At 36.7% G+C, this 57,671-nt stretch carries 41 protein-coding genes (1 of these 41 cut by a window edge); 13 read left to right on the top strand and 28 right to left on the bottom strand.

The window, feature by feature from the left end; genetic code table 11:
• Positions 1 to 244: 244 nt before the first annotated feature.
• From T323_RS0121350 to yhbH, 4 genes are all read right to left on the bottom strand, one after another.
• Complete coding sequence (locus T323_RS0121350) at positions 245 to 3,631, bottom strand: pullulanase (protein ID WP_084309361.1); 3,387 nt, start codon at positions 3,629 to 3,631, stop codon at positions 245 to 247.
• A gap of 282 nt (positions 3,632 to 3,913) precedes the next feature.
• Positions 3,914 to 11,266, bottom strand: a complete 7,353-nt coding sequence (locus T323_RS28170; RefSeq protein ID WP_051556661.1) for a choice-of-anchor I family protein — start codon at positions 11,264 to 11,266, stop codon at positions 3,914 to 3,916.
• 410 nt (positions 11,267 to 11,676) lie between these two features.
• Positions 11,677 to 11,958: a hypothetical protein gene (locus T323_RS0121360; RefSeq protein WP_026675095.1), complete on the bottom strand. Its 282-nt coding sequence runs from the start codon at positions 11,956 to 11,958 to the stop codon at positions 11,677 to 11,679.
• Between the two features lie 154 nt (positions 11,959 to 12,112).
• The gene (gene yhbH / locus T323_RS0121365; RefSeq protein ID WP_026675096.1) at positions 12,113 to 13,282 is read right to left on the bottom strand and encodes a sporulation protein YhbH; all 1,170 of its coding nucleotides are present in this window, start codon (positions 13,280 to 13,282) and stop codon (positions 12,113 to 12,115) included.
• A 489-nt stretch (positions 13,283 to 13,771) separates the two neighbouring features.
• On the opposite strand from yhbH, the gene T323_RS0121370 reads away from it, so the two are divergent.
• Positions 13,772 to 14,734, top strand: a complete 963-nt coding sequence (locus tag T323_RS0121370) for an Ig-like domain-containing domain (protein ID WP_026675097.1) — start codon at positions 13,772 to 13,774, stop codon at positions 14,732 to 14,734.
• Positions 14,735 to 14,769: 35 nt separating this feature from the next.
• Here T323_RS0121370 and T323_RS0121375 read toward each other — a convergent pair whose 3' ends face one another.
• A complete protein-coding gene (locus tag T323_RS0121375) occupies positions 14,770 to 16,665 on the bottom strand; it encodes a PrkA family serine protein kinase (protein ID WP_026675098.1) in 1,896 nt (631 codons plus the stop codon).
• Positions 16,666 to 16,884: 219 nt separating this feature from the next.
• Here T323_RS0121375 and T323_RS0121380 point away from each other — a divergent pair, with 219 nt between their 5' ends.
• Positions 16,885 to 18,732: a transglycosylase domain-containing protein gene (locus T323_RS0121380; RefSeq protein ID WP_026675099.1), complete on the top strand. Its 1,848-nt coding sequence runs from the start codon at positions 16,885 to 16,887 to the stop codon at positions 18,730 to 18,732.
• 236 nt (positions 18,733 to 18,968) lie between these two features.
• On the opposite strand, the gene T323_RS0121385 is transcribed toward T323_RS0121380, so the two are convergent.
• The 6 genes from T323_RS0121385 to queG form a co-directional block, all read right to left on the bottom strand.
• Positions 18,969 to 19,526, bottom strand: a complete 558-nt coding sequence (locus tag T323_RS0121385; RefSeq protein WP_026675100.1) for a DUF5366 family protein — start codon at positions 19,524 to 19,526, stop codon at positions 18,969 to 18,971.
• Positions 19,527 to 19,670: 144 nt separating this feature from the next.
• Positions 19,671 to 19,976 (bottom strand): antibiotic biosynthesis monooxygenase family protein, encoded by a 306-nt coding sequence (locus T323_RS0121390; RefSeq protein WP_026675101.1) that lies wholly within the window; start codon positions 19,974 to 19,976, stop codon positions 19,671 to 19,673.
• A 287-nt stretch (positions 19,977 to 20,263) separates the two neighbouring features.
• A complete protein-coding gene (gene trmL / locus T323_RS0121400) occupies positions 20,264 to 20,737 on the bottom strand; it encodes a tRNA (uridine(34)/cytosine(34)/5-carboxymethylaminomethyluridine(34)-2'-O)-methyltransferase TrmL (RefSeq protein WP_026675102.1) in 474 nt (157 codons plus the stop codon).
• A 272-nt stretch (positions 20,738 to 21,009) separates the two neighbouring features.
• Positions 21,010 to 21,912, bottom strand: coding sequence for an amidase domain-containing protein (locus T323_RS0121405; RefSeq protein ID WP_308417665.1), 903 nt, complete (start codon positions 21,910 to 21,912; stop codon positions 21,010 to 21,012).
• A 133-nt stretch (positions 21,913 to 22,045) separates the two neighbouring features.
• Positions 22,046 to 22,576: a methylated-DNA--[protein]-cysteine S-methyltransferase gene (locus tag T323_RS0121410; RefSeq protein ID WP_026675104.1), complete on the bottom strand. Its 531-nt coding sequence runs from the start codon at positions 22,574 to 22,576 to the stop codon at positions 22,046 to 22,048.
• A 75-nt stretch (positions 22,577 to 22,651) separates the two neighbouring features.
• The gene (queG, locus tag T323_RS0121415; RefSeq protein WP_026675105.1) at positions 22,652 to 23,785 is read right to left on the bottom strand and encodes a tRNA epoxyqueuosine(34) reductase QueG; all 1,134 of its coding nucleotides are present in this window, start codon (positions 23,783 to 23,785) and stop codon (positions 22,652 to 22,654) included.
• A gap of 76 nt (positions 23,786 to 23,861) precedes the next feature.
• Here queG and T323_RS0121420 point away from each other — a divergent pair, with 76 nt between their 5' ends.
• Both T323_RS0121420 and T323_RS0121425 read left to right on the top strand, forming a co-directional pair.
• Positions 23,862 to 24,521, top strand: a complete 660-nt coding sequence (locus T323_RS0121420) for a B3/B4 domain-containing protein (protein WP_026675106.1) — start codon at positions 23,862 to 23,864, stop codon at positions 24,519 to 24,521.
• 109 nt (positions 24,522 to 24,630) lie between these two features.
• A complete protein-coding gene (locus T323_RS0121425) occupies positions 24,631 to 25,071 on the top strand; it encodes a Dps family protein (RefSeq protein WP_026675107.1) in 441 nt (146 codons plus the stop codon).
• Between the two features lie 524 nt (positions 25,072 to 25,595).
• On the opposite strand, the gene T323_RS0121430 is transcribed toward T323_RS0121425, so the two are convergent.
• Complete coding sequence (locus T323_RS0121430) at positions 25,596 to 28,691, bottom strand: efflux RND transporter permease subunit (protein WP_026675108.1); 3,096 nt, start codon at positions 28,689 to 28,691, stop codon at positions 25,596 to 25,598.
• A 217-nt stretch (positions 28,692 to 28,908) separates the two neighbouring features.
• On the opposite strand from T323_RS0121430, the gene T323_RS0121435 reads away from it, so the two are divergent.
• On the top strand, positions 28,909 to 29,610 hold the full coding sequence (locus tag T323_RS0121435; protein WP_026675109.1) for an SDR family oxidoreductase: 702 nt from the start codon (positions 28,909 to 28,911) through the stop codon (positions 29,608 to 29,610).
• A 118-nt stretch (positions 29,611 to 29,728) separates the two neighbouring features.
• On the opposite strand, the gene T323_RS0121440 is transcribed toward T323_RS0121435, so the two are convergent.
• The gene (locus T323_RS0121440) at positions 29,729 to 30,361 is read right to left on the bottom strand and encodes a ThuA domain-containing protein (RefSeq protein WP_026675110.1); all 633 of its coding nucleotides are present in this window, start codon (positions 30,359 to 30,361) and stop codon (positions 29,729 to 29,731) included.
• Positions 30,362 to 30,444: 83 nt separating this feature from the next.
• Here T323_RS0121440 and T323_RS0121445 point away from each other — a divergent pair, with 83 nt between their 5' ends.
• Positions 30,445 to 31,356 (top strand): hypothetical protein, encoded by a 912-nt coding sequence (locus T323_RS0121445; RefSeq protein WP_026675111.1) that lies wholly within the window; start codon positions 30,445 to 30,447, stop codon positions 31,354 to 31,356.
• Positions 31,357 to 31,493: 137 nt separating this feature from the next.
• Here T323_RS0121445 and T323_RS0121450 read toward each other — a convergent pair whose 3' ends face one another.
• The 3 genes from T323_RS0121450 to T323_RS0121460 form a co-directional block, all read right to left on the bottom strand.
• On the bottom strand, positions 31,494 to 31,976 hold the full coding sequence (locus T323_RS0121450) for a DinB family protein (RefSeq protein WP_026675112.1): 483 nt from the start codon (positions 31,974 to 31,976) through the stop codon (positions 31,494 to 31,496).
• A 174-nt stretch (positions 31,977 to 32,150) separates the two neighbouring features.
• Complete coding sequence (locus T323_RS0121455; protein ID WP_026675113.1) at positions 32,151 to 32,930, bottom strand: N-acetylmuramoyl-L-alanine amidase; 780 nt, start codon at positions 32,928 to 32,930, stop codon at positions 32,151 to 32,153.
• Positions 32,931 to 33,339: 409 nt separating this feature from the next.
• Positions 33,340 to 34,959 (bottom strand): S8 family serine peptidase, encoded by a 1,620-nt coding sequence (locus T323_RS0121460; protein ID WP_026675114.1) that lies wholly within the window; start codon positions 34,957 to 34,959, stop codon positions 33,340 to 33,342.
• Positions 34,960 to 35,443: 484 nt separating this feature from the next.
• Here T323_RS0121460 and T323_RS0121470 point away from each other — a divergent pair, with 484 nt between their 5' ends.
• Positions 35,444 to 36,709: a helix-turn-helix transcriptional regulator gene (locus T323_RS0121470; protein WP_026675116.1), complete on the top strand. Its 1,266-nt coding sequence runs from the start codon at positions 35,444 to 35,446 to the stop codon at positions 36,707 to 36,709.
• Positions 36,710 to 36,772: 63 nt separating this feature from the next.
• On the opposite strand, the gene T323_RS0121475 is transcribed toward T323_RS0121470, so the two are convergent.
• Positions 36,773 to 37,312 carry a GNAT family N-acetyltransferase gene (locus T323_RS0121475; protein ID WP_026675117.1) on the bottom strand — a complete coding sequence of 180 codons (540 nt, stop codon included), beginning with the start codon at positions 37,310 to 37,312 and terminating at the stop codon, positions 36,773 to 36,775.
• Positions 37,313 to 37,477: 165 nt separating this feature from the next.
• On the opposite strand from T323_RS0121475, the gene T323_RS0121480 reads away from it, so the two are divergent.
• A complete protein-coding gene (locus T323_RS0121480) occupies positions 37,478 to 38,062 on the top strand; it encodes a VanZ family protein (RefSeq protein WP_026675118.1) in 585 nt (194 codons plus the stop codon).
• Positions 38,063 to 38,090: 28 nt separating this feature from the next.
• Entirely contained in the window at positions 38,091 to 39,218 is a 1,128-nt protein-coding gene (locus T323_RS0121485; RefSeq protein WP_026675119.1) for a nuclear transport factor 2 family protein, read from the top strand.
• Positions 39,219 to 39,239: 21 nt separating this feature from the next.
• Here T323_RS0121485 and T323_RS0121490 read toward each other — a convergent pair whose 3' ends face one another.
• Complete coding sequence (locus tag T323_RS0121490) at positions 39,240 to 40,160, bottom strand: DMT family transporter (protein WP_026675120.1); 921 nt, start codon at positions 40,158 to 40,160, stop codon at positions 39,240 to 39,242.
• A 160-nt stretch (positions 40,161 to 40,320) separates the two neighbouring features.
• Here T323_RS0121490 and pdxR point away from each other — a divergent pair, with 160 nt between their 5' ends.
• Positions 40,321 to 41,727 carry a MocR-like pyridoxine biosynthesis transcription factor PdxR gene (gene pdxR / locus T323_RS0121495; protein ID WP_026675121.1) on the top strand — a complete coding sequence of 469 codons (1,407 nt, stop codon included), beginning with the start codon at positions 40,321 to 40,323 and terminating at the stop codon, positions 41,725 to 41,727.
• Positions 41,728 to 42,073: 346 nt separating this feature from the next.
• Here pdxR and T323_RS0121500 read toward each other — a convergent pair whose 3' ends face one another.
• The 8 genes from T323_RS0121500 to T323_RS0121535 all read right to left on the bottom strand — a co-directional run bounded on the left by T323_RS0121500 (position 42,074) and on the right by T323_RS0121535 (position 51,165).
• Entirely contained in the window at positions 42,074 to 43,903 is a 1,830-nt protein-coding gene (locus T323_RS0121500; RefSeq protein WP_026675122.1) for a UbiD family decarboxylase, read from the bottom strand.
• 138 nt (positions 43,904 to 44,041) lie between these two features.
• The gene (locus tag T323_RS0121505; protein ID WP_026675123.1) at positions 44,042 to 45,229 is read right to left on the bottom strand and encodes a cytochrome P450; all 1,188 of its coding nucleotides are present in this window, start codon (positions 45,227 to 45,229) and stop codon (positions 44,042 to 44,044) included.
• A 13-nt stretch (positions 45,230 to 45,242) separates the two neighbouring features.
• Complete coding sequence (gene bioB, locus T323_RS0121510; RefSeq protein ID WP_026675124.1) at positions 45,243 to 46,247, bottom strand: biotin synthase BioB; 1,005 nt, start codon at positions 46,245 to 46,247, stop codon at positions 45,243 to 45,245.
• Complete coding sequence (gene bioD / locus T323_RS0121515; protein ID WP_026675125.1) at positions 46,244 to 46,945, bottom strand: dethiobiotin synthase; 702 nt, start codon at positions 46,943 to 46,945, stop codon at positions 46,244 to 46,246. The genes bioB and bioD overlap by 4 nt, the downstream gene beginning before the upstream one ends.
• Positions 46,942 to 48,120: an 8-amino-7-oxononanoate synthase gene (bioF, locus tag T323_RS0121520; RefSeq protein ID WP_035179588.1), complete on the bottom strand. Its 1,179-nt coding sequence runs from the start codon at positions 48,118 to 48,120 to the stop codon at positions 46,942 to 46,944. The genes bioD and bioF overlap by 4 nt, the downstream gene beginning before the upstream one ends.
• Entirely contained in the window at positions 48,113 to 49,453 is a 1,341-nt protein-coding gene (bioA, locus tag T323_RS0121525; protein ID WP_026675127.1) for an adenosylmethionine--8-amino-7-oxononanoate transaminase, read from the bottom strand. The genes bioF and bioA overlap by 8 nt, the downstream gene beginning before the upstream one ends.
• Positions 49,425 to 50,210: a 6-carboxyhexanoate--CoA ligase gene (locus T323_RS0121530; RefSeq protein WP_026675128.1), complete on the bottom strand. Its 786-nt coding sequence runs from the start codon at positions 50,208 to 50,210 to the stop codon at positions 49,425 to 49,427. Before T323_RS0121530 ends, bioA begins: the two co-directional genes overlap by 29 nt.
• Positions 50,211 to 50,397: 187 nt before the next feature.
• Complete coding sequence (locus T323_RS0121535; RefSeq protein ID WP_035179591.1) at positions 50,398 to 51,165, bottom strand: PAS domain S-box protein; 768 nt, start codon at positions 51,163 to 51,165, stop codon at positions 50,398 to 50,400.
• A 152-nt stretch (positions 51,166 to 51,317) separates the two neighbouring features.
• Here T323_RS0121535 and T323_RS0121540 point away from each other — a divergent pair, with 152 nt between their 5' ends.
• On the top strand, positions 51,318 to 51,710 hold the full coding sequence (locus T323_RS0121540; protein WP_035179594.1) for an SET domain-containing protein: 393 nt from the start codon (positions 51,318 to 51,320) through the stop codon (positions 51,708 to 51,710).
• A gap of 54 nt (positions 51,711 to 51,764) precedes the next feature.
• On the opposite strand, the gene T323_RS0121545 is transcribed toward T323_RS0121540, so the two are convergent.
• Both T323_RS0121545 and T323_RS0121550 read right to left on the bottom strand, forming a co-directional pair.
• On the bottom strand, positions 51,765 to 53,369 hold the full coding sequence (locus T323_RS0121545) for an ABC transporter permease (RefSeq protein WP_026675131.1): 1,605 nt from the start codon (positions 53,367 to 53,369) through the stop codon (positions 51,765 to 51,767).
• Between the two features lie 3 nt (positions 53,370 to 53,372).
• Entirely contained in the window at positions 53,373 to 54,272 is a 900-nt protein-coding gene (locus tag T323_RS0121550) for an ABC transporter ATP-binding protein (RefSeq protein ID WP_026675132.1), read from the bottom strand.
• Positions 54,273 to 54,427: 155 nt separating this feature from the next.
• On the opposite strand from T323_RS0121550, the gene T323_RS0121555 reads away from it, so the two are divergent.
• The gene (locus T323_RS0121555; RefSeq protein WP_026675133.1) at positions 54,428 to 55,009 is read left to right on the top strand and encodes a TetR/AcrR family transcriptional regulator; all 582 of its coding nucleotides are present in this window, start codon (positions 54,428 to 54,430) and stop codon (positions 55,007 to 55,009) included.
• 860 nt (positions 55,010 to 55,869) lie between these two features.
• Positions 55,870 to 57,671: the 5' portion of a S8 family peptidase gene (locus T323_RS0121560; RefSeq protein WP_035179597.1), read on the top strand. Its footprint extends 2,149 nt past the window's final position; only the first 1,802 of its 3,951 coding nucleotides appear in the window; it begins with the start codon at positions 55,870 to 55,872; its stop codon lies beyond the right edge, outside the window.

A 57,671-nucleotide genomic window follows, 5' to 3' on the forward strand; every position in this document is an offset into this window, starting at 1 on the left:
TTTTGTCCTTCATCGCCTTTATGAAGGACACTTTCTCCTTATTTTGTCCTTCACCACTGTATTAATAACAACGGCTATATTTGCATTTAACGAAGTTTGACGTGTTCGTTTCGTAATAAATATAAAAAGCTTGAAAGAATAAGCTCTCAAAGCTTCATTGTTATAGCAAAATTTTTATATTTTCTTATCTAACAGAAAAAGACACAAAAGTCTCAAAAAACACAAGACTTTTGTGTCACAATAATTAATCTACTATTGTACCTTTTTGTTTTCGTTGATACATATAAACAATGGCTCCAACAACTATTACGATGAACCCTATTAACATAAACGTATATAATGGGGTTGCTGTTTTTGGCAACCTGTTTTCTTGGTCATCACTGTCTTTTCCTTCACTTTCTTCTACCTTATCGTCATCAGTTCCTTCTCCTTCTTCATCCGGAGTAGGTTGTAATGGTTGTTTCGAATCATCTGGAACCTCAGTCGATGGCTCTTCCTCTTTTGGCTCTTCTTCTTTAGGTTCTTCTTCTACTGGCTCCTCTGGTGTTGTTGGTGGTTCTTCTTCACCATTAGACAATTTTATAATAACCGTTGTTAATGGCTCTAATTCAATTGATTCAGATGTTAATTGAAAGCCTGATTGTTCAGATACTTCCACTGTACCCGCTTCATCACTATCTACTAACACAACTCCTCTTGTTAAATCTTCACTAATTGTTAACGAGCGAGAAGTAGAATCTGCGTTCACAAATACATAATACGCATCTCCGCTTGTCGCCTCATTGCGATACGCAATAACTAAATCTCGCTCTTTCATTTCCGGAGCTTCGATTATCGTAACATTCTCATCTACCAATGCTTTCGAACCTAAACGAAAGGCATCAGTCGATCGTCTCAACTCAATTAATCCTGTTGTGTATTCTCTCGTTTCATTATGAAGAGGGTATTCAGACGCATTTGTTGCTTGTTCCCAATTAAACATATTAATCGCATCTGAAGAGTCATATGAATCATGAATAAAATATGGATAATCAAATGGTTGGCCATTTTCATCTACCATATATGTCGATTTATATGGAGCTTCTGTTGTTTGTTCTCTATATTGTTTTGTTCTACCAAACTCTTGACCGGCATGAATAAATGCTGTACCTTGCGAAGTCAATACCATCGCATTTCCAATTCGAATTCGTTGTTGGATTTCTTCTTGGTGATAATCCGGGTCTTTTTTTATCGACTGGGCAATCACATCATGGAGTGTTAAATTGTCATGTGCTTCAATATAAGGAACGACATCTCCAGGGTCATCCGCAACAAAATTATGTGGCTGTGCTTTAATATTATCAAAAATTTGTTGCACATTTCTAGCACCGCCTGTAATGAAACGGGGTTGGCCTTCACTTCCGAACCCAGATTTTAACTCATTACGAAATTCATCTGAAAATACACCAACACTATCTGTATACTGCATCCAATCTTGGTCTGCAGGCATAACATCTGTTTCACCTTCATCTCCTACATATGTTCGCCAACCTTCCCCGATCATCAGAATATTCGGGTTTAATTGCTTGGCTTTGTCATAAGCGATTTGAATCGTCTCAGCATCATGGTCACCCATCATGTCAAAACGGAAACCATCAACCTTATATACATCTGTCCAATATAAAATAGAATCCACTAAAATTCTTCTTGCCATTTCATGTGTTGTACCTAAACGGCCACCACCAAAGCTAGTCCGTGGAGTACCATCAGCGTCCATGAAATGATAGTAATTCGGTTCTAAATCTTCAAAAATTTCTACTTGAGCCGTATGGTTATACACGACATCGAGAATGACACCCATTCCTCGTTTATGGATTTCATCAATTAACATTTTGAGTTCTTGGATTCGAAGTTCTGGGTCATCCGGATTTTCTGAATACATTCCAGTTGGTGCAAAATAACTATGTGGGTCATACCCCCAATTATAGTTATTACCGGACGAAGAATATTCTAGCATTCTTTCATTATTTTCAAATTCATTTGCCCAAAAATAGCTCATGACAGGTAAAAGCTGTACATGTGTTACACCTAATTGTTCAATATAATCAAGCTTATCAATAAAAGCGGTAAATGTACCGAACTGAGATTGTAGATCTCCTTCTATACTCGGATCAGATGTGAAATCACGGACATGCACTTCGTAAATGATTGCGTCTTCTCTTTTCTCATATCCATCAATATTCGCATATTGAAGGTTTGGACCAATATTAGCTGGATTCACAATAGCAGCTTTCCCAATCGGGTCATCCCCAAAATTATTCCATGTCGCCATAGATTTTGCATAAGGATCTAAAGCAAGAACTGTGTCTTCTCCTCTTGTAATTTTATAATGATAGTAATAGCCTTTTACATTATTAATGCCCGTATTTTCAGGTTGTAATGTAACATGCCAGACACCTCTGTCACCTAACGTCATTTCGATGTTTTCATGGACGATATTGTTTTGATTGTTTTTATCGTAAAGAACAACACTAACAGAATCTGCTGAAGGTGACCATAATTTTAACGTAGCTGTCCCATTTGAATGTAATGTCGCACCTAACTCACCATCATAAGCATATAATTCATCTATCATTCTCCATCCTGTCCCGACCGTTATCGTTTTTTCATCAAATGTAACAGAAAAAGGAGATTGTTCTAAATCAAGCTCGACAAATACTTCTACAGTTCTATCATTTTTAATCGTGAGACCTGTAATAGAAATTGGATTACCTTCCTTATCAGAGATGGAAAGTAGTTCAAGTAAGTCAGCTTCTGTCATTCCTTTTACACTCGTAAACTGTAAAACAATTTTATTAGTAGATAAAACTTCTCCTGAAATAAGAGCAACTGGCGTTTCCCAATAGGGGGAAATATAAACCGTCGAATCTCCCTCTCTTATCCAAAGCTGATTATAATCTTCTAATAAGGAAAACGACATATCCCCACTTTGTTGTCCATTCACTCTATTTACAACAAGGAAACCAATTTTACTTGCGTTATCCTTAACATCAACATCGACATAGGCCCCATATCGTCCAACTCCATCAAACGCTTTTGCTCCTGATGGCCAGTTTTCTGAAGGATTCACGACATCATCCCAAAGCCACAAACCTAGATTTTCATAGTTTCCACTTTCATTAACATAATGAATTCTAACTTGGTTTTCATCTAAAGAAACTGGTTCATATGTATACACTTGATCTGAGCCTTCTTGAATCCAGATTTCATTTATATTTTGTGAGGAAATGAGAAATGTCTTATCTCCTCCATCTTTTTCTTCTGTTTGTTTGTTGACTACAAGGAATCCGATTTGTGTTGCTCCTTCTGTTAATTCAACATCCACATACGCATTTCCATCTTCAGCTTCTTCAAATGAAAGAGCTCCGGTTGGCCATCCATCTGTCGGAGATTTTACGTCTCCCCATGTCCATAATCCCCAATTTTCATAATTCCCATCTTGCTTCTGATAATGGATTCTGAGTGTATTAGGATTGTTATCTTCAGCTTGTACGACTGCTGAAGTGAAACTAAAAGATAAAGAACTAGGGGAAAATACTAAAAGACTGATGATAATAAATAAAAGTGAACGATGCCATAAATTCTTTTTCAAACATACTCCTCCTTAATTGTTAACCATCTGTTTCACGTAAAATGAAAACAAGTGCATTGTAAACGCTTTCTTTCCTTTACTAAAAAAAACACTAAATTCAAATTATTTTTCCTTATCTCACCTCCTATTTGAATAATTAGTGCAACCGTTTTCACTTTCAATACTATTATGGTTTAAATTATAATGTCAATATAAAAATGTATCGTTTGCATAAATATAGTTATTTTTACCTTTTTCGACAAAAACCCTACTGTCCTTCAATAGGACAATAGGGTTTAGTCATTATTTAAGTATTACTCTTTTCTTTCTTTGAAGCCAGAATGAACTCACTCCCAATAGAAGAAAACCCATTCCGATTAAAATCCAATTGTATACATTTGTTGCTGTTTTCGGAAGAGGATTATTCTTTCCTTTCTTTGTATCACCCGGTGTAGGGAGCACGTCCTCTTTATTCTTAAGTTCTTCTTCATTTTCATCGAAAACTGTAAATGTACTAAAATGATTCGTTAGTGCACTTACTTTCCCATTGTGATAACTACCACCTAGGCTCTCCCAATGCTTTTTTGTTTCATTCCAGTAAAAAACATTCACCTTTTTTTCATCTTTCACTTTCTTCTTATCGATTGCAAATGTTAACGTAATCGCTTCATCAAATGTAGAAATGACTATCTTTCCTTGAGTTATTTTAAAATCATATACAGAACTTAATGCTCGTTTCATATCCTTCATTTTTGTAATCGTAACGGTAACTGCTTCATTCCCATTCTTAAATACAGAAGATGGAATATCCAGTTGTACATCATCTTTTTGAATGATAATGATAACATTTTTCTTCTTTAATTGCTCTACTTGGCCTTTATCAAACACGATATTCATTTCTGTTTCATTTTGGTTACTAATATCGATGAGTAATACTCCATTATCGACAAGTTTATCCATATCTTTACGTGTTACCGTTGCAACACCATTTGAAATCGTTGGTTTTGCTTTTACTACTTTATTTTTGTCTTTATCTTTATCTTTGTCCTTGTCTTTGTCTTTGTCTTTGTCTTTGTCTTTATCTTTGTCTTTATCTTTGTCTTTATCTTTGTCTTTGTCATCACCTGGTTTTTCTGGGTCTGTTCCCGGATTTTCCTCTATAGGGTCTGTCCCTGGATTTTCTTCACCTGGGTCATCTTCATTAGGCTTTGACGCAGTGATGATTCTTCCTTCTGGTTGAGCATATTCATCTCCAACTGTTCCAATCCGGTGGAGGTAATCAGTGAATACATCATAGTCCGGAATAAATAACTCAGTCATTCTTCCTTCATCTTTCGCTTGTTTTAATACTGTGAATCCGTCTCCACCGTCAGCTAAAAATGCATTTGTTGCAACAATATAAGACTTGGATTCGTCAATATCAACATAACCAGCTTTTGTTTCCACTTGAACATTGAATACTCGATTCAATGCAGGTTGTGTAACATCATAACTAAAGCGAACACCTGCTACTTGTAAGAAACGACCATTTCCTTCTTCTACTTTACTTACTCCATTTTCTAGGGCCTCTACAATCTCAGTACCCGTTAACTCCATTGTTACTAAATTGTTCGCAAATGGCATAACTGTCAGCACATCACCTAATGTAATGTCCCCAGCAGGAATGGAAGCACGAATCCCTCCAGCATTTTGAATGGCAATTTCAGCATTCACACTTTCTTTTGCTTTTGCTAACATTCCATCTGCAATTAAATTTCCTAAATTCGTTTCTTTTGAACGAATATTACTTCTTTCTCCATCTAAATGAACGGTTGTTTTCCCAACGACCATTTTCTTCAATTCGTCTATCGGGCCTTGCAGTTCTTTTAATCGCTCTGCCGCCACTTGATCCTCTTCATAGATAAAATTCCCTTGTTCATCTTTACTGTCCACTTCAATGAGTTGACCATTCCAAGATTGGAGAACACCTTCTTCATCAAAGACAACATCAAGACGCCCTAAATATTCTCCGTATTCTTTTGCCTGAACAACTAATGTTGGGTCTTCAAATTGCTCAATCACTACCGGTTCTTCAACAAACGTATGACTGTGTCCACCAACAACGATATCAATTCCTTCCACCGTTTCAGCTAATATTACATCATACCGATAACCAAGATGTGTTACAGCTATAATTTTGTTTATGCCTTCTTCTTTTAACATATCCACAGTTAACTGGGCCTTTTCAAGATAATCTTCAAATACGATATTTTCACCAGGATTGGCTATAAACGCAGTGTCTTCTGTTGTTAGTCCGAAAATCCCTACTTGTTCTCCATTAATTTCTTTAATGATAGCAGGGTATAAATATCCATTTTCTCCTGGGCTTCCAACTTCATCTTTAAATAACAGACTTAGTTCTGGTTCATTGCTGTAATCGATGTTAGAACTTACAAATGGAAACTCGGCGTTCTTAATGAAATCAGCAAATACTTTTGGTCCTTTATCAAATTCATGGTTACCAGGAACCATTGCATCATATTCAGCCATGTTCATAAATTCTAAGTCTGCTTGCCCTAAATATTGATTAAAGAACAGCGTACCTGAGAACACGTCCCCTGCATCTAATAACAATGATTGAGTTACTTCATCTCGAATGGAACGAATCGCTGTAATACGACGAGCCACACTATCTAAATGAGCATGAGTATCGTTTGTATGCATCACAGTTAGCTCAAAATCATTTGATGTCTCAACCGGGTCTTCTCCAGGGGATGTCACTTCATATACAGATAATGTACCTGACACTTCGTTGGCAGCAAGTAACATTGTTTTTCCTGTAGGGCTGTCTTCTTTTGGAATAAACATTAATCCTTCGGTTCCAAGATCACCAGCTTCACCACTAGCCGGGTCTTTAGAAAAATCACGACTATTGTAATACGTTACAATAACAGGTTCACTTGGATTTGTAATGTTGTACACCATAATTCCACCAACACGCTCAAGTCCAATAAACGCATAGGTTTGTCCATTAACTTGACCAATTTTTACATCCTCTGGTTCAGGACCTTTATCATCACTTCTTGTTTCACCTGTATTTTCTGTATGGTTTGCGTTAAAGTGTTCTTCTCCTAAGTGGTGAAGAGTAATATGTTCAAAATCACTTCCACTATCAAATACTAGCTCCATACTGTTGGCATCCCAAATCGAGAAGGAACGACCACCAAAGCTATACAATGCTTCATATGTTCCATCATCGTTTTTGCCCATTTCAGATGTGACACGTAATCTTCCTAATTGTTCTTCATTAAACAGGCCATTTTCAACTAGCACGTCAAGTTCTTGTTGCGTATATCCCTCATAAAAATCAGCATTTAATTGAACATTGTTCTTAATTTTGTTGCTACCTGCACGTGTTTCCTCTGAAAATCCTTTGTAATCTCGTGCATCTCCTTCATTAGCAGTTACAATATAACTTTTTCCATTGGCTTTGAAGTAGTCTATTCCATCTGGTTGAAACATCCCTAATACCGGCCATGGTTGAATATTTACTTTGTCATCTTTATCTGAAACGTCCATTGCATTTTCAAACAAAGAATGATCTTTAAAACCAAGTCCATGAACATGTTTAAATTCTTTTGTTGTTAAATCTAGTGTGGCAATTGCGTTATTTTCTTGCAATGCTACGTATGCTGTTTTATTATCTTCTGCAACTACAATATATTCTGGCTCAAAGTCTTGTGCTGGACTGGCATTTGGTCCAAAAACTCGGACAGTTTCATCAATTTGATTTGGTGATAAATTTCCGAAACCTACTGTTGTCACATCATCTTGATTAACACGCGCTCCTTTAGAAACATCAATGATAGAAACGGTTCCTTCTGGATCTATCGTATAACTATCATTTGGCTCTCCTTCGTTCGCAACAAGGATATATTGTCCATCATGTGTAAAAGTAACCATATCTGGAAGTGATCCAACTTCGACATTCGAAATTACTTTTCCATTTATATCGGCTAGTACTACTCGACCATTGTCTGTTCTCGGTTCTGCTGGAACAGCAAAGGCGATAAAGTTTCCATTAGGATGAACTGCAATACTTGTAATATCTCCAATGACAAATCCTTCACCTAAATCAAGCTCAGTGACATCAATTCGTTTTTTCAACGGAAGATTTAAGTTTGTTGGATTGGATAAGTCAACAATATCAATCGCACTATCAGCCCCGTTTGCGATAAACGCTCGTTTTGTTTTCTTGTCAAAAACAACAATTTCAGCACCACTTTTGTTAAACCCTGCACCACTATCATATCTACCGATTAAATTAAGCTCAAGTTCACCTGTCCCCGAATAATCTCTAGGGGTTACATCAATTTGGACTAGAACAGGGTCATGGTCACTTGCTCTACCATGAACTTCCATAAAATCAGCATTAATATTAACAATGTCGACTTCTGTTTGTTCAACAAGGTGATTGCTCACTAAAATATGATCGAGAACTTGAGAGTTTCCTTCATAAACATACGTATACTGTTCTTCTTTTGGAAGAGCATCGATCATATTTGATAGCTCTTCACCTTTTAAAATGTTCAATGTTTGACTGAATTGGTAGTCATTTAAATCACCTAACACAACTACATTTGCATTGTTGTTTTTTTCCTTCACATCAGTCACAAAGTCATTGATAATTTCAGCAATTTGATGGCGTTGAACTTCACTACCGAATACCGGTGGTTGATTTCGACCAAATAATGGTTGGTCTCCACGTTTTGAATTAAAGTGATTATTGATGACAATTATTTTTTCTCCATTAAATATAAATTCTGCCGCTAATGGCTTTCGACTACTTTTAAACGCTTCATTTTGTGGTTCAATTCGACCAGGATTTAACGTTAATGCTTCACCTTCATATCCGACTGCTTCTGTGGCTGAACCCTTTTCTCCCGGAGCTAGTTGAACACGCTCTGAATTATAAATATAACCTACCCGAATATTTCCACCAGGTTCCCCACCGTCTTGATTATTTTCTGGTGCAATATCGGTATACTTATATATTGGTCCGCCTAATTTTTGAATATGATGAATTAATTTTTCATAAGTTTCATTTGCCTCTGTTACTCCGTTATCGGTATTCCCATTATTGTCTTGAATTTCAACAAGACCGACAATGTCAGGAGACTTTAAATTTGTAATAAGTGATTGTGCGATTTTCGCAAATTTTTCATCCGATGTGTTAGGAGATAAATTTTCAACATTGTAATTGGCAATTGTTACTTTATCTTCATGTGGACGAATCGTTGTAACAACAGGCTTTGCATCGCCTTCAACTAATGGCGGTAAGTCTGTTTTATTTGTAAAAATTTTATAATTATTGTACGTATATCCAACAACACCTGTTATCGTTCCATCAAAACAATCTCCTGTTTTGGCTTTAAAGTTCGTATCATTTACTGAGACAAACAAGCGGTCTGGATTTTGATGTGATTCAGATAAAAGAACACCGCCGTTTTCCGTTCGGACCTTTTCTACTCCATTATCAACGGTAACAACAACTTCTCCATATTTTTGTGGAGCAACAACGCAAGCATCATGGAATTGAACCCGCATTCCTTCTACACTCTCATAAAAATCAATCGCATCCACTTCTGGATTAAATGTTTCTAAGCCATCACTATCGATAGAATCTGTTGGGATCACTCTTCCATCTACTCCTAATATCACTGGAGCAGATAGTTTATCTAATTGATTTTGAGCAACAACTTGGACAGTTCCGCTCGCTGCATTTATTTGTGTCACAGGTAAATGCGTTTCACTTCTATCATCATATCCTTCACTTGTTGTCCCATAAAACTCTGAGACAACCCCGGAAACTTCCACTTCATCTCCGACTTTCATACCATGAGAAGGCTTGTAAACATAAATTCCTTCTGATGTATGTGGATTATCATCTGGTGATGGATCTTCCATATAAAATCCACTACTTACCGTAAATGTGACAATTCCTTCAACATTTTGTACATTTTGATTTTCATAAGGTGAGCGATGTGCTTCCCCTTGAATATCATGAATACGTAACGAATTTAATGGAAGAAGCACTTGATAACGAAACGTATAAACAGCACTTTCTTCTCCTTGTTTATCTTGAACAATCGCTTTAATTGTTACGTCTTTATCAATAACTATAGGCTCTGTATAAAGTAGACTTTTTGTAGTTGGTGTTGTTCCGTCAACGGTGTAATAAATTGTTCCTCCTTTAGTTGGGGTAGTCAAGGTGACAGCCGACCCTTTCATAACTCCTCCTGATGAAGGGTTAGCAATAACAGAAAATACTTCTTCAATAACATCTTCTGAGGAACGAGGAGTCACTTTATATTCATTCCAATCATAGTTGACAACACCAATGATAACATCATATGTTTTTCCAACAGACGGATACCCTTCCACTGATTGAACAACGAATTCTCCTTTTCCATCTGTTGCTTTGTAGTTACTAGAAGCGACACTTGTCACGGTTACATTATGAACTTCAACTAATTGTCCTTCATATACTTCACCGTTTTGGGCAAGTAAATCTGTTGAGATAATTTTTTTCGGTTCAGGAACACCTACATTGGCTTCCACGATTTGCGCGTCATTTCCAGAAGATAAATCTAATTGTGCCATCCCATAATAATCAAGCAACTTTCCTTTTGCTTGGATTTTATCGCCTGGCTTAGCTGTAAATCCTGCAACACGCACAATGATTCCAGCTGTATCATCTTGGATAAAATAATTCGTTTTTCCACCAGCCACAATTGAATGTGTAACGATTCCTTCAATTTTTGCTTCTGTACCATCAGCTAACACGCGGGCATCTGCAATGCTCATAATTTCTAACGATTGTTTTACTGTATACATAAAAGTAGAAACATCACTTTGTTGGAGACCCTCTTTCGTTGCCATTGCTTTAACCGTTGTATCACTAGTTATTAAAATAGGAGACGTATATACAGGACTGTGAATTGTCGGTGTTTGTCCATCGATAGTATAGTGAATTGTGGCATCTTTTGTTGTAGTAGATAATGTAACTTCTGTATTCTCTTCAACTTGTCCAGTTGACGGAGAAGCTTGAACATTAGCTACTTTAGAAATGTCACCACTGAAGCTTGTCCATGTGATGTTATCAATTACAACTTGTGCCCCACCAGCTCTGATTTCAATAACGGCATCGTTTGATACTTGTAAATCAGAAAGCTCAAGAGTATGAACCGTTGCATCAGCACCACTGAAATTTCCGAACACATCACTTGTTTTCTTATGCTCACCATTTATGTACACTTCAATTGTTCTAGGCGATGAACCTGTGAATGCTTTTCGATATTGAATAGAAACAGTCGATACTCCTTCTTTCATTGGAGAAGAAGTAATTTTACTATTATAGTTTTTGTCTCGTAACATTAGGCCATTTCCATCAATCGCGAAATCTCCTTCATTACGGGAATGTGTATATGTCCATTCCACACCATGTTCACCTATAAATGAACCATCTGAATAAGAGTTCGTTGCATTTGAACCGTCAAACGTTTCTGTAAACATTGTACTAACAGGCTGTGCTGCACTAATACCTGCACTAAAGAAATTCATTACAATGGCTAAAACCAAAAACACACTTAATGATTTTTTCCCGTTTCTTTTCACAATTTTTCCTCCCCTATATAAGATTCCTCTTTAGTCTAAACGAGGAATAATGAAGAAGTTTTAATTGTATAAATCTTTCGTTAAATTATTCCTAACATTATATATAGTTTCCATTACCTGAATGTAAATTCAAGAATATTATTTGCTTAGAATGCAGCTTCAAGTTCAATAATCTCGGTTCGGACAAATATTCCGCTATTTAGCGGAATCAATAAGGAAAAACCTCATTTTTGCTAATGTATCGGTAAAGATGTCCGATAGCATCAACCAAACGCTATTATTTCTTAGAATAGTGGAACAGGTGTCCGTAGGAATTGCAAAAACAACTCCAATCACCAACAAAAAAGCTGTCGATACATTTCTCGACAGCTTGACAGTAACCAACATAATTTTCAGAAAAAACATCTTTATTACATTTTATTTTTATAATATATCCATCTAATCCCATTCAATAATGCTAGTATAATGTACATTCCTAAAAATAAGAATAATAAAAGAAACCAGCCAGATAAAATCCCATTTACAAAAAGGTCGTTTGCCTTACTTAGTCCAAAGTCATACCATAAAAACAAGAAATTGATAATTATCATTGTTATTGTTGTTATTCCAGAAAAGAAAAGAGGTTGAATGATAAGATTATAGGCCTTACCTTTTGCTTTCATGAATTGCCATGTTTCTTTTCTACTATTCATGTAGTCCCTTCTTTCTTAGAATCTGTTGTTTCTGGATGTTAACTCCTTCTAATCTATTTTATTCCTTGATTAGCATATGCACAATCTCCAACCACAACAAAAAAAAGCTGTCGATACATTTCTCGACAGCTTGTTACAAATCAAATTTAATTTTTCAGACCGGAACTTCATCCTTTTTAAAAAACGTCTTCATTGCATGATACACATCTGCTTTTTCCTTTAAAATATAATGGCGGAATCGTTCATCTTTAATGTTTTTATACGCACTCATTAATGTGGAATGGCGGCTGTATTGATTGACTTCCCCATACCCAAACATACTTGAGACGTCCATGAGCTCGTTCACGAGTTTTAAACACCGGGCATTGTCTGACGTTAAGTTATCTCCATCTGAGAAATGAAATGGGTATATATTGTAGCTTTTCGGGTCATATTTGCTTTCAATAAGTTCTAATGCTTTTCGATAAGCGGAAGAGCAAATTGTTCCTCCACTTTCTCCTTTGGAAAAGAAATCATCTTCTGTTACAACTTTTGCTTCTGTATGATGAGCGATAAATTCAATCTCTACAGTCTCATATTTTGTTCGGAGAAATCGAGTCATCCAAAAGAAAAAGCTTCTCGTCATATATTTTTCCCATCGCCCCATTGAACCACTTGTATCCATCATTGCTAATACAACTGCTTTTGATTCAGGTCTTACGGTTTCATTCCATGTTTTAAAGCGTAAATCATCATTATAAATCGGAGAAATTCCTGGGCGTCCTTCAAGGGCATTTCGCTTGATTGCTGTTAAAATCGTTCGGCGCTTATCAATATTCCCCATCAGCCCTTTTTTTCGAATATCATTAAATTCAATATTCTCAACAATGATTTCATCTTGATCTTTTCGTTGTAAATTGGGTAACTCTAACTCACGAAATAACATATCTTGTAGTTCCATAATGGATACTTCAGCTTCGAAATAATCCTCTCCTGCTTGATCCCCCGCTCCTTCACCTTTACCTGCTCCTTGTTGTCTAGCTGCATTTGGGTCTCTTGCAACAACATCACCGACTTTGCTATCGCCTTTTCCTTGGCCAACATGCTTTGTTTTGTCATAATTATAGCGAATTTTGTATTCATCAAGTGAACGAATTGGGATTTTTATAACTTCCCTTCCATTGGACATGACAATGTTTTCTTCACTCACTAAATCCGGTAAGTTTTTTTGAATAGCTTCCTGCACTTTCTCTTGGTGCCTTCTTTGATCTTGTTGACCTTTACGATGAAGGGACCAATTTTCTTTAGAAACCACAAAATTATAATTATCATTTTTCTTCTTCATACGAATCCCCTCCTTGACAATTCTTTTTCTCTTCAGCTTATCAAGTTGTATACTCGTTTTTTTATTAACTTTCTGTCACCACAATTCACTGTAAACATATAATGTTGTTGACGCATTATCTGACATCGTCACTGTTCATTGTAAGTTTGTGCTTACTCTATCCTATGCAACGAGACAAGAGAGTTGCTAATAAATTCTGACAAATTGCATTGTTTTTAAAGGACAAGTTGTCATCCTTTGTCATTGTAAGACTAGACTAGTCTTGTCATGTATTTTCTTGTCAAAATCCCTTCATTGACTTGTTTCGAGGCTCTTGGTAAATTGAGAAATCATGGAGTTCTTACTACTTTATTAATAAAAAGAAAAAAACATGAAACTTTTTTTGTGCAATGTTCGTCTAATACAATAAGAAGTTCGATTATTAAGCATGAATTTTTAAAATATGGCTATATATATTAGGAACGCAAAAATTTAAAGTAAGGTGATGAGATGAAAACGGTATTAACCCTCTCCATAAGTTTCGTTGTTTTCCTTTTCTTTAGTTTTACAGCGGCTTATGCCCAAACAAATGAATCACCACCTAACGAAGATGGCGTTTCATATTCGATTGATAATGGAATGCTTCAGCTCATGTTACAGGAGAAACGAGAAAACGGTGAAGACATCCAAATTCGTACGATCCGTCATGGCGATGATGGAATCCTTGTTTATTATCGATTGTTACAAACACAATCAAACGAACATCATGTTACGTATACAACAGACACATATCCAAAAGCTTTAAAACTTTTACCTAAAGATGTCGCAGAACCTGAATCAATTACATTAGTAAATGAAGAAGTTGCTTTTGAACAACTCGCAGAAAATCATATCGTACAACCAGATAAATCTTGGTCTATTTCATTCAGTTCACCTATTGCCAACCATTCCATTACAGATAATAATTTATATTTACTTGATTCAAACGGAAAGAAAATGGACTCGTTTATTATTCATGATGGAAGTCAAACCATCACCATTTTACCTCCTAAAGGAAACTACACACCTGGAGAAACATATAGCATTTATTTAACAGAAGGGATCGTCTCAACCGAAAACGTCCCTTTAAAGAAAGGCTATCAACTAACCTTTACTGTTGAAGACACTGACAAAACCATACAAAAATCAATGGATGAAGACCCCATTGAAATTGATATATCCACGATCCCTTTAAGTGAGATAAAAGGGTGGAATATTGATTTTTCAGATTGGTCAGCTAGCGAAATTAGAGATATTGAAGATACTCAAATCAAGGAAGACATTACACAACGTCCTCTTCTTCTGACTCCTAATCAACGAACCGTTCCTTGGAGGATTGTCGATACTGATTACCACCCTGTAGAGAAAATAAGCCCAAATCGGATTGATGAAAATCCATTATTTAAAAAGATTAAATCATTTTGGTTATTTTAATCAGAAAACCCGACTCTAAGAGTCGGGTTTTCTGATTATCTATTTAATAAACTTCCAACATAGCGAAGCAATTCATTTGCTGAAACGGAATTGTATCCGTGCTCATCTATTAATCTTGCAATGACTTCATTTACTTTCTTCAATTGTGATTCATCTGGCGTTTTCGTTGACGTTGTAATTTTAACGATGTCTTTTAAGTCAGCAAATAGTTTCTTCTGTATGGCTTCACGTAATCTTTCATGTGAATTATAATCAAACTTCTTCCCTTTCCTCGCATATGCGGAAATTCGAATAAGAATTTCTTCTCTGAACGCTTTTTTCGCATTTTCTGATATACCAATTTGTTCTTCAATCGACCGCATTAATTTTTCATCTGGAGACATTTCTTCTCCTGTTAATGGGTCTTGAAGTTTATTTTTATTACAATACGCCTCCACATTATCAAGATAGTTATCCATTAATGTTTTAGCAGACTCATCATAAGAGTAAACAAACGCTTTTTGTACTTCTTTTTTCGCGATGTCATCATATTCTCTGCGAGCAATTGAAATAAAGTCCATATATCTTTCTTTATCTTCTTTTGAAATCGATGCGTGTGATTCTAAACCTTCTTTTATGGAACGAAGGACATCTAGCGCACTAATCGATGTTAATTGTTTACGAATTATTGCCGAGGAAATTCGATTAATAACGTAACGTGGATCGATTCCTGTCATTCCTTCGTCTGGATCTTCCTTTTTAAGCTCTTCAACATCTTGAGCGTTGTATCCTTCAATCATTTCCCCATTATATAATTTCATTTTCTTAATTAAATCAACACCCGCTTTTTTCGGTACACTTAGCCGTGTTAATATTGTGAAAATTGCAGCAATTTTTAATGCATGTGGTGCGATATGAACATGAGATAAATCACTTTCTTTAATCATTTTTTTATAAATTCGTTCTTCCTCCGAAACCTTTAAGTTGTAAGGAACTTTCATAACAATAATTCGTGAATGAAGCGCCTCGTTCTTTTTGTTTGAGATAAAAGCTTTGTATTCAGATTCATTTGTGTGAGCGACAATCAATTCATCAGCCGAAATTAACGCAAACCGTCCTGCTTTAAAATTCCCTTCTTGTGTCAGTGATAATAAGTGCCATAAAAACTTTTCATCACACTTAAGCATTTCTTGAAACTCCATTAATCCCCTATTTGCTTTATTCAACTCTCCATCAAACCGATACGCACGTGGGTCTGATTCCGATCCATATTCAGCTATCGTCGAGAAGTCAATACTGCCTGTTAAATCGGCAATATCTTGTGACTTTGGATCTGACGGGCTAAATGTCCCTATGCCAACACGTTTATCTTCAGAGAAAAACACTCGTTCTACCATTACATCTTCAATTCTTCCACCATATTCTTTCTCCACTCGCATCATATTTAATGGAGATAGATTTCCTTCTATTTTAATTCCGTATTCTTCATAAAAACTATCTCTTAAATGATGAGGAATGAGATGAAGGGGATCTTCATGCATCGGGCACCCAGCTATGGCATAAACAGCACCATTATCAGTTCGGGAGTATTGTTCTAACCCACGTTTTAACATGGCCACTAACGTTGATTTTCCTCCACTAACAGGCCCCATTAACAATAATATCCGTTTCCGCACATCCAGTCGTTTTGCGGCCGAGTGAAAGTATTCTTCAACTAATTTTTCAATGGAATCTTCAATTCCATACATTTGATCACTAAAAAACTTAAATTCCTTTTTGTCATCAACTTCTTCTACACCAGCATCCTTAATCATATTGTAAACACGAGAATGTGCTGTCTGAGCGATATGCGGCCGTTCCTTTACCATCTCCAAATACTCCGCAAAAGTTCCACGCCACGTCAATTTCTGTTCTTCTTCACGATATTCTCTGATCTTATTTAAAATATCCATGTATGTGGCTCCTCCTCCTTATTCTCACCTAGCTGGTTTATTTCATCCTATGCACAAACACTCATGAACATGCTCGCGCTTTTTCAAAATTCGGTGTCCCTTTTTCCTCTGCTTCGACAAGTTTACTTGCGCCTAAGTTTTAATTTCCAATCTTTCAATCTAGTCTTCTGTTTCAGAGTAAGATACAATAATAATGATAAAAAATAAGGATGATTAAATATGCGAATTGCTACGGGTTTACTTATTACACTGTTATTTTTCTTTTCCTTTGCTTATATATTTGTGCTTGTAACTGAAGAAGCTGCTTATGTGCAATCCATCGATGAAGTACTAGATGAAAATATCCAAATCGATACGATTTCATTATCAACAAATAGTTATATTGTCGATCGAAATCAAGAGGTCATATCAGAGGTATATTCAGAAAACCGAATTTATCTACCATATGATGAAATTCCACCACTTGTGATTGAAGCATTTTTGGCAACAGAAGACCGACGTTTTTTTGAGCATAAAGGGTACGACCCTTCTGCGATTGCGCGTGCTTTTATGGTCAATATGCAATCTAACTCCATCGAACAAGGCGCAAGCACTGTTACTCAACAGCTCGTAAGAAATTTGTATTTAGGCCATAATCAAACATATGACCGAAAGATTAGTGAACTTTTATATGCTTTTAAGCTAGAAGAAACATTTACTAAAGAACAAATTATTGAGCTATATATTAACACTATCTTTTTTCAAAATAATATTTATGGCTTTGAAGCTGCAAGTCGCTTTTACTTTAGTAAGCCGAGTTCTGAATTAACTTTAGCTGAAATTGCTTTTTTAAGTGCTGTTCCGAATAATCCGTCCCATTATAATCCATTAACAAACTTCGATAACACTGTTTTACGACAAGAATGGATACTACAAAAGATGCTAGAGGTTAACGTTATTTCAGAGGAAGAATTTGACGAAGCCGTAAATGAGAAGATTACACTAAATCAAAGTAAGCGAATTGATCAATACCCCGATTATGTGACGTATATTCATCATGAATTCAAACAGCTTATTGCTAAAAATGAGGGCTATACACAAAGAATGAAATCCGCATCAGATGAAGAAAAAGCAGCTATTGAACTTCAGTTACAAGAACGGATCAATACGCTGTTCGAGCAAGGTATTATTATTGAAACAGCCTTAGATCCTTTACTACAAAAAAAGGCTGTCGATGCATTTAATCGACATTTGCCAAACAGCATTCAAGGGGCAGCTACTGTCATTCATCACCCAACACATGAAGTTGTGGCGATTACTGGTGGGAAAGGGTTTGAAAAATTTGGTTTCCATCGTGGCTATCAATCTTACCGTCAACCAGGCTCTGCCATTAAGCCTTTATTGATTTACGCGCCATATTTAAATGAGTATGAAGTCCCTCTTCAAAGCAAAATTAACGCTAACAATTATTGTAAGAATAACTACTGTCCGCAAAATTACGGTGGTGGAGAATATGGCGATGTTTCAATTTCAACCGCACTTATGCACTCTTATAATACGCCTGCTGTTCGGATTTTAGACCGAGTTGGAATTGAAACAGCTTTTTCCTACTTAGAACCGTTTCAATTTGAAAAAGTCATTGAGAAAGACAAAGGACTCCCATCTGCCCTCGGCGGTTTTTCACATGGGATGTCAACATATGAATTAACCAATGCATACACTACATTTGCTAATGATGGTGAGTTTGAAAAAGCGTATGGTATTCGACAAGTCACAGATTTAAATGGAAATTCATTATATGAATGGCCTTCTTCTTCTACTCGTGTATGGTCTTCTCAAACAAATGACAAAATGAAAACATTGTTAAACCGTGTCGTTACAGAAGGAACAGGGAAACAAGCTCATCTTTCAAGCTCCTATATTGGTGGGAAAACGGGAACAACGAATGGTTATCATGACTTTTGGTTTGTTGGTATTAGGAATGAATATACGACTGGAGTATGGGTAGGAAAAGATAAACAAGAAAGCATGGCAAATGTCCGCCAAAGCAAACCACATTTATCAATATGGCGAGATATTATGAAATAAAGCTGTCGATGTTCTCGACAGCTTTTTTTGTTGAAACGGTAATACTACGGACATACGTTCCGCTACTTTAGCAAAAAGCACCGTTTATAAAATGCTAGCGGACATTTATTCCGTTAAACCCACATAAACAGTAAGTTTCGCTGTAGTTTTTAGTCAAGTAACGGAACACATGTCCGTTTGAAATCAAAAAAGCGACGTTTTTCTTGAAATAGCGGAACACATGTCCGATACGTTATCTAAAAAGGTAAGCTTGCAATAAAACTATTATAAAGCTTCATTAACGCATAGGCGACGGTTAGGATAAAAGTAAACCAGAATAACATATGAAAAAACACCATCCCGATCATGCCCATAATCGTCATCGATTCACTAACTTTGTACAAGAAAAAGACAAAATATATAAACACAGCGCCGATGAATAGACCGACAATAAGGAGAAGGTGATTTGTCACTAATAAGGAAAGTGCACTTGCAATTAAAAAAATCCAAGATCCTGATCGAATCCGTTGTAAATCGTTGCCTTCAACATCTTTTGAGAAAAATAATAACGACAACTGAATATTCGTATCAGATATTAGTTTTAACGCTGAAAAAATCATAAAAAATAGCAAAAGCAAGAGAAAGAGTAATGTTAACTTAATCCCGCCTTCTGAGAAAAAGTCCATCATCCCTTCGTATAACCCAAAATAAATGAGCTGACTAACAATCCAACTTTCAGCATATAACGAAAAGGATGTACTAAATAAAAAGATTGAAAATAAAGGAAAGTGACTCGTTAAATAAGTGTTTTTCATCATAAACTCCTACACGAACATATATTCATTGCAAACTGATCATACATACGAATGACAAAAAAAGCAATCCTATATCCATCCTCTTTCTCCAACAAATAAAAAGTGCACGAGAAGGAGAAATCTCCTTTTCATACACTTTCTTTATTACGTATGATACAGGACTTCGTATGCATTTAATTCATTGCTTGTTGTAGGTCCTTTTTCTTTAGACTCGCGTTTTTCTTTATGCGCATTTTTAAAAGCATCACTATGTAACCAAGCTTCATAATCCGCTTTTGATTCCCATTTCGTAAACACAATTTGCTTGCCATCTTCTTGTTCATTGTTTAAAAACATAAATTCCAAGCACCCTGGTACTTCTTTCATATTTTGGGCACTTGCTCCAAAACGTTTTGATAAATGGTCCTTTGCTTCTTTTGGAACATGTAATTCATTCATTACGACATACATTTTCTTCCCTCATTTCCTAATCATTAATATATCTTCATTATACACAATAGAAAAATTCCTCACAAATTTCTCTTCTCATACATTCACAACGCCCAATGAATGCACTATAATAAAAGAGCATGGCCTTTATCGCTTTTTAAGGAGGACATAACATGGGAACACTTCTAATTTTAGGTGTCTGTGCTGTATTTCTTGTTTCAATTTTTACAGCAGGCTATGAAGACAAACCTCATAAAAACTAATGAGTAAAAAAGAATGGCCACCAATGGGGATGGCCATTCTTTTTTTTAGGATAATCCTTCAAATTGTTGTTGACGAATTGCCTCATAAATGACAATCGCCGCTGTATTTGAGACATTTAACGAGCGAACTTTATCTGTTTGCGGTATACGTAAACACGCATCTTTTTTATCCTCTAGTAATTCCTTGGGTAGCCCTGTTGTTTCTCTTCCAAAGACAAAAAAGATATCCTTTGTTTTATCGCTATAATCAAATTCACTGTAGTTTTTCGTTCCAACGGTTTCAATAAAATAAAATTGTCCTTCAGGGAATGTTTCAAATAATTCGTTTACAGAATCATAATAATGAATTTTTACATTCGGCCAGTAATCGCACCCCGCTCGCTTTAACATTTTATCTTCCGTTGAAAACCCGAGTGGTCTAATTAAATGTAAGGACGTATTTGTTCCTGCACATGTTCTTGCAATATTTCCTGTATTTGCTGGTATTTCAGGTTGGTATAATACAATATGTAATCCCACGATTTGCACCTCTTCTATGTTTATCAAGAAACATTATAGCAGAAAGAACATGTGGAATGTAGTTTTCGCACATTTCTTTATTTCTCTATTTTCATTTGTTAACTCATACAAAATTTCATTATCGTTGCTTTTTGCTACGACATTTTCAACAGACAAAATTGCCTCATTCGAGAAGTACATATTCCATAAATAAATGGTTAGGAAAACAAGAAAAAGATGTCCTGTTGACGATTTTGCCTTTGGGACATCTTGCAAGTTTTTTCGTTTATTCATTAATCGATAATTTTAAAAAACCGATATTTAATGTTAGGGGTCCATGCCGTTGAATCTTCATACGCCCAATAGCGCATTCGACTATTCGTCGTTTGTGCATTGACTAACGGCATGCCGTCCTTATCTTTGGCAACGACGATTGTCGTATGCTGCCATCTTCCATCTCCGTCAAAGTCATAACAAATGACATCTCCAGGAATTAACTGTTCGGGTGCTGACATTTCCTGGCCACGTAACCCGGTTGTTGCCCCACTTAATTGCCAGCGAAACGAGTGGGCAACACTCCAACTAAAGCTCCAATTATCACTACGGTACCACCAGCCCTTGGAGCGATTCGGGTAACCAGTCATCGGAACACCCCCGGCCCGCAAACATTGCGAGATGAAGTTCGTACAGTTATCATTAAACTTTTTATATTGTGGGTTATAATCGTTCCACCAACGTTCTGCATATTTAACTGCTGCTTGCCGATCATACGTAAACCGCTGTGCTTCCCTGTCATTGGTCCAAACTCGGTCTACTGCGGTTTCTACCTTTTCAAGTGGTGGCGGAATCCGTTCTATATCTCTTTCTAATTTCCCATCAATAAATGTCGCTCTCCGTTCTTGCCGGTTTTCCTCTAAGAAAAAAGCGTCTTTTTGTTTGATGAGGTGTTGAAAATGCAAAACATAATCTACTACATGTTCTGTCTCAAATTTTCTTTGACCTAAGAACATACCATCTACTGTAGACTTAACAATTACCCCTTTTCGCTTTTGTAAACTATCTTGCTTTCTTGTCATACATTCCTGTTCCTTCGCATCTAAAAAAACGGTCTCCAGCTCTTTCCCATCTATAAAACATTGATTTCGCTTTTCCGCTAGCTCTCTTATTTGCTCGCTAAACGCGTTCAAGTGAGACACCCCTTTATCTCCGTCCTTATATCTTCACTTCTTAACAATATGAAGATATAATCCTCAATAGAACTTTTTAGAGTTTAATCTAACACAAAAAAACTCGGTTTACACCGAGTTATGGATTATCTTTTTATATCCACTATGATATTTTTTCGATTACTCCTTCGAGTTGAAGAAGTGTTTCTTTTTTCTTTAAGCCTCCACCATATCCCACCATTGCTCCATTGCTACCAATTACTCGATGACAAGGAATAATAATTGGGACAGGATTTTGATTATTTGCTCCACCTACGGCTCTTACTGCTTTTGGAGCCCCGATGTCTTGTGCAATTTGTTTATATGAACGTGTTTGCCCATAACCGATTTGTTGCAAAGCTTTCCATACACATTTTTGAAACGGTGTACCATATAAATCTAGCGGTACATCAAACGTAATTCTTTCTCCACTTAAATACTGCTGTAATTGTTCGATAGTAGGAAATACCCGTTTTTCGTCGCGAATTAGCTCTCCTTTTAATCCGTGTTTTTTTAGCCAAACTTTCATTGTTGGTCCACTTGACTCCATCGTACCAAAATGAATGTTGCAAACCCCTTTTTCTGTTACTAAAATCGTCATCGGACCAAGAATGCTTTCCATCTCATCAAAGTATACACATGACCGAGTCGTCATATTATCCCTTCCTTCCAACTCAAGTCTTGTTTCCATCTTACCCAATTTCTATCGTCTTTTCCATGAACAAATGACCTATTCTTCTAGGAAATTTAGTCCCATTTCGATTTCATTTAGCACATCTCTATCTTTTTCTCTCTCTTTAGCCGTTTCTAAACTTGCTCTTTCTTTTTCTCCACCAATCTTTCCGATGGCCCAAGCTGCAGTTCCACGAATGACAGGGCGAGGATCTTCCTCTAATATATTTAATAAAACAGGTAATGCCGTTTTGTCTTTATAGTGAGCTAGTGCAATAATTGCATTTCGTTGAATTGGTTTTTTTCCTCGCCATGAACCAGATATATGACCAAAGCGTTCTTTAAATTCTCGATTACTCATTGTTAGTAATGGAATCAATTTCGGCTTTGCAATCTCAGGATCAGGCTCCATTTCCGGATGATGATGAAAATCCTTTCCCTTATTTTCTGGGCATACTTGCTGACAAGTATCACAGCCATATAACCGGTTTCCCAACTTTTCCCGATAAGGCACAGGCAAAAAGCCTTTTGTTTGTGTTAAAAATGCAATACACGCACTTGAATTTAATTGTCCTCCTTGGACTAAAGCCCCGGTTGGACATGCCTCTACACAGCGATTACACGTTCCACATTGCTCTGTAACTGGTGTATCAGGAGGAAAAGGAATGTTGGATATCATTTCCCCTAAATACACATAGCTTCCAAACTCTTTTGTAAGGATTGCGCAGTTTTTACCACTCCATCCGATTCCAGCTCGCTCTGCTACAGCCCTATCCGATAATTCACCGGTATCAACCATAGATTTACATTGTGCTTCTGGCATCTTTTGTATAATAAACGTCTCAAGTAGCTGTAATTTTTCCTTTAAGATACTATGATAATCTTTCCCCCACGATGCTCTACAAAAGATTCCGCGTCTTTCACCTGGCGTGCTTTTAGGGGCATTGCGCATCTTTGAAGGATAAGCAAGCGCTATGGCAATAATAGATTTGGCTTCAGGCAAAACTTTATCTGGATTAACCCTTTTATCAATGTCAGGCTCCTCAAACCCGGATTGATATCCTAATTGTTGTTGTGTGATCAATCGCTCTTTTAATGTCAAAAACGGGTCCGCACTCGCAAAACCAATTTTGTCAATACCGATACTTTCACTATATGCAATCACTTCTTCTTTTAACTGGGCAAATGACATCATTTCCCTCCTTTCCTTCTTTTTTTTTCAGTTATTTGGTAAAATGAGGCTAATCTTGTCAACCTCGAGGTGAAATATGAACGATATATCTATCTGTCCTATATTAAAAAACATCCTGCCTTCTTTTCAAGTTGGACTCATCCAATATAAAGGAATAACGGTAAGTGAATCTCCACAAATGTTAAAAGGTCGACTTCGTTTTTATCAAGAAGAGCTTGAAATCTCCCTTACAAACGAAGACATCTCTATAATAAAGACTATAAGTGAATGGCGCAACATCTTAAAGACATTAGGGATCGACCGTTCGAAATATCGTGTTTCATCTGAAGCTTTATTACGACGAATAAAAAAAGGACAATTTTTCAATCCCATTAACTCTGCCGTTGATGTGAATAATTTACTTTCTGTTCAATATCGATTACCTTTTGGCATTTATGATACTCAGCAACTCGAACAACCTTTTCAAATTCGACTTGGCACAGAAAATGAAAGTTATATTGGAATTAACGGTCGAGAGAATAATTGTCACAATAAAATTGTCATTTCTGATTCAAAAGGGCCTTTTGGAAGCCCTATTGTCGATTCCAATCGTTCCATTGTTACTGAACAAACTGAAAATGCAATACAAGTCGTATATTTAACACCAATGTTCGATTCAGCTGAAGATCTGTTAGGGTCTGTTGCAAAATTATTTACAGACATTCACGGAGGAACAGCTGAAATAAAAATCATATAATATTTTTACACATTTGACTAGTAGTCGTTCCTTCCTTTTTCTTTCTGTTTAGTTTTTTGTTTGTAGGGAATAAATAACTGTGAGCAACTTGATAGAAAGGATGAAATCAATGTCACAAGAAAAAGTCTCTACAATATTGAACAAACAAATCGCAAACTGGAGTGTTCTTTTTATTAAACTCCATAATTATCATTGGTTTGTAAAAGGTCCTCAGTTTTTTACCCTTCATGATAAATTTGAGGAGCTTTATACTGAAGCCGCTGCTCATATCGATGAATTAGCGGAACGTCTTCTTGCGCTTAAAGGTTCACCGGTTGCAACAATGAAAGAATTTCTTGAAATATCTTCCGTGCAAGAAGCACAGCAAAATGAAACGGCTGATGATATGGTGAAGAACATCGTAAACGATTTTGATACATTAATCGAAGAATTAAAAGAAGGTATGGAAGCAGCTGACTCATTAGGAGATGAAACAACAGCAGATATGCTTTTAGCGATTCATCAATCATTAGAAAAACATAACTGGATGCTGCGTTCATTTCTTAAATAAGAAAAACGCGGAGCGCCTTTTCTTTCAAGCGAAGTGTATGATGAAACAACAAACACATCCCATGTCCCATTTTTGCGGTCAGAGCAGCCGTTATTTGTGAACATGATACGGAGTCCGTTTTTTAGCGGCCACAGGAGCGCTTATTCACGCAAAAGCCACTCTATTTCTAGCGATATATTATGAATAACGGCTCCTGTGTCCTCCAAAGTTCCAAAACGCTAGCCATGTTCACAGATAACGGTTTTCATGGCCGCTTACTTACCATAAACAACAAAATTGCTAACGCGATAAACCCGCCCAAGTGTTGAATGATTCACTAGGGTCTTTTCTTGCTGTCTCATAGTACTCATTTATTAGATCATTGTTATACACTAGTCGACTATTTTATAGTTTCCTACACAATAAGAAAAGTGCGGAGCATTCGCTCTTCTAGAATTTGCTGTAAAAGCTTCGCTTCTAGACCAAAATTTTCACACTTTCTATATGAGAAAAAAGCAAAGTCAGTTGACTTTGCTTTTTTCTCGTTATTTAATTGGAACCTTTTGTGCTTGAATCGCTAATGCTCTTTCTTCTCGTTTTACTTTTGTTTTCTTACGAGAGAAAAGTGAAGCAAACGCCCGAAGTCCTCTTGTCATATCTTCAAATAATAAATAGACTGCTGGAATAAGCACTAATGTAATCATCGTAGCAAACAACAATCCAGAGATAACAACGGTGGCCATCGGAGCTTGATAATTACTTGCGGTTCCAGTGGCAATGGCTAAAGGAATCATTCCACCAACGGTTGTTAATGTTGTCATAAAAATCGGTCTTAAGCGGTTTTTTCCTGCTTCTGACACCGCCTCTGAAATGTCCATCTTTTCCTCTCGAAGTTGATTTGTGCGGTCTATGAGTAGAATGGCATTATTCAACACAATTCCAATCAACATAATGACACCAATACCAGACATAATACTCAATTCACGCTGGGTGAGAAGTAGTCCGAAAATGACACCTGTAATTGTTAAAGGAATAATCGACATAACAATAATCGGATGTTTGAAGCTATTAAATTGAACCGCCATGACAACGTACACTAAAAACAATGAAATGACTAAGACGAGTAACAAATCCATCATCGCCTCTTGCTGTGTTTCTAAATCCCCACTAATCGAAACACTATAGCCTGCTGGTGTTTTAAAATCAGCCACAAGTTTTGATATTTCTCGGTTTACTGTGCCTAAGTCAACCCCTTCGATATCTGCTAACACTCTCACATACCGAGTGCCATCTTTTCGGTCGATTTGCGTTGGGGCCAAAATAGGTTCTAATGAAAGAAAAGTTGATAATTTTTCTTTTTCCCCAGTAACTGGTGAAAGAAGTTCAACGTTTAACACATCTGCTTTCTTTTCAATCCCTTCATCACTTTTTATAAAAACTGTTTTTGTACGGTTACCGTCATGTAACTCACCAATTTGTTGGGAGGCAAAAAGTGAATCTAACTTCGACTGAATTTCGAGCGGCGAGATATTTTCATCTTCTAGCTTTTTCTCTTTCAACTTAATTTGCTGCTCTTCTGACAATTTTTCTGTTGTACTCGTAATCCCCACAATTCCGTCAATCTCGCTTAGTTCTTGTTGTAAGTCAGAGGTTATTGTGGATAAAACATCAAAGCTTTCCCCTTGGATTTCAATGGCAACAGGGTAACCACCTCCACCAACACTTGTCGCAGATTGTACACTCACAACCGGAAAGTCATCTTCTAATGAACGAACAGAGGATAAAATTTGTTCATTCACTTCTTTTTGAGACAGTGTCGCCTCTTCTTCCGGGCTCATATTAATAATGGCGTACATTACACTTACTTCGTCCATTACAATCGTATTTGTCACATCTGTAATTGAATCCATCTTTTTACTAACTTCAATGGCAATCTCTTCTCGTTCCTTCGGAGTAAGTCCAGATTCAAGTTGTATCATTAATTCTGAATAACGATTAAATACATCTGGCATAATCGTCATTGGAACTTTTGTGACGACCAATAACGAACTTGCAAAAACAAGGAAAAATGCAAATATAACACTATAACGGTATCGTTTCTTTTTTCCCATCCAGCTTATGAGCTGACCGTATTTTTTTGTCACGGAACCTTCTTGACGTTTGTTTGCCTTATCACTAACCTTTAAGAAATTTTCAGCTAATGATGGAATTAATGTAAACGAAACGATAACTGAGCTTACTAATGTAATACATACGACTACAGATAAAATAATGACAAATTTTCCTGCGTCACCACCTAGTATTCCAATAGGTAAGAAAACTACAATTGTTGTTAACATTGAAGCAAACACTGCGGTTGCCACTTCTTTTGTTCCTTGAAGAACCGCATCCAAGCTTTGCAACCCTTGTTCTTTCTTTTTAAATATAGATTCTAATATAACGATTGAGGCATCAACCATCATTCCAATTCCGAGTCCTAAAGCAACTAAGCTTAACATATTAAAGCTATAGTCAAAATACCACATTGCTGAAAAGGTTAATAAAATTGATAACGGAATCGATAATCCGATAATAATCGTTGCACGAATGTTACGTAAGAAGAGAAGCAGAACTAGTAATGCAATTACTCCTCCTATCAATACGTTTTGTGTCACACCGTCAATTGCATCACTTACATAATCGGCTTGGGCTACAATTTCATTAAACTCAAATCCTTGAACAAGCCCTTCCTTTTCAATTTTCTCTACTTCTGCTCGAATGGCCTCTGCTAATTCAATTTGTGTAACATCGGCTACACGTCCTATTTGAACAAAAATAAAGTTTGAGCTTCCATTTTTCCAAAGTCCATGGGTCTGTTCACTTGATTGTTCTTTGACTGTGGCAATATCACTTATTTTTTTCATACCCTCCATCGTTGGAATACTAATGGATTTAAGATCATCTACTGATTGATAGGATGTATCCCAACGAAGTGTTGGTTCATTTGTTTCTCCTGATAGTTCTCCTACCGCGACATTTTGATTGGATTGTTGGATAAAACCAACAACTTGGTGGATATCAAGCCCATATTCTTCTAACTTATCTTCTTTCAGTTCAATAATAACTTCTTTTGTATCTAAGCCAACCAAATTAACATCACGTACTTCTCGTAATGCTTCAAGCCTAGGTTCTACTACATCTAATGCAAAATTGGTCATTGTTTCCTTATCACCAGCTGAGATATCCATATAAAACTCATATGTTGAATTAGTTGAAAACTGAAACGTCGACAAATCTTCTACATCAAGTAATTGAGAACGAAGACTTTGTAATGAAGAATCAATTTCTTTATAAACTTCATCTCCTCTTCCTTCTTCTATCCCAATCATAAGTGAACTATTACCAATCGATGATGTCGATTCTACATAATCAACTCCATCTATCCCTTGCAATGTTTGTTCAATTGGTTTCGTTATCCTTTCTTCTACATCAAGAGCTGCTAAATCACCAGCACTTACGTAAACTGAAGCCCCGTCCATCGTTATAGGAGGAAATAACTCCTTATCTAGCTTTGTTGAAGCGTACAATCCAATAATCAAGACAAACACAACAAGCAACCCGACAATTAATTTTCTTTTTAATAAAAACTTTAATACTGACATTTCGTTCCCTCCACAATTTATAAATTGATGACAATTTCTTCTAGTGCAATCAAATTATATAATGTTCCAAGAAAACTTTAATCGTGTTTCGGTACGAATCTGATCTCCTCCTCGAGTCGGAGAGCCTCTAAACCTTTCAACTTATGAGAAGGAAAGGTATAATGAATAAAACATAATAAGAAAAAGGAAAATTATGAAGAAAATGGAGGGAAGATAAATGGAGAATGCAGTTATAATCACCGGAGCAAACCGGGGATTAGGTTTGGAATTCGTGAAAGTATATGGAGAAAAAGGCTGGAACGTATTTGCCTGTGCCCGCAGTCAAAGTGAAGATTTATCATCGTTAGTCAACCAATACGAGAATATAACTGAAATCAAAATGGATGTAGCAAGCGAGCAATCTGTCCAAAACGCCATCCAACAAATCAATGGAACTTGTTCAGCAATCGATGTTGTCATAAACAATGCTGGAGTTCATTTTGATGAATCCATGAACAAGCTTGACCAAGTCAATTTTGACATTGCCCTAGAAACGTTTAACATTAATTCACTTGGTCCGTTACGTGTGACTAAACATGTATTACCTTTACTTGAGCTAGGAAAGAAAAAAGTTCTCATTAATATTTCTTCAGAAGCGGGAAGCATTACAAATGCTTGGAGAGATGCCGAGTTCGATTATTGCATGTCAAAGGCAGCATTAAATATGCAAAGCAAATTACTGCAAAACGCTGTAAAACCAAAAGGAATAAAAGTCCTCTCCATTCATCCAGGATGGCTTCAAACAGATATGGGAGGTTCTGAAGCTACAGACAGTCCAAACACAGCAGCTTTACGAATAATAAAATTAGCAGAACAGTATGAGGGAAAACTAAATGAACCGATTTATTTTGAAACAAATGGAAATGTGTATCCTTGGTAAGGAGAGGGGAATAACGATGAATTGAAGAAAAAAAGCCTTCTCTTTCCGTAGACGGCTAGTGAGCCCTCGTTGTGCTAATGCACTGTGAAGGCTCACTTTTGCTTTTCTCATTCGATCGTTATTGTCCATCCTCTTTCCTTAAACACCAATTTACACTATTCACAATTAATCGTTGTAATGTAGGATTTTGAAAGGATTGATCGTCATGGCCAGGGGCAATATAAATGATCTTACCTAATCCGTATTTCCGCCACCAAACCGCAGGCATTGTTTTTTCTCCATTTGAACACTCAACTAATATATCTAACTGCACAAACGGGTCAAACTCAAACTCATATAATTCTTCTTCCATCTGAAAATCAAGAAGCCCGTTTGTAATTGGATGTTCTTTTACCATTTTATAGTTTACTGTTTGGTACGGGGGATGTCCTGTAAACACAGCCCCAACTAATTGCGCATATTCATCATTAGCTTGAAAAGAAATACCATTATGTAAACAAATCATTGCCCCACCGTTAGCGATATAAGTTAACAGCGCTGCCATACTTTTTGGTTGGAGCGTTTTCTCCCAAGCATCTACATACATGAGAAGACCTTGATATGCTTGAAACGAATCATCAAATTCATTTCGCTCATAAATATCTAGCTCAACATGCGTAAGGATCGAAGTAATACTATCCTTCACATGATGTAATGGGTGGTAAAGAGCATCTTTGTTATCACCGATTAAAACAAATTTTGGTTTGCTCACTTTTCTATTCCTCCTTGTAACCTTCCTTTTTTTAAAAGCGTCTATTCAAGCGAAATGAAAAATGATTAAAGGAGTTTTCCTAGATGAAAAAAGTTCTATTATTCTCACTTGCTCTTAGTTTATTCCTTTTTGGATGCGGAGTAAACGAAACAGCGTCTGTTACAACCAATAGCATTCCAAACGAGACACTCCAAAATACTACACAAGCAAACGAAAGACAAAAAAATCCTCAGGAAGTGTTGGATCTTACTCATACAGAGCCGCTCACTTATGAAAATCAGTATCATGCCTATACTCTATCATTACCTGGTCACTGGATTGAAAAATATGGTGTAGACGAAAATCAAAAGGAAGCAAGATTGTATTATCAATCTGAAACAGGTGAAAATGCCGACCTTGTTACAATTTTTACGGTCCCACAACAACAATGGGAACAAGATAAGTTAGGTCAGCTTCATTATTTGACAGAAAAAGATGGATTTGTTTACTTTTTTGTTCTTCCTCTTGATAACCCATTTGAAACAGAAGAAAAACAAAAAGAGTATAGCAAGATGGTGGAAGAAGCTCATATTGCAATGAGTACATTTTCACTGTCAGGAGAAGAAGTGAGCGGCAGTCCTATGGTCGCATTAGATTTATTTTTCCATGCTTTTCAAAGTGAGAATTACGAACTCGCTGCTCATTTCTATGGTGGTGAATATGAATGGATCCATGAAAAGACAAAAGGAGTTATCGACATAGCGTCCGATGACAAAACTGGTATTTTACAAGCTTTCATTGAAAACTTAGGTGGCGAAGTAACGTACTTATCGAACGTAAGTGAACCTATTTTTATTGAAAAAGATAACACATACCAGTTTATAGTGAGTCTTCTGCAAGCAGATGGTTCTCCATATGTTCCTCTTGAAGACTCTCAACCGTTAGCTTTTCATGTTAAAGCCATTGACGGAACATATAAAGTCATGGAATTGCCATCCATCGCTACACTTCCTTAAGTTACATGACAGCTTAAGAAAAACGCGGAGCGTCTTTTCGTTCTATGAATAAGTTTTCAAAACTTCACTGCTAGACCAAAATTTTTCTTGTTAAAAAAGAGAGTCCATAGGAAACAGGGCTCTCTCTTTTTTATTCGTTATAGCTGTTCTTTAATCTCTTCAATTTGATATAAATGACGCTTTTCATGAAGACCTACAAAAGAAACCCACTGCTTTAAATTTAAAGATCCTAAAACAGGATGTCGGTATGACTTTTGTTCAAGAACAGCTTCTTCCACATCACCAACGATATTTTCTAGCGCCTCACGGGATTTTTCGAGCTTTTCTAAGCTCTCTTGTAACCCAATAAACTGATTCGAAGGGACAACATAGGACGGTGCTTCTACTTTAAAAGAACGGTCGGGAACCCGGTGAATTGGTTTTGTTGATGCAGGTTGACTTTGTTCGTTTTCAAGTTCGGCTACAATCGTTTTTGTCACAACCGTCTCCATTAAATACAAATGCTCTAACACTTGTGCTATTGTCCACTTTCCTCCTTCAACGACTTTGTTAATTTCCTCATCTGACAATTGAGATACACTTTGAAATAACGCCTGTCTCACCTCTGTATTCACTTCCATTGACGCCCTCCTTTTTCTTATTTTGATAAGTATATGCCTATAACTCTACTAGTATAACAGTCCTGATAGCGCTCTCACAGAGAAAGAGGAACTGCTTTTAAAGGAAAGAACAATCATCAAGGCTACCGAAATAATGATTAGGTAGCCCCAGTTTTATGAAAGTATCATTGTCATTTAATTTTGTACGACAATGAAAACATCATAGCCTTTATCTTCTAATTCTTCTTTTAATCTCTCAGCGTTCTCCCGATTTCTAAATGCCCCTACTTGCACCTTCCAAAGGTCACCATTTCTATACACATACGGTGTATATCCATTATCTTCCAATTGTGTAGCCAGCCTTCTTGCATTAGCTTCTTCTTGAAATGCTCCTACTTGTACTTTATACATTGTTTCTTGTGGAGGTGTGTCATTTGATTGTTCTAGTTGAAAAGCTTCTGCTATTCCATTTACATGACCTCGTGCAATTGTTTCTAGAAAAGCTGGATCTGATAATAATTCAGCATCGTTTTCATTATCTACAAATAGATTTTCAGTTAAAATCGCAGGCATGGCTGTTTCACGCAACACTACAAAGTTCGCAGTCATTTTTCCGCGGTCATTCACATCAATTTCTTCAACAATCGCATCATGAACGATATTTTGTAATTCAACCGTTCTTTCTGCTTGGCTCGTATGAATATACGATTCAAACCCTGTGCCACCACCGGCATTGCTATGAACTGAAATAAAATAATCGGCTCCCCAATCATTCGCCATTTGTGCTCTTTCTGATAATTCAACAAACACATCACTATCACGACTCATTTCAACTTCAACATCTTCATATTCATTTAGGAGCATGTCCCGAATGTGAAGAGAAATGTCTAGCACAATTTCCTTTTCTTGAAGGCCATTCGCTTCCGCTCCGGCATCGTCTCCACCATGACCTGGATCTATAAAAATCTTTGTCATGAACGTCACCTCTTTTATTATTTTTAGCTTACAATACCAATATATGACGATCGACAAGTTTCGAAACGGTAGTTTGACCATTTTTGATTAAAGCTTACGAGATTTAGGTTTTCGTTTAGGAGAAAGTAGACATGTGAGGAACGCCATGCTACCTGTATCGGACATTGATTCCACTATTTTAGTAAATGCGCGTCTTTCTTCATCTTCATCGGACATACGTTCCGCTATTTCATTATGCTCTCTGCTAGAACAGTCTATTTTTACTACTATAACGGAACATGTGTCCGATAGCATATGCGAAATCATCTAATATAGCAAATTACCAGAATCCATGTCCGTATGCAAAATTCAAACTCAACATGAAAAAGCTGCCGTTCAAGTATCGGCAGCTTTTTCACCTATTGTTCCATTAGTTGACACTAAATCTTGTTGTTGCTGTACTTCCTTCATATCCTGAAAGAGACGTTGCCGCTTGTACACCATATGTGCCTCTTGCTGTAGATGAAGATGTCGCAATCGTCCATGTAGCTACACCAGAGTTATTCGTTGTTGCTGTATTTGTTACTGTTGTTCCATTTGGACGTGTAATTGTAAATTGAACGGTTGCATTCGATAGTGCTTGCCCATCTTGGTCCACAACATTAGCTCTCACAGTAACAGATTGACCTCTCGTATAGCTTGATGCATTTGTTGAAACCGTTGTGTTCGTTTCATAACTTGGTTGTTGAGATTGACCACTAGCTGCTCGAACTGCAGCATTAGCATCGACAATTCCGTGTCCATACTGGTTGAAACTTCCAGCATATTGTGCTGTGTTTTGTAAAATCGATCTTGCTTCTGCTACTGAAATATTAGGGTTTGCTGCTCGCATTAATCCCGCTACACCTGCAACATGTGGCGTTGCCATTGATGTTCCAGATAAAGTGCGGAACTGGCCATTTGGATATGTGCTATAAATGTTAGAACCTGGTGCCATTAACTCTAAGCCTTGACCATAATTAGAAAAGCTTGATCTTGTACGGTTTGAAGTAACTGAACCTACGGCGATTGCACCACTGTAAGCAGCGGGATAAGAAATACTTCCACGTGAATCATTCCCAGTTGCAGCAACAACGATTGTTCCTGATGATACTGCTGTACGAATCGCATCATCCATACCTTGACTATAGCCGCCGCCACCTAAAGACATATTAATTACATCTGAATTAACACTTGCTGCATATAAAATACCTTGTTGAATACCATACATTGAACCACTACCATTATCTCCTAATACTTTTACCGGAATTAATGTCGCGTTTTGCATTACACCGGAAACCGAACCATAACTTGCGATTGTTCCAGCTACATGTGTTCCGTGGCCTTGAACATCTCCTGTTCCACCACCAACAAAGCTACGCCCTAAGCTTGTATTTACTAGATTACGAAGATTTGGATGGTTCGCATCAATACCAGTATCAAGTACGGCAATTCGGACATTTCTTGAACCTGTTGTTATATTCCATGCTTGTGGAGCATTAATCATTTCATAATGCCATCTTTGGTTATTATGCATAGCAATTGAAACTTCTTCAGCTGTTACTTCTTCCATTGCATGCATTACAAAGTTTTCAGAAACATAGCGAACTTCTAAGCCAAGATCTTTCATTGTTTTCTCAAGTTCTTTTTTCGCTTTATCAATTGACTTGTACTTTTTCACATCGTATTCAACTAAATAGACCATGCCCATTTCATTTACAACAGTTGCAGTAAAGTCATGATTAAAAGCTTGGATTTCATTTGGGTCACTTTGTCCTAATAACGAGTCAACAATTTCAAATCCTTTATTTTCTAACACCTGGTCTTTATTAATGATATTATTCGTTGATTGAATGGACATTTGAGCTTGATCTTCGATTGAAATGACAAGTTGCCCCTCAATATAATCACCATTATTTTTACCTTTTGATTCATTGGCAAATCCGGACCCTGTGAACAAAGAGAAAACCATGAGCACCGCGACTGCAGACATCCCCAACCATTTTTTCATTTTCATTCCTCCCATTTTTCTAATATTCTGATTTATGCAAATACATTGATGTCCGACATTATTCATAGACTATTCAACCTAGTCCACTTTTTTTGACTGACCTCCTTTTCCTCCTCTCATTTTTATTTTGTATAGTTTCTTTTCCAATGAAAATCGCATTGGAAAACTGGAAATAACTTTTCAAAAAACGAATGACAAACTCTTTATTTGTGTAAAGACCATTTCCAAATCGCTCATACACTTTTTCTATATCTTTCAAAATCTACCATCCTTGTTTCTACTTTTATTCTATCAGTAGAACAGCTTTTTTGTTATTGGGAAATATAGAACAAATTTTAAGAGATACTAGGTAAAATTTATCGATTTTTCACAATATTCCCTAAAATGTTGACTGTTTATAATGAGATCCTTATGATTAAACTATCTTTTTGATCTGTAGATTTGTCTGAAAAACATTTCGAAAATCTATTTGATGGAGGTTCTTATGTTTGGACAAAAAATTTATTATTTTAGAAAATTAAAAGGCTTAACACAAGAACAACTTGCACAAGGAATTTGTTCGATTTCACACTTAAGTAAAATTGAAAATGGACATGAAGCTCCTAGTCATCATATGTTAGAACATTTATGCAAGCGACTCGGTGTATCATTGTCTGATATCGATTCAACTGAAAATGAAAGTTGTTTTAATGAACAACTAGATTTATGGTATAACCGCCTTTGTGACAGGGATAAACAAGAAGCTACTAGACTATATCGGGTGTTAGAAAAACAAGTAGGACAATTTCAAAATCCAACGATTCTCGTTAAACACACGCTCTTTACTTTTCGATACAAACTTTTAATGCAAGATTTAGATGAAGCTAGTACACTGCTTTGTAACTTAACAAAAGTAAAAGGAAAATTAGAGCCACATTTACAGTACTATTATTATTTGTTTTCTGGTTTATTTTCGTTTAAAAAAGCAGACTACTTAGCTGCACTACAAGATTACCAACAAGCAGAAAAAATCCATAACGACCTTCGAATACAAGACCCAGAAGTCTATTATCATTTATCATTAGTAAACATGCACTTGCACCGCACTTATTATTCTGTTAAATATGCACAACTGGCTTTATCAAGTTTTATACAAGAATGCAACTATGCAAGAAGCATTGACTGCCAAAATCTCCTTGGTGTCAATGAAACACGAGTCCAGAACTATACGCAAGCTGAAAAACACCTTTATGATGGTCTCCGTGTCGCAAATCTCATTCATGATAATATCCAAATCGGCGTAACGTATCATAATCTTGGTTATTTATTTTACAGTCAAGGTGATTATCAAAAAGCAATGCAATATTATACAACAAGCATGAATTATTATCATGAGGAAGATGCTATCCAAAACGTCCGAACGTATTACAGGCTTGCACGAACTTGCTTTATGAGCGGAGATTATCCTAAAACGTTGAAATGGATTGAGGACGGACATCACCTCGCTGAAAAACTTAAAAAAATTGAGTTTGTCCATCATTTTCAAGTGATGAAACATCAAGTTCAAAAAGATAACCCTCTGTTATTCGAGGCGATGCTAAAAGAAGAGGTTATTCCATATTTTGAAGAAAAACAAATATGGTACTATGTGGCTCGTTATGCTGAAATGCTTGCTGAATATTATGCGAATGATTTTAAATATAAAAATTCAACTTACTATTATTCTCTTGTGAATGAATCTAGGAAAAAAATCTATAAGTATACCGTGTAATCACTATTTCTTGGTAAAAGAAAAGACCTAAAGAATCCCTCACTCTTTAGGCCTTTTCTTGTATTAGTTTTCTGTTTTAAACTCAGTACGTAGAATACTCATTAGAATATTATCGTAATAGGTTCCATCGTAAAGGAGTTCGTCTCGTAACACGCCCTCTTTCACAAATCCTAGCTTTTCATAAGCTTTAATCGCGCGTTTATTATATTCAAATACATTTAAACTAACCCGGTATAAGTTACATACTTCAAATCCATACTCTAACAATAACCGCAATGCTTCAGGACCATACCCTCTTCCATAGTTTTCTTTGTTGTAAATTCCAATTCTAACATTCCCATTATTATTTAAATAATCCATTTCATTTAATGCTACGTCTCCGATAACGACTCCCGTTTCTTTTAACACAATCGTAAAATCAAGACGGGTACGGTCTGCTTTAAATTTCTCATAGGCCGCTTTAATGTCGTCAATCGTAAAAAAAGTTTGTGTGCCTGTTAATTTTCTAAATTCAGAATTAAGTAATGCTTCGTATATATGAATAGCATCTCCCTCCTCAAATGGGCGTAAATACACTCTTCTTCCGTCTAAATATTTTTTCATTGTAGCCTCCTAGTCATTATTCTATTTACTTCATAATATCCCATATTACTATTTAGCGATATTAGAAGGGGACAACCAAAAATACTTTACAATTCTAATTGAACCTTTCATTATAGAATAGTAGCAAAAACTGCTATTTATACAAGAAAGTAGATGAGAACTTTAATGAAAAAACAATATTCTATCTTCGCTTCACAACTTGGATTCTTTTTACTTTTACCGATTTGGATGAAACTCATTTCTTATTTACATCCTGTCGTAATTGTTGTCGTTTGGATTGTTTTTACCGTTACTTTTTGTTTCATTGCATTTCTTATCACAAAACAAACGGTCACGCTCTCTTCAACATGGCTCCATGTAGTGATGAGTCTTTACACGATATCACTTTTTATCTTGTTATTTTTTCGGCCTGAAAATCAACAATACGGAACAATTAATCTCATTCCGTTTGAAACGATCCGATTTTACTTCACGGGCCACGTCTCACCGTTGATTGCCTTTTATAACTTAAGTGCTAACATTGGCTTATTCATCCCATTTGGATTATATTATCGTTTTATCTCAAATACACCTAGGTTGATTCTATTGCTTTGTATTTCGATTTTATCCATAAGTATCGTTGAGATTTTACAATATGCTACAAAACGTGGCAGCTTAGATATAGACGACTTAATTTTGAACGTCTTAGGATTTTGCATTGGTTATTTTCTATTTACATGCGTGCAAAAGGTCTTACATTTGAAAAGATAAATGCATTTCTGTTAGAAAGGAGCCTATCATGAGAAACAAAACACTCTTAGCTATAACCTCATCATTATTGATAATAGGGTGCTCGCAATCTCCATCAGATCGAGTTGAAAACGCTATGAAACAAGCTACATCTAAAGGAAGCAATGAAATAAACGACCACGTCATTTTACTTGAAGATGAACGTTCACTCGAAGCAATCCAATATGACCTGGATGACTATTACAACAATTATGACTTAGCAGGGTGGAATTCCGTTAATCACCCTGACGGTTATCGGTCTTATGATGAACAATTTATCGAGAGGATCAAACAAGCCAAAGTACAAAGACGGACCGTTTTTGTTGATATATTACTTGTGAAAGATGACATTGCCATTGTCTTATGCAAGTATGAGTTTCGTCAGGACAAGGAATATAACATGAATGACAATTGGAATTCAAATTTTACAACGATGCTTATTTTTAAAGAATATAATCATGAGTGGAAAATGTATGATAGTTGGACATTACGAGAGGCATGGCTACTTGAAGATGGTACTGAGGACCCTCTTTCCACTAATAACTATAAAGAAACAGAACAACTAGAATTAATCGAAAAAATAAAAAACGAAAACCTTGACCCTCTACAAACCTATTATGACTTTCATTCAGAAAAAGCGGTAACTGAGGCAGAAAAAGCAGACATGAAACAATTATTTGAACAAGCAGATGAGGCTTTTAACAATCGTGATGTGAACGGGTGGAATTCGACTAGACATCCTAGTTTAACACCTGTGGATCATGACTTTATGGAGGAAAGAGAACAAGTAAATGTAAAACGAGACACTACCTTTATTGAACCTTTATATTCAAATGGTGCTACTGCCATTGTTCATGTTACATATGAATTTCGACAAGAACAAGAATTTGACTCTTCAAATAATTGGAATAAAAATAATTCGTCATTAGCTATTTTACAAAAATATAAAGACCAATGGAAAATTAATCATCATTTTACTTTACATGATTCTTGGCTCCTCGAAAATGGTTCTCCCGATCCAGAGAACACCTACGATTATAATGAAGCCGAGCAACTAAAGCTCGTTGAATCGATTAAACAAGACTGGTTACACCCCGTTGATACTTTACAAAAATATCATGACGAACATTTTCAATAATGACGAGAAGGTCCGGGGAGATTATGATTCTACTTCCCGGACTTTCTCCTTTTTCTGTTTTTCTTTTGTGGAAATGATAAAGATGGCAAGCAATACACATAAAAGGCCAACTCCATGAAGGATAGAAAATGGTTCATGTAAAAAAATAACCGACAAAACAACAGCTGCTAACGGAAGAACTGATGTTGCGACACCAGCATGACTTGCTGGAACTTCACTTATCCCTTTGTACATGAATAAAAAAGCAAGCACCGTCACAAAAATTCCGTAATACAAAAGTAACCCCCAGTCAAACAACGATACATCGGCTAAGTTAAATTTCCGCAACTCATAAAGTGAAAACGGTAGAAAGAAAAGGACCCCCCATATACTCATGACAGTTGTTATCGTTAATGGGCTAACGCGTTTTGAACTAGCCTTTCCTAAAATTATAAAAAGCGCTTCACTAATCACAGCTCCTAAAACAAGGCTATTTCCTACAACATGATTATTTCCGCTCCCTACTTCTGATACATGACCACTCATATTTACAAGAATCGTTCCTGCCACAGCAAACAGGATACCAAGCGCCGTTATTTTTGATATTTTTTCCTTTAATATAAGCACAGCAATACAAGCAACAATTGCCGGAAGTGTGCTCGTTAACATCCCTGCTTCTAAAGCGGTTGTTTCCTTTAAACCGTAGAGCATAAAAATACTAAACAAAAAAACACCGCAAAAAGCTTGAAAAAACAAAGAAACTCCTTCCCGCTTGTCTATCGTAGGCCTCCCTTCCTTTATTACCCAAATCGGAATAAGAATAAGTGAAGCGATAAGAAAGCGAAACTCTGATGCTAAAAATACTGGAATTCGACTCACTAGCACTTTCCCAACAACTACAGAACTACCTACAATTACCATAGCGATGATAATGTACAAATAACTTTGATATAAGCGGCTCATATGTCCTTCCTTTCAAAACATAACTTCTCATTTATAACTCCCATATTTCTCCTCCCTTTCCTAACATCTATAAAGCTATCATGGTAAACTGGTAGAAAAAAGAACCACTTAATTTAAAATTTCAAGGTACCAATTTAAAAAGAGAGGAAAGAGAAAGAGAATGTGGATACATATTGAGAAAAACACAAACATTCCATTAATGAAACAACTGTATTCAAAGCTCCGCGAAAAGATATTAAAAGGAGAGTTGCTTGAAGGCGAACGTTTACCTTCGACTCGGTTACTTTCAAATCAGTTACACATATCAAGAAATGTAGTATTAGAAGCTTATGACCAGTTGATTGCCGAAGGATTTTTAGTTACAAAACAGGGAGCGGGCACATTTGTAGCAGAGGGGGCTTACTTCCCTGTTGAAAAAAAAGAAGAGACCGAAAACTTTTTTACAGAAGAAAAAGTAGAGAAAAGTGCTACTATTGATTTCCGCTCAGGAATACCAGATTTATCTTTTTTCCCTCGAAACACATGGAGTAAATTACTGCAAACCATTTGTTTAACTAGCGAGGATTACATTTTTAACTACGGAAACCCAGAAGGCCACCCTGTTTTTAGACAAGTTTTATCCCGTTACCTAAAAAAAACACGCGGTGTCTGCTGCCATCCAAACCAAATCGTTGTGACTTCTGGTGCGACCCAAGCATTGTCTATGCTTGCCAAACTATTACTCACTCAAGGTGACAAAATGCTCATTGAAGATCCGATTACAAAAGATATTCAAACGATTTTTTCTTCAACAGGAGCTACGTTATACCCTATTCCTGTTGATAAAGAAGGGATGCAAACACATCTCCTTCCTCATAACGAGAAGCCAGCATGTATCTTTGTTACACCATCACACCAATTTCCTCTAGGAAGTACATTACCGATTCAACGTCGAATCGAACTGCTAGCCTATGCCAAAATGAAAGCATGTTATATTATTGAAGATGACTATGACAGTGAATTTCGATATGAAGGGACACCCGTTCCATCACTCCAAGGCCTTGATCCAAACCGTGTCATTTATGTTGGTTCATTTAGTAAAATTTTGTCACCAGGACTTAGGCTTGGTTATCTCGTTTTGCCTCCACAGTTCATTGAACAATGCAAAACAATTAAATGGTTTACCGACCTTCATACTCCATGTTTAGAACAACTTGTTTTAGCTCATTTTATTGAAGAAGGCTATTTAGAACGACATATTTACAAAATGAAGAAAATTTATAAAAAAAGACGAGACTGCTTACTAGATGAACTAGAGAAACATTTTTCTGGAAAAGTCACTGTCTCTGGTTCGCTGACAGGCTTACATGTCATTGCCTATTTTAATAATGTGAATTTTTCCCCTTCCTTCGTTAAAGCCATCCATTCTGCTGGTGTTCGCATTTATCCGGTTGAGACTCATTCTATTAATAAAGGACAACATCACCAAAAACTAATTATCGGCTTTGGTCATTTAACAGAATCGAAAATTAAAGAGGGCGTATCGAAGTTACATAAAGTACTCTCTCCTGAAGTTTCGGACATCTGAGCCGTTATTTCTATGAAAACTACGCTTTTTTAACATTCTAACGGACATCCGTTCCGCAATTCCACTAGTTCCTCGTTATTTCCCGTCCGTTCTTACGTGAATAGCGGAACCAGTGTCCAATACAGTTTTAAAAAAAGGGTATTTCATATAAAATAACGGAACAAATGTCCAGACAGCCTACTCATTAAAGAAAAACGCGGAGCGTCTTTTCTTTCAAGCGAAGTGCGGAGCCTTCGCTCTTCTTGAAATAGCTTTCAAAGCTCCACTGCTATACCCAAATTTTTATACTTCTTATCTTTCAAAAAAAGGAGTACCTTGATTTCTCAAGGCACTCCAAATTTTGTCGTTATTTTACAACTCCATGCAAAACGGCATCTTTTGTAAAAAAGCGTTCTATGTTCGCTTCAACTTCTTTATCTGGAACAAGTGGAGGGGCATGATGTGGTTTAATTCTCGCATCAATAATGACATTGTCGCAACCCCAATGTTTATGCTCATACCGACTATTCACCCCATGGATGTCATGAGAAGGATTACTTCTTGTAAATGTCGCCCAAAGGAAATTGCTCATTGACGCAGTAAAAAAGTCACTATCATCACATACGATAAGTAATGGACACTGTTCAATAGCCCCTTTTGCTTGAATCGATACACTAAGTTTCTTCATTTCTTCTGCTGTCTTTTTCTCATCAACAAATGGTCCACTTTCGACTGCCACAACACCAGGCATAATTAATTTGGCGTTATGAAATCCATCTAATTGCGCAAGCTCTTTTGGAACTTGTTCGCATAACTCTCTTTTCTTCTCACCATAAGCAGCAAATACAACTTTGCTCCCTGTATTTAAACCTGTACCTGAATAATCAAGAGTGTCAATCGTTGTATTTGTTTGAAAATGTATATCACGATGGAAATCCATTCTTTCTAAAATATACATTAGAAATTCCTTTTCTTTATGCGTATCTAACGGAATTTCATCTTCAGCGGTAATAAACAAATATTTCGCTAAACTTAATTGACCTGTTCCTAAAATCCGATTTGCAATCGTTAACAGCTCTGCAGGTTGTTTTACTTGTTGATACGGTGTATATCGCTCACTTCCAATTGCAAAAAGAAGTGGGTGCACGCCTGCTGCGTCAACAGCATGTACTTCTTTTACCCCAGGAACTTCGGATTTCACCGCATCCCCTGTTAATTCATGTATCAAATCACCAAAGGACGTATCTTCTTGAGGTGGTCGTCCTACAACCGTAAATGGCCAGATTGCATTTTCTTTCGCATACACTTTATGAATCTTCATAAGCGGAAATTCATGCGTTAAACTATAATAACCTAAATGATCCCCAAATGGTCCCTCAGGTTTTGTTTCTCCTGGATGAATGTCACCGGTAATAACAAAATCTGCATCATGACTAACACAATATCCATCAACATAGCTGTATCGAAATCTTCGTCCAGCAAGTAAACCAGCAAATGTCATTTCACTTAACCCTTCAGGTAATGGCATAACAGCGGATAGTGTATGGGAAGGTGGACCTCCTATGAAAATACTCACCTTTAATGGTTCACCTTTTCGTCTTGCTTTTTCTTGGTGAATCCCAATCCCTCGATGGATTTGGTAATGAATACCGACTTCTTTATTCAGTTCATACTCATTTCCACTTAACTGCACACGATACATTCCTAAATTCGAATTCATAATGCCAGGATTTTCCGGGTCTTCTGTATACACTTGAGGTAACGTAACAAACGCCCCACCATCCATTGGCCAATGATGGATTAAGGGCAAGTCTGAAATTTGAATTTCACGGTGTGTCGCAGGAAGTCCATTTTTCTTTAACGGTAATGCTGCTAGAGCCGACAAAGCATTTCGCACTTGTTTGTGTGGACTTTTTAATGCTTTCATCGGGTCATTTCGTAATGCAATAACACTTTGAACAGAGTCCCATGTTTTTCGAAAAATAAACTTACTCCGTTCTACAGAACCGAACAAATTCGACACTGCTGGATACTTAGAACCTTTTACATTTTCAAACAACAAAGCGGGACCGTTTGCATCATATACTTTTAAATGAATGGCCGCCATTTCTAAGTTCGGGTCTACCTCTTCTTTTATCCGAACTAAATGCCCGTTCTTTTCTAAATCGATAATACATTCTTGTAAATTACGATACATTGTTTCAAAAGCTCCAATCTTATATGTAAAATTATCTTATCGCATTCATCTTTTCTCCCCCTCTATTTTAATATAAATTTGTCGACTTGTGTAATAAAGCAATCCCAAAAGATGAAACTACACCTTTTGGGATTGTTGTTATTGTTGTAATTGTAATGTTAACTTTTCTAATGCTCGAAAGCCAGCAAGTTTACGCCATTGGATTTCTGCTTTATCAAGTTTAATGGTAGAAAGATGATTTCGTAACGTTTCAATGGCAACTTCGGCTTCAAGTCTAGCAAGCATCGAACCGATACAGAAATGTTGACCTGCTCCAAAGGTGAGGTGTGCGTTTGGTGTACGTGTAATTATGAAAAGATTCGGGTCTTTAAACTGTGCTGGATCTCGATTTGCCGCTCCTAGCATAATGTAGACTTGTTCCCCTTTTTTCATTTCTACTCCATGTAATACACAATCATCCGACACAACTCGTGCTGTCAATTGAGTCGGACTCTCAAAGCGTAAACATTCTTCTACTGCGCCTTTCACAAGAGTAGGACGCTCTTGCAAAGCGGCGTATTGATCCGGAAATTGTGCGAAACAGTAAACAAGATTGCTAATTAAATTAACCGTTGTTTCATGACCAGCAATTAAAAGTAAAATGCAGGTCGAGACAATTTCATCTTCTGTCACTTTCCCTTGTTGTTTCGCTTGCATCAAGCCATGTAACAAACTATGGTCAGACATATCCCGTATTTTCATTCGCTCATGAAAATAAGTGACCATCGCATCAACCGTATCGTTTCCTTCGAGTAAAGCTTTACGGTTGCGATTTAAATCAATCGTTTGTACTAACGAATAGGCCCATTTTCGAAAAAGCTCTTTATCTTTTTCAGGAACACCAATAATCGAAGCAATAACAGAACTTGCCAACGGAAAAGCATACTCTGAAACGACATCCAACGTTTTCTTTTTTTTCGCTTCTCTTACCAGTTCTTCCGTCGTTTTTTCCATCATTTCGTTTATGTTCGCTAGTGCTTTTGTTGTAAAATACTCACTCATAATCTCACGTAGCTTTTTATGGTCTGGTGGGTTTTGGTACAACACCATATTTTTTTGGACCGTTGCTGTTGTTTCGTATTTCTTTGTTGTTGTCGGTAAAGGGATCCGTGTTTGAAAGCGAGAATCCGTTAATATCGCTTTCGCCTCCTTATATCCCGTAACAAACCATCCCGATTGCTTACATAACCGTTTTTTCAAAATAGGAGATTGTTCACGCATTTTCTCATAGGAATCATACGGGTTTATCAAATCATCATTTTTCAACATTGCAAGCGTTTGTTCCAAAACTACCCTCTCCCTAGTTCGTCGCTAAACTTTCTCTCATTTCTTCGACACTCTCAATTTCAAATCCTAAATCTTGTAACATCTTGTAGTCTTCAGATTCCTCTTGTCCCCTCGTTGTTAAATAATTTCCCACGAAAATAGAGTTCGCCGCAAATAAACCAAGTGGTTGGAGTGAGCGTAAATTCACTTCTCTTCCTCCTGAAATCCGGATTTCTTTTGTTGGATTAACGAATCGAAATAACGCTAACACTTTTAAACAATATAACGGGTTTAACTCATGTACTCCTTCTAGTGGTGTCCCATCAATCGCATGAAGAAAATTAACCGGAATTGAATCAGCATCTAATACACGTAAACTATTGGCAATATCAATGACATCTTGTTTCGTTTCTTTCATTCCGACAATAACACCTGAACAAGGTGACATCCCGGATTGCTTAACAACTTCAACCGTATTTACGCGGTCGTCATATGTATGAGATGTTGTAATATTTGAGTGATTCCGTTCAGACGTATTTAAATTATGGTTATAGCGGTCCACTCCTGCTTCTTTTAATCGCAACGCTTGTTCTGGTTTTAGTAACCCTAAGCAAGCACATACTTTTAACCCATATAGCTCTTTAATTTCCTTTACTGCCTCAACAACGTGGTCTACTTCTTTATTGGATGGACCACGTCCGCTAGCAACAATACAATATGTGCCGACATTTAGTTCGTACGCTTGTTTTGCGCCTTTCACTAATGTTTCTTTATTTACCATTCGATACGTTTCAATTGGTGCTTTTGATAACGAAGACTGTGAACAGTACCCACAGTTTTCAGGACAAAGACCTGATTTGGCATTCATAATCATGTTAAGTTTTACTTTCTTCCCAAAATATTTTTTTCTCACTTGAAAGGCTGCATGCATTAACAACATCACATCATCATCTGGACAGTCTAATACAGTTAAAGCCTCTTCATTTGTTAATTGCTCTCCTTGCAAAACTTTCGTCGCATATTCATTCCATCTATTCATCTTTTCCCCTCCAAATAGTTTTCTAGTTTTGACATCCTAACATTTGCTTCTACCATTGAAATAACAGCTTCCTTTGAAACTTGTTTTAGTTTTGGCGTCACTCCAAGCAACGGCACACCACACAAAGCTTCCATCAACTCAGGGTTCGTTTTTTCAGCTACATCGCCCGTCTCGCTTTTTCCATTAATGATAATCCCTAGAATTTGTAGGCCTAGACTTTTCGCATACTGAACCGTCAAAAACGTATGGTTCAATGTACCGAGATTTGGCCTTGCTACAATGACAATCGGGAGTTGTAATGCTTGTATTACGTCACTCACTAAATACTGCTTCCCCATTGGCACCGCAATTCCCCCAGCACCCTCGACTATAAAATGCTTATGCTTTTGTTTTATGTTTTCCCAGTGACGGATGATGTCTGACAGTTCAACAACCCTGTTTTCAAGCTTGGCTGCAACAAAAGGCGCTAACGGTTCTTGGAATGAGTATGGTGTAATCTCTTCATACGTTAGCTGCGTTCCCGAATATTCTTTTAACATCCTTGTATCACTGCTAGGATGGTCCCTTTGGATTCCACTTAACATCGGTTTAAATACCCCAACATCATATTGTCGTTTTTGTAGCACACCACTAATACCTGCAGATATAATCGTTTTTCCTACATCTGTATCTGTCCCTGTAATAAAAATTCCTGTCATGTACCTAGATTCAACTCTCTTCCGATAGATTGAAAAACATCAAGTAGTTTCGTAATATCTTCTCGTGTATGTTCACTTGTTACTGTCAACCGAATTCGACTTTCTCCTTTTCTTACCGTAGGAGGACGAATGGCTGGTGCATAAATTCCGTGATGCATGAGCTTTTCTGCAAATACTAATGCTTTTGTTTCCTTGCCAATGATGACGGGAATGATAGGTGTATCTACTCCTTTCACATCAAAACCAAGAGCAGATAAACCTTCTTTTACTGTCCTTATGTTCGCAAATAATCGGTCACGCTTTTCCTTTGTACTTTCAATGATTTCGATTGCACAACACGCAGCCGCGCAACTAGCAGGAGGGAGTGCTGTTTGAAAAATGAACGTTCTCGCATGATTGACCAAATAGTCAATAAGAATTGCAGATCCAGCTACAAATCCTCCTTCTCCCCCAACCGCTTTACTTAATGTTCCAATCACGACATGTGGTTCGACTCCAAAATATTCACTCGTTCCTCCCCCATTCGCTCCTAGCACTCCTGTAGCGTGAGCGTCATCAACGATGAGAAAAGCGCCATACGTCTCTGCTAAGGCTAGTAATCGTGGTAGGGGAGCCATCGTGCCATCCATACTAAATACTCCATCAGTGACAATAAATTTCTGCCTACCCGGTTCCGTCTGTCGTAATTTCTCCTCTAGGTCGTTCATGTCAATATGCAGATAAATGACAGTCTCTGCTTTTGAAAGGCGACAACCATCAATAATACTCGCATGGTTGAGCTCATCACTAAAAATAATATCTCCCTTTTGCGGTAACGTTGTTAAAACTCCGACATTCGCTAAATATCCACTTGAAAAAAGTAAAGCTGCTTCTGTTTGTTTAAAACTCGCAATCTTCTGTTCTAGTTTTTCATGCCATTCTGTATTTCCTGTTGTTAATCTTGAACCACTACTACCTACTCCAAAGTGGTTCATCGCGTTGTGAGCCGCTTCGATTAATCGCTTGTCATTGGCTAGCCCTAAATAGTCATTTGAAGAAAAAACTAGAAGTTCTTTTTGATTTACTATCATCTTAGGCTTTGGTGCGGTATTCATTTTTTTTTGTAAATGACGATATAATCCCGCTTCTTTCGTTTTGTTCATTTTTTGTTTAAGTACGGCGTCTAGTTCATTCATCAGTAACCTCAATAATTGCTTGTTTCATAATGTTGACCATGTCCCGCAACTCCTCTAACGTGCTTACGAGTGGTGGCATCAACACTAAGACATCCCCCATCGGTCTGGTTAACATGCCCAACTCTCTCATTTTTAAAGAAACAGCATAACCCATTCTCGCTTCCTTTGGATAACTTTCTTTTGTATCCTTATTCTTAACAAGCTCTATCCCACACATAAATCCTAATTGCCGAATATCTCCTACATGAGGTAATTGTGTCAACTCTCGTAATAGAGTTTGAAGTTGCTTTGATTTTTCCTGAACTTGCTCGACGATTTTATCTTTTTCAAACAGTTCAAGGTTCGCTATGGCCACTGCACAGCCAAGTTGATTTCCTGTATACGAATGTCCATGAAAGAATGTTTTTTGGTTTTGAAAATCATCATAAAATGCCCGATAAATCTCTTCGGTTGTAAACGTGACCGCTATCGGCAAATATCCTCCTGTAATCCCTTTTCCTGCGGCCATTAAATCAGGTTGAACTTGTTCATGTTCACAGGCAAACATTTTTCCTGTCCGACCAAATCCAGTCGCAACCTCATCAACAATCATAAGAACATTATATTTAGTACATAATCTTCTTACACCAGCTAAAAAACCTTCAGGCATAACGACCATTCCTGCTGCCCCTTGAACCATCGACTCAATGGATAAAGCTGCAATCGTTTCATGTTGCTCTTGTAACAATTGTTCTAACATCTCTAAACATTCTTCTTTGCACTGATTGGCATCGCCCTCTTCAAAACGGTAAACGTTTGGATACGGCGCTTTATAACTTTCAAACATAAGTGGCCCATACATTTGATGAAATAATTCGATAGAGCCAACACTGACTGCACCTATCGTGTCCCCATGATAACCATTTTGCATTGAGATAAATTTCTGTTTCTTTTCATTCCCTTTATTTTTCCAATATTGAAATGCCATCTTTAATGCAATTTCCATTGCCTCTGCACCACTATCTGAATAAAACACGCGCGTTAAGTTTTCCGGGCTAATGTTCACTAATTTTTCGGCTAATTCAGTTGCTGGTACATTTGTCATCCCTAATAACGTAGAGTGAGCAATTTTACTTAACTGAGCTATAATGGCCTCATCTAGTTCTTTCTTACGATGACCGTGTACATTTAGCCATACAGAAGAAAATCCATCATAATATTCTTTTCCATGAATATCTTTCACTTTTATACCATTGCCACTTTCTATAATTAAAGGATGCTCATCATAATCTTTCATTTGAGTAAATGGCAACCATAAATATTTTTTACTTTTTTCTTCTAAATTTCGTTCCATCGTTCTCCTCCCAAAAAACAAATAGTGGTTCTGTTTTTAAATATGCAATATATGTATCCATGTCATAAGCCGTATTCACGAAAAATATTCGACAACCTTGGTCGTCACCCCATTCCTTCATTCTCGTAATACGCTGATATCCTATTGCTTTACTCGCGACATACCCTGTCACATAATCAGGATCGTCAGACCAACATAATTCAGCTACCGTTGCAGGATGATAACTTACTTTTGTCGCAAGTACGAGCGCTTCTTTTAGTCTTTCATTAGGCAGGAATTCATTCTTTTTAACCCATGATAAAAAGTTTGTTTCGTTCCAATCCATTTTTGAAACTCGAACAGATCGCTCCCCAATGATACGTGTTCCGGTTTTAGCATCAATAAGCAATGCTCCACTATGCGAGAACTGCGGCAATTGCTCATAGGCTTTTTCAATGACAGCAGCCGAAATCCCGTTTTGTTGCAACAGTTCTTTTGCGACACACTGTCCCTCTTTTATCGTTTCAACATTGTTTGTATAAACTTTCAAAGGCGGAACAAACTGAATCGGTTCTGTAATCGCATCGCATTGAATTTGCAAAAAATCCGGAACGCCTCTAGAGTGGGTAAGCGCTTTTTTTAAAAGTAAATCAACAGACGACCGCAACTCATCCAAAGATGAAATCACTTCTCCGCCAGAAATATGTTTTCCACCTTCTTCATGAGAACCACCTTCAGCTGCTCGCATTCTTACACTATATAACGGAGTTTCCTTCATTGTTATCACCTACTTTCTTCACAGTATCAAATGTTAACTTGATTATTAATTTAGTTAACAATTAAATTTTATGATCGTTAACCTTATATGTCAATCTAGTTTACAATCAATCTCTCATAAATAGGATTTAGAAAAGTAAAAACCAAAAAAAGTGTTACAGTCAAAGACTGATAACACTTTTTTTTGGTTATAGTTGTATCAATTGTTCTAATGCTTGTTTCACCGTTGACTTCGTTTTAATCGAAGTAATATTCATACGTGCTTCTACTGCCTTATGAGCAAGTTCAGGTCGTAACCCTGTAAAAATAAGTGAAATGCCGAGTAATTTCATTATTGAATTTATTTCATATATAAAATCGATGACTGTTTCATCAATGTTATAAATTCCTGACACATCAATAATTAAATGTTCAAGGTTATGCCCTTGCATTTTTTGTGGAATAATCGTAACGAGCTGATTTGTCCGGTCTAAATCAACATTTCCAACTAACGGAATCACTGCAATCCCTTCAAATACAGGGACAATTGGCGTCGCAATTTCACGGACCATTTCTCGCAGTTTCTTTTCCGCTTCTTTTCGACTTGTGATGTCGCGAATGATAGATTGAATTGCATTCGACTCACCAAACTTTACGGGATGACAGTAAAGTTCAACTTCGACCAAAGACCCATCAAACTTTTGGATTGTCGTTTCAATTAAATCACCAATCACATTTTCTTCGGTCGCTTTTCGAATTCGTTCTCTTATCATCCTTTTTGAATCTTCTAGAAACACCTCAACTATATTCTTTCCGATTATTTCTTCTTTCGTTGCTCCTAGAAAATTTGCACCTGATTGATTAATGTAAATGACTTTTTCATTACAATGAATAATCGTTGTTTCAAAAGAATACTCGACGATTTGCTGGTACATTTTTTCTTTTTCGATGATTGTTAGATTTTGATCTCGAGCCATTTCTCTTCTCCTTTTTCCTGCACCGACTTTATTACCTTTATCATACTCTGAATGAACGACAAATCAAAAGTGTTTTTTTCTCTAGTGCCATTGTTTATTTTTGTATGCCATGATACAGTCAAATAGACGAAAAAATATAGAAGGTGACAACAATGATTGAAGTTAAAAAATCAACAATTTGTGACGAAGAGGAATTTAATCGAGGCGTGTTTGCAAAAGTAGACATAAAAAAAGGGCAATTATTTCATGAAGCACCTGTCATACCGTATCCGAATGAAGAACATGAACATATTGAAAAAACCATTTTAGCTGATTATGCTTTTGAATATGGGATTAATCATACAGCCATTGTACTAGGCTATGGGATGTTATTTAATCATTCTTATACTCCTAACGCAACGTATGATATAAATTTCGATAATCATACATTTGATTATTATGCGTATAAAGATATTAAGGCTGGCGAAGAAATTTTTATTAACTATAATGGAGAGGTCGACAATAACGAAGCATTATGGTTTAACAAAAAAGAAGAAGACAAATAACAAACAATAATAGGGTTCTATCCGTCAACCCCGACAGATTGAACCCCTTATGCATTATCCAACTAAATCCCGTTTTCGATAGCCAATAAATCCTGTGACAATTAATACAACAGAAACACTTATCAGTAATAGGAATATCCATAATTTAAATTCCTCAACAGGCAACTGAGGAATGTGCCCAAAAGGGGAAAGGAATGACATCCACTCTGGAAACTGAAGCAATCCTCCTAAATATACAACGGTAAATGAATAACCTAGATATAACCATGTTATTGTTGTTAATTTAGGTAAGTATCCAATTAAGAAAACAATCATTCCGACCATAATCCATAAAGCTGGTAAATAAGCCATTGCAGCTTTCAACATTATGACAAATGAAATCGGATGCTCCATCACTGCATCGGCGGCCATCCATAAGCCTAAGACGGCTAGAATTTGCATCATCATACTAATGACAATAGCTAATAGTAGATAACTACCCATTATTTTTTGACGTGAGACCGCACGAACAGCTAGATGCTCTATCCGATTTTTGTTTTCCTCTGCCTTTAGCTTTAGGACCATAAGAAGAGCTGGAATCGTACAAATCATAGATATGACTGACATAAGCATCGTTAAAAATTGTTCGGTTAACGTTACCCCTTCTACTGGTGTTAACATTTCACTTAACATCTCATTACTTAGGAAGAAATTTTCTAAATCACCGAACACTGAACCATATGACACACCTAGAACAAATACTCCAATTGCCCATGCAATTATACTTGTACGTTGCAATCGACATGCTAAGCCAAATGGAGATTGTAACCACATAGACGCCTGTCTTTTACCTGGGCGTGTTCTTAAAAACCCAGACTCTAAATCACGAATTCCATTTAACAACAACGCCAAAGCTACAATTACAAAAGCTGAAAACATAATTAACACGATAGGAAACCATTCATTGTTCACAAAGACTTCGGTTCTTATTACCCAGCCAAGGGGTGAAAACCATGATAACCATTCATGATTCACATCTCCTATCGCTCTTATCATATAAAAAATACCAAGTGAACTAAAGGCTAAGCCAATCGTTCCTCTTGAACTATCCGACAATTGGGCACAGAAAACAGTGATAGCTGTAAAGAGCATACCTATCGTAGCTAAACTAGCTCCATATAGTAATGAACCTGCCATATCGATACTTTCAATTCGTAAGGCGACTAACCCAATACTCGTTACAAATCCAAGGAGGATATTGATGAGAAATTGTACTACTACTGTAGCACTACTGTTGGAAAGACGCCCTACCGGTAAAGAACGAATGAGTTCAATACGACCATCTTCTTCATCTTGCCGTGTATGACGAGTTGTAAGCAATATGTTCATGATTCCAACAAATACAGCTGTAAATAATAGCATTTGGTGAGCCATCATTGGACCCTCCGTGTAGTTTTCCAATCCATATCCTGGTCCTAACATCGCGGTCATTGCAGGATTTCTCATTGTTTCCGCAATCGCCTGTCTTTCATGTTCTGTTGAATATAGCCCTGAAAATGATGACGCGGTTACAACAGTAAGAAACGCAAGGGAGAAAGTCCAAATTAAAAAACGAAACCGGTCGCGACGAACGATAAACGTTATGAGCCTGCTTGTTTGATTAAACAATGATTTCAACATTTTTTACTCACCTCCTGTATTCTGTTCTCCTTCATAATGCCTCATAAATAAATCTTCTAACTTTGGCGGTGTACTTTCCAAGCGCTTTACTCCAAATTCACTCACATATTTTATCACTGCATCAAGGTCATCATTATCCACTTGAAAAGACCAGCCATTTTCTCTTTGCTCGAGTTCATGAATCCCTTGCAGTTTCGCTAGGTTAATCATTGGTTTTATTGTTTCAACAAATAAATTGACCCTCGTTAAATGACGTAATTCTTGTAATGTACCAGACTCAATAATTTCACCTTGTCTAATAATTCCTACACGATCACAAAGCTTTTCTACTTCTGATAATATGTGACTAGACAACAACACACTTTTCCCCTCTCGTTTTGCATCCATAACACATTCTTGAAAGACTTTTTCCATTAAAGGGTCAAGTCCTGAAGTTGGCTCATCGAGGATAAATAAATCAGCATCAGAAGCAAAAGCAGAAACAAGTGCCACCTTTTGACGATTTCCTTTTGAATAGGTTCGACATTTTTTCGAAGGGTCTAAATTAAATTTCTCAATAAACTCTTCTCGACGCTTTTTTTCTCCATTCCCTCGTAATGAAATAAATAAATCAATCACTTCTCCACCTGTTAAATTCGGCCAAAGATTAACATCACCTGGCACATAAGCAATCCGTTTATGAATATCAACAGCATCTTTCCAAACATCTTGACCAAACACCGTGGCCTCTCCTGTTGATGCTTTTATTATTCCGAGCAAAATTCGAATCGTTGTAGACTTTCCTGCTCCATTAGGACCGATAAATCCAAACACTTCTCCACGATTCACCTCTAAATTAACGCTTTGCAATGCCGTAAATGCACCAAACTTTTTTGTTAGGTTCGTTGTTTTTACAATGGTCATAACCATAACTCCCCTTTTCCCTCTTTAAATTATGAAATATTTAAACTCATATATTTCATAATATATAAAACTTTCTAATTTAACAAGAGGGTTTTGAAATGAATCGTTTGTTTTATTTCATATTTTTAATTAAAATGACATTGAGGTGAACATAAATGGATGGGTTTCAACGACGAAGAGAACAAAAGAAAAAAGATATATTAGAAGCAACATTACAATTATATTTAACCTATGGAATTCAAAAAGTATCGATTGCCGAAATTGCAAAGGAAGCCAATGTTTCTCAAGTTACGATATATAACTATTTCGAAAACAAACACCAATTAACAAAAGATGTCTTTATTTATTACATTGATAAAGCTTCTCTTGAATTTGAACAAGTTGTTTATAGCGACCTTCCTTTCCCAGAAAAAATCAAAAAAATTATTTTTAATAAAAAGGAAGTTTCTCAACAAATTCATGAAGAATTTTACCAATTCATGATGAAGGAATACAGTCTTGGTGGCAGTTATATTGAAAAAATCTATGAAGAAAAATCGATTCCGTATTTTACTTATTTATTTAAAGAAGGGATGGAACAAGGATATGTTGACCCTACTTTATCAAATGAGGCTATCTTATTTTATATCCATATGTTAAAGGATTATCTACAACGAGAAGACATTTATCCAAAAGTTCTGCCACTCACTGAAGATATCACTAAAATATTTTTTTATGGCATTATCGGCGAAAGATAAGAAAAACGCGGGAGCGCCTTTTCGTTTCAAGCGAAGTGCGGATGCCTGCCCGCTTTTGGCAGTGAACCACAAGTGCTCTTCTTGAATAAGCTTTCAAAACTTCGCTTATCTATATAAAAAATGACTGATTTACTGCTGTGAAAATCGTTAATACAATCATCGAGATTGTCAGTTCAGACTCATCAGCATCTTATAGATCCAATCTCCTCCCGCTCCATAAGCAATAACTGTATGATGAACAACCAACACATCCCATATCTCATTTTGCGGTCAGAACAGCCGTTATTTGTGAACATGATAGGGGTTTCCGTTTTTACGCGGCCACAGGAGCGCTTATTCACGCAAAAGTAACTCTCTTCCTAGCGATATATTATGAATAACTGCACCTGTGTCCTCCACCGTTCCAAAACGCTAGCAATGTTCACAGATAACGGTTTTCATGGCCGCTTACTTACGATAAACTACAAAATCGCTAACTCGCTAAACTCGACCAAAGTGTTGAATGATTCACTTCGCTCTTTTCTTGCTTATCTCATAATACTCCAAGTCCCTAATTCATTCTAAGAATTTATTAGAGCAATGTTATACACACGACTATTTTATAGTTTCCTAACATTAAGAAAAACGCGGTCGTCTTTTCGATGCTAGACCAAAACTTTTCTTATTGATGGACATACATTCTGCTATTTCTCTCCTAACAGAACAGTTTCCCCCCTCTAATCCACCCTTGTTTTTTGTCGAAATTTATGTGGGTTTTGTCGAAAGAAAAAAATCGAAATTAGAGGTTTTTTTTTAAAACAAGTCGTATTTTAACTTGGAACATATTAACAGGAATTCATATTCCTAGAGGAGATGACCGAGTGAAAAAGGGATTGAATGTCTTATTTAGCTTGTTGCTTATTGCTAGTTTAGTGTTGCCATCCACGGTTTCCGCAGCAGTGAGTAAAGAAATGGAGAAGGACCTCGTCCAGCAAGAAGTCTTTAAACGACTTGGACTGGAAAAAAATCAAGTTAAAGCTCATTCAATGTCGAAAGACAAAGAAGGACTTAACCCAGAATTTGAGGACAATGTCTTAGTTGTAAAATACAGTTCTCAAATTTCAAAGTCGACTCATAAAAAAATGGGTACGACTTTAGTAAAAAAAGTCAGTAGTTTAAACTATGACATTGTGAAAGTAAACAAAGGAAACTCTTTAGAAGCCGTTGCTGAAAAGTATGCGGAACGTTCCGATGTCATTTCTGTTTCACGAAGTGCACGTATCCAAAAACTTTCCGTGCCAGACCAAAAGCGTGACCAAATGTATTATCTTGATACGTTAAAAATTGACAGTGCTCAAAAGCTTGCTGGAAAAAATAAAGTTCGAGTCGCTGTTGTTGATTCAGGTATTGACGTAAAACATCCTGAGTTAAAAAATAAAATTGTTTCAAATTATAATGTGATTAACCCAATTAAAAAAGGAATTCCAGATTTACACGGAACTCATGTGGCTGGAATAATTGCTTCTGAAAAAAATAACGGTGTTGGAGGATATGGAGTCAATCCAAACGTTAGCATTATATCAATTGATGTTTTTGGAAGTTCTTTTTCTTCTTCTGACTACACAGTAGCTGAAGGGATTTTACAAGCGGTTAAACAAAAAGCCCAAGTCATTAACTTAAGTCTTGGATCTTCATATCCATCACCAATTATTGAAGATGCGATTAACCAAGCATTAGCTGCTAATATTACCGTTGTTGCAGCTGCCGGTAACTCAGGAATGGATATGAAATTTTATCCTGCTGCTTTCCAAGGGGTTATTAGTGTCGGTGCTACAAATGATAAAAATGAACTAGCTGACTTTTCTACTTATGGCGGCTCTGTTGATATTGTTGCTCCTGGACAAGGCATTTATAACGCTGCTTACACAAACAAATCAACCTATATGTATCTTGACGGAACTTCCATGGCAACTCCAGTCGTAACAGGAACTGTCTCTTTACTTTTATCGAAAGATCCCAAATTAAAACCACATGAAATTCAATATATTTTAAACAAAACTGCCAAGGATTTAGGTGCGAAAGGCTATGATACGAAGTATGGTTTTGGTCTTGTTAACCCTGTATCTGCGCTAAAATATGATAAGAAAAAAGTTCCAAAAACAACATTCTTAACTGAAAGCCAATTACTTTCGAAATCAAAAAAGGTCACAGCTAGTCCAAATACTAGTGTAAAAGGCCAAATTACAAAACTGTATCAAACTGATTGGTATCGTTTAAATGTAACAGAAGGTGAGTACACTCAACTGACATTAGCACCTAAATCTAAATATGATTATATGTATGAATTATACTTTTTCCCTGAAGGAGAAAAAGAGCCTCTTGTTCATACAAAAGTAGATGACATCGCTCACGGTGGTAAAGAAGGTTCACTTTTTCAAGCCCCAACTAATGGTACGATTGTCATCGGTGTAAAAGATGCTACAAAAAAATACAATGAAAAAGCAAGTAATTCTTATACTCTATCGATTTCAAAAACTACCGAGCTTCCAAACGATGGTATCGCCGAATGGAACCCACTTGAAATCACTAGTTTTCCATTTCAATCAAAACGAGATTTTGGAAACCTTTATTTCACACCAACAGCATATGTAGAGCCTCCAGTTGAAGAAGAACCGGTTGAAGA

Origin of the sequence: Alkalihalobacillus bogoriensis ATCC BAA-922, assembly GCF_000621445.1 — a bacterium.
In the GTDB taxonomy this organism is placed as follows: domain Bacteria; phylum Bacillota; class Bacilli; order Bacillales; family Bacillaceae_F; genus Bacillus_AO; species Bacillus_AO bogoriense.

What these genes read in the sequence shown, in the direction of transcription:
- T323_RS0121360 (WP_026675095.1), bottom strand. Translation starts at nt 11,958, where the DNA reads ATGAATAGTAGAAAAGAAACATGGCAATTCATGAAAGCAAAAGGTAAG.
- yhbH (WP_026675096.1), bottom strand. Translation starts at nt 13,282, where the DNA reads ATGAAGAAGAAAAATGATAATTATAATTTTGTGGTTTCTAAAGAAAAT.
- T323_RS0121370 (WP_026675097.1), top strand. Translation starts at nt 13,772, where the DNA reads ATGAAAACGGTATTAACCCTCTCCATAAGTTTCGTTGTTTTCCTTTTC.
- T323_RS0121375 (WP_026675098.1), bottom strand. Translation starts at nt 16,665, where the DNA reads ATGGATATTTTAAATAAGATCAGAGAATATCGTGAAGAAGAACAGAAA.
- T323_RS0121380 (WP_026675099.1), top strand. Translation starts at nt 16,885, where the DNA reads ATGCGAATTGCTACGGGTTTACTTATTACACTGTTATTTTTCTTTTCC.
- T323_RS0121385 (WP_026675100.1), bottom strand. Translation starts at nt 19,526, where the DNA reads ATGAAAAACACTTATTTAACGAGTCACTTTCCTTTATTTTCAATCTTT.
- T323_RS0121390 (WP_026675101.1), bottom strand. Translation starts at nt 19,976, where the DNA reads ATGTATGTCGTAATGAATGAATTACATGTTCCAAAAGAAGCAAAGGAC.
- T323_RS0121410 (WP_026675104.1), bottom strand. Translation starts at nt 22,576, where the DNA reads ATGACGACTCGGTCATGTGTATACTTTGATGAGATGGAAAGCATTCTT.
- queG (WP_026675105.1), bottom strand. Translation starts at nt 23,785, where the DNA reads ATGTCATTTGCCCAGTTAAAAGAAGAAGTGATTGCATATAGTGAAAGT.
- T323_RS0121420 (WP_026675106.1), top strand. Translation starts at nt 23,862, where the DNA reads ATGAACGATATATCTATCTGTCCTATATTAAAAAACATCCTGCCTTCT.
- T323_RS0121425 (WP_026675107.1), top strand. Translation starts at nt 24,631, where the DNA reads ATGTCACAAGAAAAAGTCTCTACAATATTGAACAAACAAATCGCAAAC.
- T323_RS0121430 (WP_026675108.1), bottom strand. Translation starts at nt 28,691, where the DNA reads ATGTCAGTATTAAAGTTTTTATTAAAAAGAAAATTAATTGTCGGGTTG.
- T323_RS0121435 (WP_026675109.1), top strand. Translation starts at nt 28,909, where the DNA reads ATGGAGAATGCAGTTATAATCACCGGAGCAAACCGGGGATTAGGTTTG.
- T323_RS0121445 (WP_026675111.1), top strand. Translation starts at nt 30,445, where the DNA reads ATGAAAAAAGTTCTATTATTCTCACTTGCTCTTAGTTTATTCCTTTTT.
- T323_RS0121450 (WP_026675112.1), bottom strand. Translation starts at nt 31,976, where the DNA reads ATGGAAGTGAATACAGAGGTGAGACAGGCGTTATTTCAAAGTGTATCT.
- T323_RS0121455 (WP_026675113.1), bottom strand. Translation starts at nt 32,930, where the DNA reads ATGACAAAGATTTTTATAGATCCAGGTCATGGTGGAGACGATGCCGGA.
- T323_RS0121460 (WP_026675114.1), bottom strand. Translation starts at nt 34,959, where the DNA reads ATGAAAAAATGGTTGGGGATGTCTGCAGTCGCGGTGCTCATGGTTTTC.
- T323_RS0121470 (WP_026675116.1), top strand. Translation starts at nt 35,444, where the DNA reads ATGTTTGGACAAAAAATTTATTATTTTAGAAAATTAAAAGGCTTAACA.
- T323_RS0121475 (WP_026675117.1), bottom strand. Translation starts at nt 37,312, where the DNA reads ATGAAAAAATATTTAGACGGAAGAAGAGTGTATTTACGCCCATTTGAG.
- T323_RS0121480 (WP_026675118.1), top strand. Translation starts at nt 37,478, where the DNA reads ATGAAAAAACAATATTCTATCTTCGCTTCACAACTTGGATTCTTTTTA.
- T323_RS0121485 (WP_026675119.1), top strand. Translation starts at nt 38,091, where the DNA reads ATGAGAAACAAAACACTCTTAGCTATAACCTCATCATTATTGATAATA.
- T323_RS0121490 (WP_026675120.1), bottom strand. Translation starts at nt 40,160, where the DNA reads ATGAGCCGCTTATATCAAAGTTATTTGTACATTATCATCGCTATGGTA.
- pdxR (WP_026675121.1), top strand. Translation starts at nt 40,321, where the DNA reads ATGTGGATACATATTGAGAAAAACACAAACATTCCATTAATGAAACAA.
- T323_RS0121500 (WP_026675122.1), bottom strand. Translation starts at nt 43,903, where the DNA reads ATGTATCGTAATTTACAAGAATGTATTATCGATTTAGAAAAGAACGGG.
- bioB (WP_026675124.1), bottom strand. Translation starts at nt 46,247, where the DNA reads ATGAATAGATGGAATGAATATGCGACGAAAGTTTTGCAAGGAGAGCAA.
- bioD (WP_026675125.1), bottom strand. Translation starts at nt 46,945, where the DNA reads ATGACAGGAATTTTTATTACAGGGACAGATACAGATGTAGGAAAAACG.
- bioF (WP_035179588.1), bottom strand. Translation starts at nt 48,120, where the DNA reads ATGAATGAACTAGACGCCGTACTTAAACAAAAAATGAACAAAACGAAA.
- bioA (WP_026675127.1), bottom strand. Translation starts at nt 49,453, where the DNA reads ATGGAACGAAATTTAGAAGAAAAAAGTAAAAAATATTTATGGTTGCCA.
- T323_RS0121530 (WP_026675128.1), bottom strand. Translation starts at nt 50,210, where the DNA reads ATGAAGGAAACTCCGTTATATAGTGTAAGAATGCGAGCAGCTGAAGGT.
- T323_RS0121535 (WP_035179591.1), bottom strand. Translation starts at nt 51,165, where the DNA reads ATGGCTCGAGATCAAAATCTAACAATCATCGAAAAAGAAAAAATGTAC.
- T323_RS0121540 (WP_035179594.1), top strand. Translation starts at nt 51,318, where the DNA reads ATGATTGAAGTTAAAAAATCAACAATTTGTGACGAAGAGGAATTTAAT.
- T323_RS0121545 (WP_026675131.1), bottom strand. Translation starts at nt 53,369, where the DNA reads ATGTTGAAATCATTGTTTAATCAAACAAGCAGGCTCATAACGTTTATC.
- T323_RS0121550 (WP_026675132.1), bottom strand. Translation starts at nt 54,272, where the DNA reads ATGACCATTGTAAAAACAACGAACCTAACAAAAAAGTTTGGTGCATTT.
- T323_RS0121555 (WP_026675133.1), top strand. Translation starts at nt 54,428, where the DNA reads ATGGATGGGTTTCAACGACGAAGAGAACAAAAGAAAAAAGATATATTA.